Annotated in this window: 67 protein-coding genes (2 of these 67 only partly in view); 35 read left to right on the forward strand and 32 right to left on the reverse strand. The window is 42.4% G+C overall.

The features are described from left to right. The 3 genes in view from IC007_RS11875 to IC007_RS11885 are tightly spaced (each overlapping or abutting the next) and all read right to left on the reverse strand, a layout consistent with a single transcriptional unit that may run on beyond the window. On the reverse strand, positions 1–40 hold the 5' portion of the coding sequence (locus tag IC007_RS11875) for a hypothetical protein (protein WP_054845812.1). The gene continues 155 nt to the left of window position 1, outside the view; the window shows 40 of its 195 coding nt (coding positions 1–40); the start codon lies at positions 38–40; its stop codon lies off the left edge, out of view. After that, entirely contained in the window at positions 24–443 is a 420-nt protein-coding gene (locus tag IC007_RS11880; protein ID WP_149528817.1) for a HEPN domain-containing protein, read from the reverse strand. The genes IC007_RS11875 and IC007_RS11880 overlap by 17 nt, the downstream gene beginning before the upstream one ends. Next, the gene (locus IC007_RS11885) at positions 430–852 is read right to left on the reverse strand and encodes a hypothetical protein (protein ID WP_054845814.1); all 423 of its coding nucleotides are present in this window, start codon (positions 850–852) and stop codon (positions 430–432) included. Before IC007_RS11885 ends, IC007_RS11880 begins: the two co-directional genes overlap by 14 nt. A 30-nt stretch (positions 853–882) precedes the next feature. On the opposite strand from IC007_RS11885, the gene IC007_RS11890 reads away from it, so the two are divergent. Together IC007_RS11890 and IC007_RS11895 are read left to right on the forward strand one after the other, a co-directional pair. After that, positions 883–1,392, forward strand: coding sequence for a hypothetical protein (locus IC007_RS11890; RefSeq protein ID WP_149528818.1), 510 nt, complete (start codon positions 883–885; stop codon positions 1,390–1,392). Beyond that, a complete protein-coding gene (locus tag IC007_RS11895) occupies positions 1,382–1,798 on the forward strand; it encodes a 6-pyruvoyl trahydropterin synthase family protein (RefSeq protein WP_054845816.1) in 417 nt (138 codons plus the stop codon). The genes IC007_RS11890 and IC007_RS11895 overlap by 11 nt, the downstream gene beginning before the upstream one ends. Here IC007_RS11895 and IC007_RS11900 read toward each other — a convergent pair. Beyond that, complete coding sequence (locus IC007_RS11900) at positions 1,782–2,225, reverse strand: hypothetical protein (protein ID WP_054845817.1); 444 nt, start codon at positions 2,223–2,225, stop codon at positions 1,782–1,784. The two genes, IC007_RS11895 and IC007_RS11900, sit on opposite strands and share 17 nt — an antisense overlap. Beyond that, on the reverse strand, positions 2,203–3,684 hold the full coding sequence (locus IC007_RS11905; protein WP_149528947.1) for a dihydropteroate synthase-like protein: 1,482 nt from the start codon (positions 3,682–3,684) through the stop codon (positions 2,203–2,205). Before IC007_RS11905 ends, IC007_RS11900 begins: the two co-directional genes overlap by 23 nt. Positions 3,685–3,995: 311 nt before the next feature. Between IC007_RS11905 and trxB the strand changes: the two genes are divergently transcribed. Beyond that, the gene (gene trxB / locus IC007_RS11910; protein ID WP_149528819.1) at positions 3,996–4,967 is read left to right on the forward strand and encodes a thioredoxin-disulfide reductase; all 972 of its coding nucleotides are present in this window, start codon (positions 3,996–3,998) and stop codon (positions 4,965–4,967) included. Beyond that, entirely contained in the window at positions 4,964–5,719 is a 756-nt protein-coding gene (locus tag IC007_RS11915; RefSeq protein WP_054845818.1) for an inositol monophosphatase family protein, read from the forward strand. Before trxB ends, IC007_RS11915 begins: the two co-directional genes overlap by 4 nt. Before the next feature lie 316 nt (positions 5,720–6,035). Here IC007_RS11915 and IC007_RS11920 read toward each other — a convergent pair whose 3' ends face one another. The 3 genes from IC007_RS11920 to IC007_RS14100 form a co-directional block, all read right to left on the reverse strand. Beyond that, entirely contained in the window at positions 6,036–7,829 is a 1,794-nt protein-coding gene (locus tag IC007_RS11920) for an AAA family ATPase (RefSeq protein ID WP_232048928.1), read from the reverse strand. 92 nt (positions 7,830–7,921) lie between these two features. Continuing rightward, the gene (locus tag IC007_RS11925; RefSeq protein ID WP_054845819.1) at positions 7,922–9,460 is read right to left on the reverse strand and encodes a phytoene desaturase family protein; all 1,539 of its coding nucleotides are present in this window, start codon (positions 9,458–9,460) and stop codon (positions 7,922–7,924) included. Beyond that, positions 9,457–9,579: a hypothetical protein gene (locus tag IC007_RS14100; RefSeq protein WP_256202550.1), complete on the reverse strand. Its 123-nt coding sequence runs from the start codon at positions 9,577–9,579 to the stop codon at positions 9,457–9,459. Before IC007_RS14100 ends, IC007_RS11925 begins: the two co-directional genes overlap by 4 nt. 40 nt (positions 9,580–9,619) lie before the next feature. Between IC007_RS14100 and IC007_RS11930 the strand changes: the two genes are divergently transcribed. Together IC007_RS11930 and IC007_RS11935 are read left to right on the forward strand one after the other, a co-directional pair. Continuing rightward, on the forward strand, positions 9,620–10,723 hold the full coding sequence (locus IC007_RS11930) for an alkaline phosphatase family protein (protein WP_054845820.1): 1,104 nt from the start codon (positions 9,620–9,622) through the stop codon (positions 10,721–10,723). After that, positions 10,716–11,276, forward strand: coding sequence for a phosphoribosyltransferase (locus IC007_RS11935; RefSeq protein WP_054845821.1), 561 nt, complete (start codon positions 10,716–10,718; stop codon positions 11,274–11,276). Before IC007_RS11930 ends, IC007_RS11935 begins: the two co-directional genes overlap by 8 nt. Here IC007_RS11935 and IC007_RS11940 read toward each other — a convergent pair. Next, positions 11,266–12,927, reverse strand: a complete 1,662-nt coding sequence (locus IC007_RS11940; RefSeq protein WP_149528820.1) for an acyl-CoA mutase large subunit family protein — start codon at positions 12,925–12,927, stop codon at positions 11,266–11,268. The two genes, IC007_RS11935 and IC007_RS11940, sit on opposite strands and share 11 nt — an antisense overlap. Before the next feature lie 88 nt (positions 12,928–13,015). On the opposite strand from IC007_RS11940, the gene mce reads away from it, so the two are divergent. After that, complete coding sequence (gene mce / locus IC007_RS11945; protein ID WP_054845822.1) at positions 13,016–13,432, forward strand: methylmalonyl-CoA epimerase; 417 nt, start codon at positions 13,016–13,018, stop codon at positions 13,430–13,432. A gap of 275 nt (positions 13,433–13,707) precedes the next feature. Beyond that, a complete protein-coding gene (gene hsp20, locus IC007_RS11950; RefSeq protein WP_054845859.1) occupies positions 13,708–14,223 on the forward strand; it encodes an archaeal heat shock protein Hsp20 in 516 nt (171 codons plus the stop codon). Here hsp20 and IC007_RS11955 read toward each other — a convergent pair. After that, positions 14,192–14,662: a ZPR1 zinc finger domain-containing protein gene (locus IC007_RS11955; protein ID WP_173569921.1), complete on the reverse strand. Its 471-nt coding sequence runs from the start codon at positions 14,660–14,662 to the stop codon at positions 14,192–14,194. The genes hsp20 and IC007_RS11955 overlap by 32 nt on opposite strands. A 91-nt stretch (positions 14,663–14,753) precedes the next feature. Between IC007_RS11955 and IC007_RS11960 the strand changes: the two genes are divergently transcribed. Beyond that, a complete protein-coding gene (locus IC007_RS11960) occupies positions 14,754–16,322 on the forward strand; it encodes a GTP-binding protein (protein ID WP_054845824.1) in 1,569 nt (522 codons plus the stop codon). Here IC007_RS11960 and IC007_RS11965 read toward each other — a convergent pair. Both IC007_RS11965 and IC007_RS11970 read right to left on the reverse strand, forming a co-directional pair. Next, entirely contained in the window at positions 16,314–16,724 is a 411-nt protein-coding gene (locus tag IC007_RS11965; protein WP_054845825.1) for an SRPBCC domain-containing protein, read from the reverse strand. The genes IC007_RS11960 and IC007_RS11965 overlap by 9 nt on opposite strands. 108 nt (positions 16,725–16,832) lie before the next feature. Next, entirely contained in the window at positions 16,833–17,258 is a 426-nt protein-coding gene (locus IC007_RS11970; protein ID WP_149528821.1) for an SRPBCC domain-containing protein, read from the reverse strand. Between IC007_RS11970 and IC007_RS11975 the strand changes: the two genes are divergently transcribed. Then, positions 17,257–17,835 (forward strand): nucleotidyltransferase family protein, encoded by a 579-nt coding sequence (locus tag IC007_RS11975; protein WP_232048929.1) that lies wholly within the window; start codon positions 17,257–17,259, stop codon positions 17,833–17,835. The genes IC007_RS11970 and IC007_RS11975 overlap by 2 nt on opposite strands. Here the strand turns inward: IC007_RS11975 and cutC are convergent. The 6 genes from cutC to IC007_RS12005 are packed head-to-tail and all read right to left on the reverse strand — an operon-like array spanning position 17,822 to position 21,539. After that, positions 17,822–18,319, reverse strand: a complete 498-nt coding sequence (cutC, locus tag IC007_RS11980; protein ID WP_054845826.1) for a glyceraldehyde dehydrogenase subunit gamma — start codon at positions 18,317–18,319, stop codon at positions 17,822–17,824. The genes IC007_RS11975 and cutC overlap by 14 nt on opposite strands. Then, positions 18,316–19,146, reverse strand: coding sequence for a glyceraldehyde dehydrogenase subunit beta (cutB, locus tag IC007_RS11985; RefSeq protein WP_054845827.1), 831 nt, complete (start codon positions 19,144–19,146; stop codon positions 18,316–18,318). Before cutB ends, cutC begins: the two co-directional genes overlap by 4 nt. Positions 19,147–19,174: 28 nt before the next feature. Further along, positions 19,175–19,882, reverse strand: coding sequence for a uroporphyrinogen-III C-methyltransferase (gene cobA, locus IC007_RS11990; RefSeq protein ID WP_149528822.1), 708 nt, complete (start codon positions 19,880–19,882; stop codon positions 19,175–19,177). Next, entirely contained in the window at positions 19,879–20,466 is a 588-nt protein-coding gene (locus IC007_RS11995; protein ID WP_149528823.1) for a hypothetical protein, read from the reverse strand. The genes cobA and IC007_RS11995 overlap by 4 nt, the downstream gene beginning before the upstream one ends. 10 nt (positions 20,467–20,476) lie before the next feature. Next, positions 20,477–20,725 carry a hypothetical protein gene (locus IC007_RS12000; RefSeq protein WP_054845829.1) on the reverse strand — a complete coding sequence of 83 codons (249 nt, stop codon included), beginning with the start codon at positions 20,723–20,725 and terminating at the stop codon, positions 20,477–20,479. Beyond that, positions 20,709–21,539, reverse strand: coding sequence for a hypothetical protein (locus tag IC007_RS12005; protein ID WP_054845830.1), 831 nt, complete (start codon positions 21,537–21,539; stop codon positions 20,709–20,711). The genes IC007_RS12000 and IC007_RS12005 overlap by 17 nt, the downstream gene beginning before the upstream one ends. A 57-nt stretch (positions 21,540–21,596) precedes the next feature. Here IC007_RS12005 and IC007_RS12010 point away from each other — a divergent pair, with 57 nt between their 5' ends. Genes IC007_RS12010 through IC007_RS12020 form a run of 3 tightly spaced genes read left to right on the forward strand, consistent with a single transcriptional unit; the run spans position 21,597 to position 23,693 of the window. Further along, a complete protein-coding gene (locus IC007_RS12010) occupies positions 21,597–22,724 on the forward strand; it encodes an amidohydrolase family protein (protein ID WP_149528824.1) in 1,128 nt (375 codons plus the stop codon). Continuing rightward, the gene (locus tag IC007_RS12015; protein WP_054845831.1) at positions 22,684–23,454 is read left to right on the forward strand and encodes a class I SAM-dependent methyltransferase; all 771 of its coding nucleotides are present in this window, start codon (positions 22,684–22,686) and stop codon (positions 23,452–23,454) included. Before IC007_RS12010 ends, IC007_RS12015 begins: the two co-directional genes overlap by 41 nt. A 2-nt stretch (positions 23,455–23,456) precedes the next feature. After that, positions 23,457–23,693: a hypothetical protein gene (locus IC007_RS12020; RefSeq protein WP_054845832.1), complete on the forward strand. Its 237-nt coding sequence runs from the start codon at positions 23,457–23,459 to the stop codon at positions 23,691–23,693. Between the two features lie 201 nt (positions 23,694–23,894). On the opposite strand, the gene IC007_RS12025 is transcribed toward IC007_RS12020, so the two are convergent. Further along, positions 23,895–25,118 carry an HD domain-containing protein gene (locus tag IC007_RS12025; protein WP_149528825.1) on the reverse strand — a complete coding sequence of 408 codons (1,224 nt, stop codon included), beginning with the start codon at positions 25,116–25,118 and terminating at the stop codon, positions 23,895–23,897. A gap of 16 nt (positions 25,119–25,134) precedes the next feature. Next, positions 25,135–25,848, reverse strand: a complete 714-nt coding sequence (locus tag IC007_RS12030; protein WP_149528826.1) for a purine-nucleoside phosphorylase — start codon at positions 25,846–25,848, stop codon at positions 25,135–25,137. Between the two features lie 77 nt (positions 25,849–25,925). On the opposite strand from IC007_RS12030, the gene IC007_RS12035 reads away from it, so the two are divergent. The 3 genes from IC007_RS12035 (at position 25,926) to IC007_RS12045 (ending at position 27,521) form a co-directional block, all read left to right on the forward strand. Further along, positions 25,926–26,375, forward strand: coding sequence for a hypothetical protein (locus IC007_RS12035; RefSeq protein ID WP_054845833.1), 450 nt, complete (start codon positions 25,926–25,928; stop codon positions 26,373–26,375). A 74-nt stretch (positions 26,376–26,449) separates the two neighbouring features. Next, positions 26,450–26,650: a hypothetical protein gene (locus IC007_RS12040; protein ID WP_054845834.1), complete on the forward strand. Its 201-nt coding sequence runs from the start codon at positions 26,450–26,452 to the stop codon at positions 26,648–26,650. A 505-nt stretch (positions 26,651–27,155) separates the two neighbouring features. Continuing rightward, positions 27,156–27,521, forward strand: a complete 366-nt coding sequence (locus IC007_RS12045) for a hypothetical protein (protein WP_232048930.1) — start codon at positions 27,156–27,158, stop codon at positions 27,519–27,521. 243 nt (positions 27,522–27,764) lie between these two features. Here IC007_RS12045 and IC007_RS12050 read toward each other — a convergent pair whose 3' ends face one another. The 3 genes from IC007_RS12050 to thrS form a co-directional block, all read right to left on the reverse strand. Beyond that, positions 27,765–28,112, reverse strand: coding sequence for a hypothetical protein (locus tag IC007_RS12050; RefSeq protein WP_232048931.1), 348 nt, complete (start codon positions 28,110–28,112; stop codon positions 27,765–27,767). Positions 28,113–28,363: 251 nt separating this feature from the next. Further along, positions 28,364–28,822, reverse strand: a complete 459-nt coding sequence (locus IC007_RS12055; RefSeq protein WP_149528827.1) for a methylated-DNA--[protein]-cysteine S-methyltransferase — start codon at positions 28,820–28,822, stop codon at positions 28,364–28,366. After that, entirely contained in the window at positions 28,816–30,423 is a 1,608-nt protein-coding gene (gene thrS, locus IC007_RS12060; RefSeq protein WP_054845861.1) for a threonine--tRNA ligase, read from the reverse strand. Before thrS ends, IC007_RS12055 begins: the two co-directional genes overlap by 7 nt. Before the next feature lie 40 nt (positions 30,424–30,463). On the opposite strand from thrS, the gene IC007_RS12065 reads away from it, so the two are divergent. Genes IC007_RS12065 through sucD form a run of 4 tightly spaced genes read left to right on the forward strand, consistent with a single transcriptional unit; the run spans position 30,464 to position 33,896 of the window. Next, on the forward strand, positions 30,464–31,396 hold the full coding sequence (locus tag IC007_RS12065) for a UDP-N-acetylglucosamine--N-acetylmuramyl-(pentapeptide) pyrophosphoryl-undecaprenol N-acetylglucosamine transferase (RefSeq protein ID WP_149528828.1): 933 nt from the start codon (positions 30,464–30,466) through the stop codon (positions 31,394–31,396). Further along, positions 31,353–32,060 carry an endonuclease III domain-containing protein gene (locus IC007_RS12070; protein WP_232048932.1) on the forward strand — a complete coding sequence of 236 codons (708 nt, stop codon included), beginning with the start codon at positions 31,353–31,355 and terminating at the stop codon, positions 32,058–32,060. The genes IC007_RS12065 and IC007_RS12070 overlap by 44 nt, the downstream gene beginning before the upstream one ends. Beyond that, positions 32,041–33,060 carry a succinate--CoA ligase subunit beta gene (locus IC007_RS12075; RefSeq protein ID WP_149528829.1) on the forward strand — a complete coding sequence of 340 codons (1,020 nt, stop codon included), beginning with the start codon at positions 32,041–32,043 and terminating at the stop codon, positions 33,058–33,060. Before IC007_RS12070 ends, IC007_RS12075 begins: the two co-directional genes overlap by 20 nt. Next, positions 33,057–33,896: a succinate--CoA ligase subunit alpha gene (sucD, locus tag IC007_RS12080; RefSeq protein WP_084739708.1), complete on the forward strand. Its 840-nt coding sequence runs from the start codon at positions 33,057–33,059 to the stop codon at positions 33,894–33,896. The genes IC007_RS12075 and sucD overlap by 4 nt, the downstream gene beginning before the upstream one ends. 3 nt (positions 33,897–33,899) lie before the next feature. Here the strand turns inward: sucD and IC007_RS12085 are convergent, their stop codons facing one another. Further along, positions 33,900–34,880, reverse strand: coding sequence for a hypothetical protein (locus tag IC007_RS12085; protein WP_054845838.1), 981 nt, complete (start codon positions 34,878–34,880; stop codon positions 33,900–33,902). A gap of 360 nt (positions 34,881–35,240) precedes the next feature. On the opposite strand from IC007_RS12085, the gene IC007_RS12090 reads away from it, so the two are divergent. Further along, the gene (locus IC007_RS12090) at positions 35,241–35,591 is read left to right on the forward strand and encodes a hypothetical protein (protein ID WP_054845839.1); all 351 of its coding nucleotides are present in this window, start codon (positions 35,241–35,243) and stop codon (positions 35,589–35,591) included. Positions 35,592–36,234: 643 nt separating this feature from the next. On the opposite strand, the gene IC007_RS12095 is transcribed toward IC007_RS12090, so the two are convergent. Further along, on the reverse strand, positions 36,235–36,729 hold the full coding sequence (locus tag IC007_RS12095; RefSeq protein WP_370685212.1) for a 3-isopropylmalate dehydratase small subunit: 495 nt from the start codon (positions 36,727–36,729) through the stop codon (positions 36,235–36,237). Further along, entirely contained in the window at positions 36,729–37,979 is a 1,251-nt protein-coding gene (locus IC007_RS12100; RefSeq protein WP_054845841.1) for a 3-isopropylmalate dehydratase large subunit, read from the reverse strand. The genes IC007_RS12095 and IC007_RS12100 overlap by 1 nt, the downstream gene beginning before the upstream one ends. Before the next feature lie 104 nt (positions 37,980–38,083). On the opposite strand from IC007_RS12100, the gene bluB reads away from it, so the two are divergent. From bluB to IC007_RS12115, 3 genes are all read left to right on the forward strand, one after another. Beyond that, entirely contained in the window at positions 38,084–38,746 is a 663-nt protein-coding gene (gene bluB / locus IC007_RS12105) for a 5,6-dimethylbenzimidazole synthase (RefSeq protein WP_149528831.1), read from the forward strand. Positions 38,747–38,815: 69 nt separating this feature from the next. Beyond that, a complete protein-coding gene (locus IC007_RS12110; RefSeq protein WP_149528832.1) occupies positions 38,816–39,055 on the forward strand; it encodes a three-fingered domain-containing protein in 240 nt (79 codons plus the stop codon). Between the two features lie 41 nt (positions 39,056–39,096). Next, positions 39,097–39,285, forward strand: a complete 189-nt coding sequence (locus IC007_RS12115) for a hypothetical protein (RefSeq protein WP_054845843.1) — start codon at positions 39,097–39,099, stop codon at positions 39,283–39,285. A gap of 404 nt (positions 39,286–39,689) precedes the next feature. Here the strand turns inward: IC007_RS12115 and IC007_RS12120 are convergent, their stop codons facing one another. Continuing rightward, complete coding sequence (locus IC007_RS12120; protein WP_054845844.1) at positions 39,690–40,376, reverse strand: nucleotidyltransferase family protein; 687 nt, start codon at positions 40,374–40,376, stop codon at positions 39,690–39,692. 146 nt (positions 40,377–40,522) lie between these two features. On the opposite strand from IC007_RS12120, the gene IC007_RS12125 reads away from it, so the two are divergent. The 4 genes from IC007_RS12125 (at position 40,523) to IC007_RS12140 (ending at position 42,731) form a co-directional block, all read left to right on the forward strand. Next, a complete protein-coding gene (locus tag IC007_RS12125; protein WP_054845845.1) occupies positions 40,523–41,251 on the forward strand; it encodes a hypothetical protein in 729 nt (242 codons plus the stop codon). 377 nt (positions 41,252–41,628) lie between these two features. Then, entirely contained in the window at positions 41,629–42,096 is a 468-nt protein-coding gene (locus IC007_RS12130) for a hypothetical protein (RefSeq protein ID WP_054845846.1), read from the forward strand. Positions 42,097–42,129: 33 nt separating this feature from the next. Next, positions 42,130–42,441 (forward strand): hypothetical protein, encoded by a 312-nt coding sequence (locus tag IC007_RS12135; protein WP_149528833.1) that lies wholly within the window; start codon positions 42,130–42,132, stop codon positions 42,439–42,441. Next, complete coding sequence (locus IC007_RS12140; protein WP_149528834.1) at positions 42,411–42,731, forward strand: hypothetical protein; 321 nt, start codon at positions 42,411–42,413, stop codon at positions 42,729–42,731. Before IC007_RS12135 ends, IC007_RS12140 begins: the two co-directional genes overlap by 31 nt. Here the strand turns inward: IC007_RS12140 and IC007_RS12145 are convergent. Beyond that, on the reverse strand, positions 42,728–43,429 hold the full coding sequence (locus tag IC007_RS12145; protein WP_054845849.1) for a hypothetical protein: 702 nt from the start codon (positions 43,427–43,429) through the stop codon (positions 42,728–42,730). The genes IC007_RS12140 and IC007_RS12145 overlap by 4 nt on opposite strands. A gap of 771 nt (positions 43,430–44,200) precedes the next feature. On the opposite strand from IC007_RS12145, the gene IC007_RS12150 reads away from it, so the two are divergent. The 4 genes from IC007_RS12150 (at position 44,201) to IC007_RS12165 (ending at position 48,803) form a co-directional block, all read left to right on the forward strand. Beyond that, positions 44,201–44,662 carry a PaREP1 family protein gene (locus IC007_RS12150; RefSeq protein ID WP_162302147.1) on the forward strand — a complete coding sequence of 154 codons (462 nt, stop codon included), beginning with the start codon at positions 44,201–44,203 and terminating at the stop codon, positions 44,660–44,662. A gap of 209 nt (positions 44,663–44,871) precedes the next feature. Further along, complete coding sequence (locus IC007_RS12155; protein ID WP_149528835.1) at positions 44,872–45,507, forward strand: aspartate racemase/maleate isomerase family protein; 636 nt, start codon at positions 44,872–44,874, stop codon at positions 45,505–45,507. Further along, positions 45,485–46,417: a hypothetical protein gene (locus tag IC007_RS12160; RefSeq protein WP_054845851.1), complete on the forward strand. Its 933-nt coding sequence runs from the start codon at positions 45,485–45,487 to the stop codon at positions 46,415–46,417. Before IC007_RS12155 ends, IC007_RS12160 begins: the two co-directional genes overlap by 23 nt. Before the next feature lie 544 nt (positions 46,418–46,961). Continuing rightward, a complete protein-coding gene (locus tag IC007_RS12165) occupies positions 46,962–48,803 on the forward strand; it encodes a TIM-barrel domain-containing protein (RefSeq protein ID WP_149528836.1) in 1,842 nt (613 codons plus the stop codon). Between the two features lie 78 nt (positions 48,804–48,881). Here the strand turns inward: IC007_RS12165 and IC007_RS12170 are convergent, their stop codons facing one another. The 3 genes from IC007_RS12170 to IC007_RS12180 form a co-directional block, all read right to left on the reverse strand. Continuing rightward, complete coding sequence (locus IC007_RS12170) at positions 48,882–50,015, reverse strand: aminotransferase class V-fold PLP-dependent enzyme (protein WP_054846582.1); 1,134 nt, start codon at positions 50,013–50,015, stop codon at positions 48,882–48,884. A 404-nt stretch (positions 50,016–50,419) separates the two neighbouring features. Next, a complete protein-coding gene (locus IC007_RS12175; protein WP_149528837.1) occupies positions 50,420–50,899 on the reverse strand; it encodes an NOB1 family endonuclease in 480 nt (159 codons plus the stop codon). Beyond that, positions 50,887–51,633, reverse strand: coding sequence for an NAD(+)/NADH kinase (locus IC007_RS12180; RefSeq protein WP_054846580.1), 747 nt, complete (start codon positions 51,631–51,633; stop codon positions 50,887–50,889). Before IC007_RS12180 ends, IC007_RS12175 begins: the two co-directional genes overlap by 13 nt. A gap of 54 nt (positions 51,634–51,687) precedes the next feature. Here IC007_RS12180 and IC007_RS12185 point away from each other — a divergent pair, with 54 nt between their 5' ends. After that, positions 51,688–52,752 (forward strand): MFS transporter, encoded by a 1,065-nt coding sequence (locus IC007_RS12185; protein WP_054846579.1) that lies wholly within the window; start codon positions 51,688–51,690, stop codon positions 52,750–52,752. Here the strand turns inward: IC007_RS12185 and IC007_RS12190 are convergent. Next, positions 52,736–53,092, reverse strand: a complete 357-nt coding sequence (locus IC007_RS12190) for a hypothetical protein (RefSeq protein WP_054846578.1) — start codon at positions 53,090–53,092, stop codon at positions 52,736–52,738. The genes IC007_RS12185 and IC007_RS12190 overlap by 17 nt on opposite strands. Positions 53,093–53,171: 79 nt before the next feature. Here IC007_RS12190 and IC007_RS12195 point away from each other — a divergent pair, with 79 nt between their 5' ends. Together IC007_RS12195 and IC007_RS12200 are read left to right on the forward strand one after the other, a co-directional pair. Next, complete coding sequence (locus IC007_RS12195) at positions 53,172–54,170, forward strand: NAD(P)/FAD-dependent oxidoreductase (RefSeq protein WP_054846577.1); 999 nt, start codon at positions 53,172–53,174, stop codon at positions 54,168–54,170. A gap of 18 nt (positions 54,171–54,188) precedes the next feature. Then, on the forward strand, positions 54,189–54,300 hold the 5' portion of the coding sequence (locus tag IC007_RS12200; protein ID WP_084739876.1) for a class I SAM-dependent methyltransferase. Its footprint extends 791 nt past the window's final position; 112 of the gene's 903 nt are visible here — the first part of the coding sequence; the start codon lies at positions 54,189–54,191; its stop codon lies beyond the right edge, outside the window.

Raw genomic sequence — 54,300 nt, forward strand, 5'->3', positions numbered from 1 at the left:
AAGAACACGTATCGGAATCTAGGTCAATTATGGAACTCATCGAAGATCACGTTGATCTTGTCGAACAAGGAAGTGATCTCGTTCATTATTATCTCTGCCTCCTTATGCCTGATTACTACCGACGGAGTCTTGAGGGAAGATTCGTCGACTACGGTTGATGGAAACAGCTTAGCCTCTATTTCCTGAAGTTTAGATATAACTTCCTTCGTCTTCTCATCTAAGTCTTTGTCTCTTTTCAGGTACTCTAATGACACGGCGTTACCACTTGAAGACTTGGAATAGATCCCATATAGAGACAGCAATGCCTTGCTCATGTTCTCCACAGATTCATACAGCCTTATTGCTGTGTAAAGTAGATCTCCGTCATCAAATGCCATCTTTGCTTCCTTAAGAGTCCTGTTAGTCCTTAAGATGTATTCCGATGCTATTTCACTGTTGTTCAATATCAACTACCTCTCCTTTCTTGATGTCTGCTAAAAGTAAAATTTTCTTTTCGCTCTCCTCTATGGTCCTGAATTCCTTGCTGAACAGTTTATCTGGATCATATAGAACCTTTCCGAACATAGAAACGTAAATCAAGTAAGGTATGCTGAGTCTAGCTTCCTTGTCGGAGAATATAACCACCTGGATCTTTGTGTCTCGGTCCACGGGAGTGTCCTTTAATGCCCTCCTCATGAAGAACCATGATATCTCACCTCTTGAAGTGAATGAGACTCCAGATACCTCCTTGAGCACTATAACCAGGACTGGAACTTCCTCTTCTATATCTATGGCTGCAGCCCTGAAAGTGGTGCCGTACCACTTTATCATGTCCGACAATATTTTCTCAGATAGAGAAAACACTTGATTCATGTTTAATATTTTCGATTCTAAGATATAAGTGTGAACTCCGCTGAAAGATCGTTCCTAGAAAAGACGCCCAACATGAAGATAGAGGTAGTTGAGGAGAACGTTCCATGTTCTACTGAGTGTCTAAGGAAGTCAGAACTAGCGGAAGTATTGAACGACGAGTCCTTTAGGGAACAGATAGAGATACTCGACAGCATAATCTCGCTCATTAGAGATAACGTTAGCTCACTGAAAATGAAGGTGAAAGACATTCTAGGTGAGGAAGGAATCAGCTTGGAAAATGCAACCTACACTATCTATCACTTGGTAGAAGAGGGAGGAGATGTAGTTTTCGGCACTAACTACCTCAAATACAACGAAAGGCTAATTTTTGAAGGGGACTTCAACAGCATGAACTCGGTTTATAAGAAAATCTCCTCCATGAGGGAAGACCCAGACGTGAGGGCTCTTTGCGACCAGATAAGGAACCTCTGCGAGGCGACTTGGAGGCATGTTAATAAGAACCTGAGGAAGATGTTTACAAGTGAATCAAATGAAAGTTAAAATCGGAATGGAAGGTTTCACGATAGACTCGGCACACTATACTCCTTCCTCTCCAGGGAATGAACAGATACATGGCCACACGTACGAAGTATCTGTGGAGGTAGAAGGAGAGGTAGACGAGAAGACCGGATTCGTAATAGACTTCGATATATTCAAAGGAATAGTTCAGGACGTAGTTAGAGAGTACGACCATAAGCTCCTGATCCCCAGGAAAGACGCGGACAAAATAGAAATGAAAGGACCCTTCGTAGTACTCACGAAGGTAATAGACCATCCCTTTGCCACCGTGGAGTACATAGGCCAGGATATAGCAAAGAAGTTACATGAGAAGCTAAAGGGGAGTTACCAGATACGTTTGAAGATAAGCGAAGGCAAGGGAGCTTACGCGGTCATAGAGTACCCTTAATATGTCTTATCCCAATGTTGTCGATCCAGAGGGAAGCCTCTAGATTGGAGGAATGAAAACATATTCCCGGAGTACCTAGACATTCCTCCCTTTCTTCCATGATAGCTCGTTTAACTTCTTCAACCCTGGTTATCTTCCCCTGATTGTTCATTTTTTTGACATACCCCCTCTTTTCAAACCTGACAATTGGGCTGTCCTCCCTGAAAATGAAAACTCCGCCGAAGATAACTGTATAGCAGAATCTAGGTTGAGCCTTACAGAGGTCTTCATAGCGGTCTTCTTTCGCACCCAGGAGAAGTTTCCTCTCCATATCATTTGAGTTCTCTAGTGTTACTATTGGAGGTATTACTGACACTGTGAGATAATAGTCGGCGTCATCTCCTTCCAGTCTAGCTTCGATGAACTTAGGTATCGATATTCTCTCCATTTGGAATCCTCTTAAATAACGGTTTGTCTTGAATATAATTTTTATCAATTGAAAGTGCTACCTCAGCCTTGGACAGCTCATATCCTATGTAAAGAGCATGCTCTAGGGAAGGCTTGACGCCTCTCTTCTCCAGTTCCCTGATTAGGCTCCTTCCCAAGCTGAGTGCGTCTTTCCCGTGTAGCTTTATTTCACCGCCTTCTCCCATCCACTCTACGACTATGTCTTCATCAGATAGGTATATCCTTGAAAAGCCTCTATCCATGGTTGGCTCATTCCTTCCTATTTCGATACCTCTGCTTGGCTCCCTTGGGATTCTTCTCTTATCCTTAAGTATTAACAAGTCTATACCGACGTCCTTTGGTAACTTAGACTTGGACATGGCTATTGACATCATCTTCCCAGCTTCCCTTGTCTCCCATGCGCTCCACTTAGTCTTTCCCTTATCCATGGTTAACAGACATGAAGCCCCCAACTCAGCTGCTATAGCTACCATCGATGCGTTCACCCCCACACTGTCTACATCAATCAACTCGGTGAAGTTGAGTATCCCCATCATGATGGGGACGTCATTAATAGCTTCCCTCAGGCTGGAGTACTCCTTCACGCTATCCACGAAACCCTTCAGGGGCGGAGATAGGACAGGGTCTGCTATCATCCTGTCGAAACCCATCTCTTTAGCCTTCTTCAAAGTAGATAACACGACCTGACTCTTATTGTTAACTTCGTAAGGAGCAACAACGAAGCATGCATCCCTCTTAACTTGAGATAGAGCTTCAATGTTTCTTTCGTTCATGTTAAAGACGAACATAGCCCCTGCCTTAACTCCCTCCACGAGCTCACTCGGAGAATCGCTGTCTATTCCTACGGGCTTGCCTAACTCTATGGCTTCCTTAACTTTCCTTCTAACTTCGTCCCTATCCTCATGACCGACTGGAAAGCCTACAACTATCACGTCGACATATTTCTCTACCCTTCTAATGTCAGATAGTTCCTGTTTTTCAGCCACTTCTAGAAATATCCTAAACGGAGGCGGTCTTAAGGGAATTCTCAATCCTGAAACCGTAAATGCTTCCCTGAAGTTGCTTTCAATTTCACGTAGATACTTTTCACTATCTCCCTTGGAGATGAACTTGTCAGCTGGGTCCCTAGGGGAAAGCGATTTGCCTTGTAAGAGCGCTTCAACTGCTAAATTGATGTCCCATGCTTCCTCTGTTCCCTTTACTGTTGGGATCCCGGTGGCTCGCTCTACGAGAGTCGCATCACCGAAAACCAAACCTGGAAGGATGATGTAATCATAACCTCTAACTCCCTTCAGCCTCTCAGCTATGTATCTAACGTTCATTAGCGCAGCTACGGGTACGTCCATAGCAACTATGTCTATTTCAGCGTTCCTTATTGCCTTAACTGCTTCAGAGAGTATAGGGTAAGCCAATTTACCAGTAACTAAGAGAATCTTCAACATGCTCATTTTATAGGAAGTGGTAAAAAAGAATACTTTCAAGTTGAATCTTTTAGCTCCAGACAAATGTTTTAATTCAATTTTCTTGTAGATTATCAATATATTCTTAACTAATTAATACATATATATAAGTAATATATATATTATAGTAGAAACTAGATATTTAGGAATCGAGAACAATTATTTTTAAGAATCATGAGAAAGAATTAGTCTCTACTCTGAGAGTGCAGTCGTGTTAGAATCAACATCTTAACATTAATATCAAAAATCTAAAGGGAAAAAATTAAAGTCGCGTAAGAGTGATTTCTCTTATGAGCTTACTACCAAAATCGTCAAATGTAAAACCAGGAGAGAAATTTGACGTTATAATAGTTGGATTAGGTCCCGCAGCTTACAGTGCTGCTCTATACTCAGCAAGGTATATCATGAAGACTCTCGTCATAGGTGAAACCCCTGGAGGACAGCTAACTGAAGCAGCTGACGTTGATGACTACTTAGGACTAATAAACTTACCAGCCCAAAAGATGATTGAGACGTTCAATCAGCACATAGAGAGGTACAACGTACCAGTCTTAATCGATACAGTTGACTCAATAAAGAAAGAGGGAGATGAGTTCATAGTGAAGACAAAAAGGAAGGGGGAGTATAAGGCTTCCTCCGTAATCGTTGCGATCGGCGTAAAGAGGAGAAAGCTTAACGTGCCAGGAGAGGACAAGTTCACGGGTAGGGGAGTTTCATATTGCTCAGTTTGCGATGCTCCCCTATTCAAGAATAGGCCAGTGGTTATAGTAGGAGGAGGAGATTCCGCTCTAGAGGGAGCCGAACTTCTCTCAAGATACGCTACTAAAGTATATTTAGTACATAGAAGAGATGAATTCAGAGGTCAGCCGTATTATGTAGAGATAATAAAACAGAAGCCCAATGTCGAAATCATCCTTAACTCTACGGTCACCGAAATAAGAGGAGAGAAGATAGTCAATAAAGCCGTAGTTAAGAACCTGAAGACCGGTGAAACAAGAGAGCTCGACGTGAACGGAGTATTCGTGGAGATAGGTTTCGAGCCACCGATAGAGTTCGCCAGAACCAACGGAATAGAGACTGACGAGAGAGGATACATAAAAGTCGACGAATGGATGAGGACTAACGTTAAGGGAATGTTTGCAGCCGGCGACTGTACTGGACTCTGGATGGGATTCAGACAAGTGATAACAGCAACCGCACAGGGAGCTGTAGCGTCTCACGCAGTGTACACTTACTTGAACGAAAAGAAGGGAAAGAAATGACTGATTTAAGGGAGATCCTTTTATCCCTTTCTAAAGAGCTCTTCTCATACATGAATGAGATCAGAAGGGATCCTGACTCGTCTAGGATTGTTGGTTACCACGCTGGAGATACAAGTAGAATAGCTGACAGGGAAATAGAGACTTTCATATCACAATACTTCAGTAAGAGCGGGCTCAAAGTGAAAATGGTTACAGAGGAATCAGGAATCATCGACCCAGGGAACGCAGAATACATAGCTGTAGTGGATCCGTTAGACGGAAGCAGTAACTTCGTCATGGGAATACCTTGGTATTCTGTATCTATAGCAATGTTTGACGCTGACTCTTCCTCTTTAAGAGAGTCTAAAGCTGGAATAGTAGCTAATCTAACGACGGGGAAAACTTACTCTTACGATGAGGAGAAGGCATATGTAGAAGGGAAGACTCCAGTCGATAGCCCAAACACAGTACTTGCATATTACGATATAGATCAGATAGATGAAGCAGTAGAGATCATGAGTAAGGTCAAGAGACCGTTTAAGGTGAGGACATTAGGCAGTGCGTCCCTTGACATGTCGCTAGTGTGTGAAGGAATGGCTTCACTTTACTTTGATATAAGAACTAAGCTGAGGAATGTTGACATAGCTGCTTCTACCAATTTCTGTACAAGAATGGGTTACCGTGTAGTTGATGATGAGGAAAATCCAATAAATGCCACAATCTCAGACGTAGTTAGAATAAAGAATTGGGTAATAGTTACAAAAAAGGAATAGCGTGCATATATACATATTGCATATATATCTTTTATATCAGGTTAAAATAATTAATAGATTTATCTTTAACATAAAATACCTCAGCAAATTGGCTATTCATTCCCACTTCTGTTCACGAAGTTCCTTCCTACTATTCTTAACTCCTAAATAGAGCTTCTTATGGACTATAGTATAACTCATTTTATAGACTGTTGTAACTACAAAATGATTTACTCAACTTCCTCTTTTATTCTATCATACTCAATATTATTTTTGCTTAATAAATATAGGACTAAGAAGTGCTTGTAGGATATTTTTCTAGATGTCCGAGAAGTTTTTAGTCAACTTTTGACTTGCTAGACTTCGTTACTTTTACCCTCTTCTTTTCTTTGTATGAGGGCTTTATCTTTCCGAGAGCCCACATCATATCGTCAAAAGTAAGCCTACGATCCTTATTCCCCTTTATTATTTCTTTCAAAACTACCATCTTTGCCTCTCTCGCTATCGCGGTCAAATCTGCTCCGGTATAGCCATCCGTCATCTTCGCTATCTGAGAACAACCAACTCTATCGCACACATCCTTTCCTAGGTACTTCTCAAGTATGTCAAGCCTCTCGCTCTCATTAGGAAGAGGCATCTCAATTATTTTATCGAATCTACCGGGTCTAAGGAGAGCTGAGTCTATTACGCTCATCCTATTAGTTGTCCCTATTACGACGACTTGTTTCAAACTCCTTATACCATCCATCTCGGTTAAAATCTGGTTTACGATCCTCGAAGATTCCGAAGCGTTCTTGTTTCTCTTAGATGCTATAGAGTCGAGTTCGTCGAGCAGGATTATTGAAGGCTTGTTCTCCCTTGCCCTGTTAAAGACCTCCTTTATTGCGGCTATAGCTCCCTCATATCCCTTGTACATTATCTCAGCTCCACTCAATGGGATGAGCTTGACGTTTAACGTCCTAGCTAGTGCACGCGACATCATGGTCTTGCCTACGCCAGGAGGGCCGTAAAGTAGAACTCCCCTTATTGGAGGGACCTTCAAGTCCTCTAGGAGTTTATAGTGGAAGAACTGCAGCTCCAAAAGCTCTTTCAGATCTGCCTTAACTTGATCGTATCCGCCAATGTCCTCCAGTGTGGACTCTGTCTTTTCCTCTATGTCTATTTCCCTGACAGACCTCCTTTCGAAGTCTAGTTTAAATTTCTCGTAGTCCTCTAGCATCTGAAGGGTTATGCTCGGCTTGTAGCTCTTTATGACATCGAGGAAATCCTTCATCTCTATTAACCTTTCCTTACCGCTCTCTATAACCTCAGCTGCCACCCTTCTAGCCACTTCTTGACATATGTTTGCTAGATCCGCCCCGCTATATCTCTCAGTCATCTCTGCTATCTTCTTTAAGTCGACTTCAGGAGAGAGCGGTTTGGATTTACAATGAATGTTTAGGATTTCCATTCTTGCGTTTAAGTCAGGCGGGCTTACATAAAGTAACTTATCAAACCTACCTGCCCTCAGAAGGGCCTTGTCCAACATTTGAGGTACGTTGGTGGAGCCCACTATGATCATGCCATCGTCTGATTGCATGCCGTCTATCTCGGAAAGCATGAGGGAAAGAAGTCTGGGAGTTACGGAGTCCCCTGTGTGGTTCTCCCTCTTTACACCTATCGTATCTATCTCGTCGAAGAAGAGTATACAAGGAGCGTTCTTCCTAGCGTTAGCGAAGAGCTCTTTCATTCTTGCTTCGCTCTCGCCGTACCACTTGCTCATTATGTCGCTTATGTTAACGTATATGAAGTTGATCTTGGCGTCGTTAGCCAAGGCCCTCATCATGAGAGTTTTACCGCAGCCAGGGGGACCGAATAGCAGAATCCCCTTAGGTGCTTTTAATCCGTACTTCTTTGCCACGTTCTCGTATTTCAGAGGCAGTTCTATGTAATCCCTTATTTCCTTCTTTAGGCCTTCGTAACCACCTATGTCATTCCAAGTTATCTTATTCTCTATCCCTAGTTTCTTCTGGTTTTTTGCTTGAAGCTGTATAGATTTCTCACTGTTAGCAAAGTTTGTCGTTGACTTACCGAACAGTTTCATGGCTATTACTACTATAATACTAAACGCTATTACTAATAAAATGCTCATAAAAGAATCGCTTCCATACATTCCTGTCATTTCATATATGGAAGAGCAGGTTTAAATAACATTAATAAAGAAAACGAGAAAAATTCTTTCTTTCAAACACCTAAATCTTCTAAAACCGCGTGCGCGGCGTTGTAACCTGGAGCCCCGGTCACCCCTCCTCCTGGATGAGCTCCTGAGCCACACAGATAGAGTCCCTTGATAGGGGTTCTGTATCTGCTCATCCCCACGGTAGGTCTGAAAACGTAAAGCTGGTCTGGAGTCATGTCTACATGGAATATGTTTCCTTCCCATATCCCAAATCTTCTCTTTATATCGAGAGGAGTTATGACCTCGTATTTTATTGGCTTGAAGTTAGGCGCATATTCCCTTATTTTATCTATAGTTATGCCGGCTATTTTCTCCTTCATGTCGTCTAGTTTGTTGCTGAAAGGTAAATATTGCCCGAATATGGAGAAAACGTGCTTGCCTGAAGGTGCGACCGTAGGATCTACTGAGGTCTGGAAGTTGATGGATAGCCACGGTTCTCTTGAGTACCCTAATGTCCTAGCATCGTCGTATGCTTTCTCTATATAATCTACGTTTGGCATTATGAGCTCTGAAGCTACGTGTTCAGGGCTGAGAGAGGTGCCGTTCCCGAAGTCAGGCAGTTCCTCAGTATAACCTACAAGCTTGAATGAGACTCCCTTACTTTTGAGAGCTGAGATCCTCTTGGTCACATCGTTATCCACTTCTTTGACTAACCTCAGGAAGGTAGTCTTTGGGTCAGTGTTTGATAAGACTATCCTCGAATTTATTACCCTACCGTCCTTAGTCTTGACTCCCGTTACAGTATCGTCCTTTACGAGAATCTCTTCCACCTCGGTAGATGTGATTATGTCTACTCCAACTCTGACCGCAGCTTTCGCCATAGCTGAGGTAACTCCTCCCATCCCTCCCCTGACGTAGCCCCACATTCCCTTGATACCATTCACCTCTCCTATGACGTGATGTGCCAGGACGTAAGCCGTGCCAGGAGTTGAAGGGGACGCGAAAGTCCCTACCACTGAGTCTTCTATAAGCGCTGACTTAACTTCATCGCTCTCGAAAAATTCGTCCAGAAACGACCTAGCATCCTGGAGGAAGGTCCGGCCTATCAAGGTGAGAGTTTCCTCGTCTATAGACCCCTTAAATCTATACAAGAGATCTCCTACTTCTGAGAGTGAGATAGGAGGGTTGAGCATGAAGAAATCTGCCATCTGATAGAAGGAGTCCCAGAACCTCACCCACTTACTATAAGATAAAGAGTCTTTCCTGGAGAACTTCTCTATTTCCTTCTGAGTCCTCTTCAAGTCGTTCCAAATATAGAGATTTTTCCTCCCACCTAAAGGTAAGAATAGACCGGGATCCTTGTTGTAAACGTAAAGCCCGTTCCCTTCGAGGTTCATGTCGTCTATTATCCTCTGTCTCAACAAGCTAAGCACGTAGGCACCTGTTGATACCTTTATGCCAGGCCAGAGCTCTTCAGTAACTGACGCCCCGCCTACAATTTCTCTTCTCTCCAGTATAGCTACCTTTAGACCCCTCCTTGCCAGATAAAAGGACGCTACCAGACCGTTATGACCTCCTCCAACTACGATAGCGTCGTAGTTCATACTCTCCCCTTCTTTCTCAGGAACCACAAAGCTATCCCTGCACCAAATCCGAAAATTACTAGTCCCATAGCAACGTATGACAGATCTATAAGAAGCCCTACTAGCGAAGTTGAATCCATACCCATAAACGCTTAATTAATTAGAATAAATCTTTATCCTATGGATTTACGATATCCTGATTATTCGTCGGAAAACATCTACACGCTAGCGTGCGGCATATCCTCCTTCCTTGGGGTGGAGAGGAACTGCTTGGGAAAGATCGAAGTACACAGTAGAAGAGCGGCCTTGGTTCTTCTCGACGGACTGGGATGGAGTACGTTGGGCAAAGTCGGCATACCTAAAGAGGCGAGGAAGATTACCACAGTCTTTCCTTCCACTACTTCAACAGTTCTCACGACTCTATTCACCGCCATGACGCCGGGAGAGCACGGCGTGTTGGGGTACAACACATTCGTGAAGAGAATGGGAGGCGTGATAAACACCCTGAGGTTCACACATCCATCGGTGAAGGAGAGGGACTCCTTCAAGGACTCTATAGGTTTCGACAAGGTATTTCCGAACGTGAAGGGATACCTGAAGGAGGTAAAGGAAAAGAAGACCGTTGAAATAGTGCCTAGAGGTATAGACGGAAACGAGTTCTCGAAGGCTACACATGAGAACACTACAGAGACTAAAACTTACTCCAATCTGTGGGATGCCCTTTACATTTTCTCAGATTCACTTCAAAAAGACTACGACTTCGTCTATCTTTACATCCCCGACGTTGACACCATGTCCCACAAGTATGGTCCTTATGTGGAGCCTACCGTCTCCACGGCTAAGGCTGTTTTCGAGGGAGTTTACAACGTTGCCAAGAACAACGCCGACAAGTTCTCCACCTTCATAACTGCAGATCACGGCCACGTCTCCGTATCAGAATCTTTGATTCTCATGGACGACAAGGAGCTCATGGACATGCTCGAAGTTCCTCCTTACGGGGACTCTAGAGCGCTCTTCATGAGGTCGAGGTATGATTTATCAACATATATTTCCAGAAAGTACGAGACGTTGAAAATGTTTTCCAGGAATGAGGTGTTGGAGAAGTCCCTCCTCGGTAGAGTAGCGGACCAGTCTTACGTTCCAGACTACATCGGCGTTCCAACTGACTATAAGTCATACATCTTTGATTACAAGGACAACGGAGAGTACGCTAAGCTCAAAGGTCATCATGGAGGACTCCTGCCCGAAGAATTCGAAATACCATTGGTGGTCTTAGGTGAATGACTTCTACGTCCCTACTTGGGACGAGATAGAGAAAGCCACTCTCAACATAGCAGAGCAGGCCGTCGACTCGAACTTCATTCCAGACGTAATAGTTGCAATACCAACCGGGGGCTTAGTTCCCTCCAAGCTCCTGAAGGACGTAATGAACGTGGATAGAATTAGGTATATAGAAATAAAACTTTACAAGAACGTCGGACAAAAGGACGTAAAGCCGGTAGTGAAGTCGGTGTGTCTTGACGACGTGGAAGGCAGGGACGTCCTGGTAGTAGACGATGTGGCAGATAGCGGAGAAACGTTGGAGACCGTGTCCAACGTGATCGCCATGTTTTCTCCAAAATCGGTGAAATACGCTACAGTCTACGTTAAGCCTTGGGCCAGGAAGTACCCAGACTTCTACTACAAACTTGTGGACAAATGGGTAATCTTCCCCTGGGACAAATGGGACGTGGTGAGGGAGAAGCCCGAAGTTAACGTAGACAACAAGGACATATACCTAAAGGTCGAGAAGAAAATGAAGGAAATTACAAACAAAAATAAGGATCTTAGAAGATAATTGGTTCCTTATACTCTCCCCATATTTCCCTTAGGGTCTTGCTTGTCTCTCCTACGGTTGCTCCGGCCTTTATAGCGTTGTACATGTATGGGAACAAGTTCACGTCGTTATTCTCGGCCATCCTCCTCAGTTCGTTGAGGGAATCCCTGACCTTCATCTCGTCCCTCTCTGATCTATATCTCTTTAGTCTTTCCATTACAGTGTCCCTAACCTCAGGCTTGACCCTGAAAACTTCAGTGGTCCCTACCCAGTCAGGCTCATAATACATGTTTACTCCTACTTTCACCATCTCTCCTGTTTCAATCATCTGCTGTATCCTGTAAGCGCTTTCAGCTATTTGGGACTGCGGATAACCTGCACTTATAGCCTTCAGCATTCCTCCCATAGAGTCTATGGTATCGATGATCTTCCAAGCTCTCTCTTCTATCTGGTCTGTCAGCCACTCAATATAGTAAGACCCCGCCAGGGGGTCTACAGTGTCAACTGCACCGCTCTCATGGGCAATTATCTGTTGTACTCTTATAGCTATCTTAGCTGCCTTCTCGCTCGGTAAAGAAAGCGCCTCGTCGTAGGAGTTGACGTGTAGGCTCTGGGTTCCACCCATAACTGCAGCCAAGGCTTGAAGTGTTGTCCTCACTATGTTGATTTCGGGCTGCTGGGCGGTAAGTTCAGCCCCTCCGGTTTGAGTGTGGAACCTAAGCATCAATGAGTCGGGCTTCTTAGCATTGAACCTCTCCTTCATTATCTTTGCCCACATCCTCCTCGCAGCCCTGAACTTGGCCACTTCCTCGAAGACGTTCGTATACCCCGCAAAGAAGAATGAAAGATGAGATGCGAACTCGTCTACCGGTATTCCCCTCTCAGCGGTCTGCTTCACATATTCTATTCCGTCTGCTAGCGTAAACGCCACTTCTAGGGGAGCGTCAGCCCCCGCTTCCCTTATGTGGTACCCGCTTATACTTATGGGGTGCCATTTAGGCATGTTCTTCGCGGCATACTCTATCACATCTATGGCATACCTCATCGACGGCTCCGGTTGGTAGATGAAGTTCTTCCTTGCTATGTATTCCTTCAAGATGTCGTTCTGAACAGTACCGTCAAGTACCTTTGCAGAGATCCCCCTGCTCTCAGCTGTAGCTGCGTACATGGAGACCAGCTCCATTGCGGTGGCGTTTATTGTCATGGAAGTTGATACTTTATCCAAGGGTATCTGGTCCATGACCCTATCCATTTCCTTCCAATGGAACATAGACACGCCGACCACTCCCACCTCACTCATCGCCAGGATATGGTCTGGGTCTAGCCCCAACTGAGTAGGCAAATCGAAAGCCATGCTCAGCCCGGTCTGTCCTGCAGCCAGGAGGCTCCTGAACCTCTTGTTTGTGTCATCAGCGGAACCAAAGCCTGCGTACTGCCTAATTGTCCATATCCTCCCTCTGTACATGTTAGGGTAAATTCCCCTAGTGAACGGATACTCACCTGGAAGCCCTATCTTATCCATGTAGTCTCCTTTCACATCTAGGGGAGTATAAAGCGGACTTACTTCAATCCCAGAAGGAGTTCTGAATATCTTCTTCCTCTCGGCTCTCTTGGCTACCCATGTTTTGTACACTTTCTCTTGCCATTCATTTATTTTATTTTCTATGTCCACGAGAAATACCCATGTATGTTAAGTTTAAATAGTATATAATCTTTGCGTTTTTAAACAAGCTTATAAGTCTAAATTGTTGATTTTCTCTATGGAAACTCAGGACATTGACCACGTCGGAGTGGTCGTGGAGAATTTAGAAGAAGCAATAAAGTTCTATGAAGAGAAACTCGGCATGAAGTGTGTATACAATGACGTCCTCAAGGACAGGGGGCTCAAGGTGGCCTTCTTGAAGGGAAAGGAAGGCGAAACGGCTGTGGAACTATTGGAACCAGTAGACCATAACGATATGAACAACACCGTGGCGAAGTTCCTCAAGAACAAGGGACAGGGAATGCACCACTTGGCAGTGAGGGTATCCGACATAAGTGCCTCCCTGAAAGACTTAGAAGGAAAAGGGATATCCCTGATAGACAAGTCCCCCAGACCTGGAGCCATGGGACACACAGTGGCCTTCGTACACCCTAAAAGCGTCATGGGTCTACTGCTAGAGCTAGTACAGCACTAGGAATACAAAAAAGTAAATGAAATTAGGAAATATCCAAATTTTTTTTATTCTAATAGTTGAGAAAACTTATAGTTGTAATTCAGTCTCTATATCTCCTTATTCTGAGATCCACATAGCCTATTGGTACTGTTCTTTAAATCCAAAAAGAGTCTTACCTTACATACTTAGCTTTTACGAAGCTTTCCTTATCTAGGTTTAAACTAGCATTGGATATTAGCATATTCAAGATAGAAAATTTTAAGTCTTTGCAATTCAACACTATTTCAGTGATCAACATGCCCGTAAAGAGAAGAAGTATATTTGATATAATGGACGAGATAATGGCTGAAATGGACGAGGAGTTCAGGAGGCTAGAAAGAGAATTCATGAGAGGGATTTCAAAGGAACCAGGCGAAAACGGTCCTTACATTTACGGAGTAAAGATAAGCGTCGGACCGGACGGAACTCCTAAAATTGAAGAGTTCGGAAACGTCAAAAAAGCTCAAGGAAGACCAATTGTGAGCGACCAAATAGAGCCACTTGTGGACGTGTTAGAGAAAGGAGAAGAGGTAAAAGTAGTAGCTGAGGTACCAGGGATAAGCAAGGACGACGTGAAGCTTAAGATAGTGGGACAGAAACTAGTGTTGTACACCTCAGACTCAGCTCCAAAGAAGTACTATGCTGAAGTAGAACTTCCAGCAGAGGTGGATGAGAACTCTGCCAAAGCCAACTACAAGAATGGAATAGTCGAGATAACATTGAAGAAGAAGAATCCTAAGGCTATGGAGGGGAAGGAGATAAAAATCGAGTGACCTTGGTCTTCTCGTTCTTTATGAAGCTCAATCCAGATCCATCCTCTATAATTAAAGTGAATTTCATTTTTCCGTCCATTGCCTCCCTTATATCTTGGGTGTCCATCAGGTTACCTATTTGATCCAGGAATATCTCGAGAAGACCCCTCACGGTTGTAACTGCACCTGTCCCGTTTAAAGGCTCAGCCTCAAAATCTAACTCTGGGATATATACCTTGGCGAAAGACGATCTGTAGACCAAGGAACTCATGTCGTTCTCGTCTTCTACTAACAACTCTAACCTCTTCGGCTCAGAGCTCTCGTACGGTTTAACGTCCCTGAACTTGTACCCGCAGGAGGAACACTCCCAGTTAGACAGAACTACTTTTCCCTCCTCTGGAACCTCGTAAAGGTAGTCCTTTGCGTCTAGAGTATCATTTCCGCATATTGGGCACTTCATGGTTTCTCTATAGATTAGGATAGGCTCCAAAGTAACACCAATTAAGGTTTATTTACGACTTTCGTTATTTATAATTTGTGCAAGTGGTTTAATGAAGTATCCACGCGAGAACGACATAGGCAAAATAGAATATAAGCTTATCCTTTCTTCTCTTGATGAGGACAGGCTCGAGTCCTTGGCTACCCAAATGAGGTTTAGGCTTGAGGAAGGTAACGGAGAGGCGTTCTACGTGCTCGGGGTCAGCAACGAAGGAGATGTAATAGGGATGACAGAGGAAGAGATGAGGTTAAGCCTCGAAGTCCTGGAGAGAGTAGCAGAGCTGATAAACGCCAGGATAGTTTACAAGAGGACAGTGGAGGTCAGGAAAGGAAGACAAGTAGCAGAAGTGATGATCCGTCTGTTCAAGGAACAAGTCCCCATAGAGATAAACATCGCAGTTATGGGACATGTAAACGCGGGGAAGAGCACTCTGACGGGAGTACTGATCTCAGGGAAATACGATGACGGTAACGGTTCCCTCAGGGCTGTAGTGGCTAGACACCTCCACGAGGTCATCTCTGGAAGGACGTCATCCATAAGCATGAGGCTACTTGGATTTGATGACAATGGTGAGGTAGTAAACAGATACGTTAGAGATCCATTGGACGAGGCCGACATAACGATGAAGAGCTCCAAGGTAGTGAGGTTAATCGACCTTGGAGGTCATGAGAGGTACCTGAGAACTACTCTGAAGGGTTTGCTGGGATATGATGTAAATTACGTCATGCTAGTAGTAGGTGCAGATGACGGGCTCAGCATAATGGGGAGAGAACACCTCGCAATAGCTTCAATACTCAAGTTTCCCGTCTTCGTGGTCATCACTAAGGTAGACAAGTACCCCAGAGAAAGGATAGATCAAATAATAAATGACGTGAAGTCAGTACTTAAGATACCCGGAATCAATAGGCTGGCTTTAGAGGTGGAAGACGAAGGAGACCTCCTTAACTCTATTCTTGCAATGAGAACTGGTAGGGTAGTGCCGATATTCAAAGTGTCTAACGTTACCGGCGAAGGGATAGACTTACTAGTTAAGCTTCTGAACGTGTTACCTCCCTCAAGTAGAAAGATGAACGAAGACCTTCCTTTAGTCTACATAGATGAGATATACAATGTGACTGGTGTAGGGACTGTGGTATTGGGCTCCGTTGTGAGAGGGTCAGTGTCATCAAACGAGGACTTCTTCATAGGCCCTGACAAGGTAGGGGAATTCTATCAAGTTAAGGTAAAGAGCATACAACTAAATAGAATATTTGTAGACAAAGTGAAAGAAGGCTACATTGCAACGTTCGCCATTCAAGGGTTAAACAAGGAATCTCTGAGGAAAGGGATGATCATGTCCAAGGGAAGGAAGACTGCGGTTAGAAGGTTTAAAGCAAGGATATTCATTCTGCACCACCCCACCACGATAAGGGAAGGTTACGTAGCCACTATGCATCTCTATACAATAAGACAAGCCGTTAGGTTCGAAAAGATTTACAAGAACGTGTTGAGGAGCGGTGATTCGAGTGAGGTCATCCTTCATTTCCTCTACAATCCAGAGTACATAGAGAAAGGACAGATATTCGTGTTCAGGGAAGGAAGAACTAGGGGAATAGGTGTAGTGTTGGAACCCCTAGCTTAACGCTCCTGACTTTTGCAAACTGCAGTTGATTATGTCTTTAGCTACTTTCTCAGCTTGACTGTCGATGATCTTCTTGAACGACTGGGCAAGCCCTCCCTCAGCCTGATACTCCACTTTCCACTTCAGAATCATTTTTTCAACTTCCAGAGTAGTTTTAACCGTTATCTCCATTCCTGCTCCTTGAATTTCTATCACATTAATAAACTTGTTTCCGTCTACTTGAAAGTCCTTTATTTCTCCCTTCAGCTCAAGCGAAATGAAACCGACCTTAGTTTTACTCAGAAATTTATCACCGTCCTTTTCTACCACGCCGGGTATACAACATATTAGGTTCTCCTTTTTTGATAAAAATTCTATTAGCTTAGTATCATCCTTGATCTTCTCTTCTCCCTGAAGTTCCATAATGATGGATTATAGGAAAGGCATTATAAAAATATAGGCAAACAGCGTCGCACCGCTTATACCCTTTGGATGCCTAGAGATTAGAATTTTCTCTTGTAAAGATGTTAATTACTTCTTCTCTATCTCTTTTTTAAAACACGAAAATAGATCGTTAACTATCCCTTCTATGGCGCTTCCCATCATTCTGGCACCTACCGTGGCGAGAGTTCCAGATACTTTCACATCAGCGGAATATTTTATCAAGTTATCCTGTACTTCTATGCTAGCGTCTATGTCCACGTTACTGTTCATACCTTTTCCCTTAGCTATCATCTTCAAGTTAGTATCATTAACCTTGTCTATCTTAACGTTGGCTTTGTAATCTCCCCTTATGAAACCTATTCCTACGCTACCTACAACGTCATAGGAACCGTCTTGGTTCTTCGTAAATTGCTTTATTTTAGGGAAACAAGGAACGAGCTTCTCTATATTGTCCATATAGGACATTATTTCCTGCCTTGTAGCGTTCACGTTTACTTGACCTTCATATTTCATGATAATAGATAAACAAGACGGAAAAATAAGTCATATGGACGTCGGAGCCGTGGTTCTAGCTGCGGGAGAGGGAAAGAGGTTCGGGGGAAATAAACTTCTCTCCCCCTTTGACGGGGAACCAATCCTCAAGAGGGTTCTCCTCTCCCTTGAAGGAGTAGATAGAGTGTTAGTAATTGGGAGATACGCAGAGGAAATTCTTAAGGAATTGAAAAATGAGGTCATGATCTATAACCCAAAGTGGCAAGAAGGTATGAGCACATCAATAAAGCTCGGAGTGAGGTTCATGAAGGATCACGAATACGTTCTCATAGCCTTAGGTGATATGCCCCTCGTTACCAGAGAGGACGTGAAGAAGATACTTTCTATGGAGGTGAAAGACGCTGTGATCCCCACTCATGGTGGGAAAAAGGGAAACCCTGTTCTATTTAGGACTTCTTCCTTGATGAAGTTCCTTGATAGGATTTCAGGAGATGAGGGGATGAGAAATGTCTTGAGGGAAATGGAAACGTCGACTGTAGAGTGTGGGATAGGAGTTGTCAAGGACGTAGATACGAGAGACGACCTCAGTCTGTCTTAGAGTTCATCTTTTCCGACGCGTATTTTATCGCTTCAACTATGTTTTGATACCCAGTACACCTACACAGATTGCCTGATATTCCTTCCCTTATCTCCTCCTCCGTCGGATGAGGATTCTCCTTCAACAAGAAATATGCTTCCATTATCATACCAGGTGTGCAATACCCGCACTGAAGCCCATGCTTCTCCCAAAATCCCTCCTGAATCGGGTGTAACTTCCCGTCCTTCTCTAACCCCTCTATCGTAAGTATATCGGCTCCGTTAGCTTCTACTGCAAGCAATGTACAAGACTTCACTGATTTACCGTTCATTATAACTGTGCAGGCTCCGCAATTTGACGAATCACATCCTACATGAACCCCTGTGAACCCCAGGTCCCTGAGAGCATGTACTAGGAGCTTTCTCGGCTCAACTACGTCTTCATAGTCCTTCCCATTTATTCTGAGTTTTATTGATACTTTCTCGTTTGCGTTGACCACTTTCATTTTCTCACCTTCTTCAAAGCCCTCTCAGTCATAACTTTTACCATTTTCTTTTTGTATTCTGCCGAACCTCTGATGTCTGAAGAGGGATTGGCATACTCTACCGCTGCGCTTGCGGCTTTCGATATCAAATCGTCGGAAAGTGCGTTATTCATCAAGATTTCCTCTGAAGACTTCGCTCTCATAGCCTTGTTATTAACTGCCGTGAGGCCTATCCTTACATCTTTCACCACACCCTCCTCTTCCTTTATTGCTACAGCAACACCTACTATAGCGTAATCTCCTGCCTTCCTCTCTAGCTTCTCGTAATCAGTGCGATACCCGTCCATGGCTGGCACTACGACTTCCTTTACTAACTCACCCTGCGACAAGTCTGTAGTGAACATGTCCTTTTGGAACTGATCGAAGGGAACTGACCTCTCTCCTCTCTTTGAGATGACCACAACCTTAGCGTTAGTTGCAATGAGTGGGGCTGGGTAATCCGACAGAGGGTCGGCGTTAGATATACTACCTCCTATAGTCCCCATATTTCTAACCTGAGGGTCAGCGATAACCGAGGCGGTCTGGCTGAGTAAAGGTATTCCGCTTTTAGATATCTCGTAATGAGTAGTTAATGCACCGATTCTGTACTCACTACCTTTCTTAATCCCCTGAAGGTCTTTGAGGGTCTTTAACTCCACTAAGTAAGAGGGACGTATTATTCTGAGCTTCAGCATCGGTATTAGAGAATGTCCTCCAGCTAAAGGTCTGGAATCATCGTGGCTTTCCAAGAATTCCATTGCTTCATGAATGTTCTCGGGTATTACGTAACCAAATTTTGGAGGATACACGTGAATAGATAGTGAAACGAGTTAATAACTATTGATTGAAGGACAGGGATACGACCTCGCCTACTACTATGATTGAAGGTGAGGAGACATGACCTTCTTTTACCAGCTCAGATAATTTCATCAACGTTCCAGTAATTACCCTCTGCTTTGGCGTTGAAGCGCTTTCTATTATGGCCACCTTTTCGTCTCCTCTTCTCTTCATAAGGATGACCCTCTGCACCTCCTCTATGTCGTGTATGCCCATGAGGACTATCAGAGTGCCTTTTTCAGGAATGAAGTCCGGATCCAACTCACCTTTCGCTCGTGTCCCAGATATCACTGTGAATCCAGATGCAGCGACTATCCTGCTTGTAACCGGAATTCCCGCTAGCTCAGGCCCTGCAATCGCACTAGTCAATCCCGGTATAATCTCGCAGGAGATTCCTTCTCTTAGTGCGAAAATGCATTCCTCTTCTCCTCTGCCGAACACCGTGGGGTCTCCCCCTTTGGCTCTGACTACTCTCTTTCCCTTCTTAGCTTCCTCAACCAACTTCCTGTTTATCTCTTCTTGTTTCCATGCCTCACCTATGCTCTTGCCAACGTAAATCTTCTCTCCTTGGCATAGACTCAAAATTTCTTCGCTTACTAATCTGTCGTAGAGTATCACGTCCGCATCCTTCAAAACCTTAAGTGCCTTGACAGTTACCAACTCTGGGTCTCCCGGACCCACACCTACTATGAAGACCTTGCCCTTCAGAAACCCTTCACCTTCCTCATTATGTAATAGATTATTGACATTGCTTCAGGTACTATGACCAAGTATATCAAAGTGAGAACTACGCTTAAAATGTCGACTTGATTAGCTCCTAAAGCAGTAGAATCTAGATATGCTATGATGATAGTAGACATACTACCCATCAATCCCAGGAGGTATAGAAGAGCCCTCTCTGTGAACTTTAAAGACGAAATTAGATACCCTATGATGAAACCTCCTATGAAAAGCGATATTGGGGCTAAAGCGAAAGAGAACGGATCGGAGAAAGTTGTTATAAATATTGATGGGTCCTCCCACATTGCTATCAAAAGTATGGAGAGAGGAATTCCCACCAACGCTTTCCTCCTTAGCATGATGGACGCAGTGGGAACTGATTCGCCGTCAACCTCTATTACCTTGTCCTTCGGGTTATTGTAAATCAGGGTATACCAGCCTAGAAGACCGCCAGAGACTACAAGTCCCTGAAAAGTGAAAATTCTCAAAATAGGACCGGCGAAACTATAAATAATCACAGAGATTGATGCTAGAAAAAAACCTACATATTTAGCTAAAATTACATAGTTCAAACTATACACCTTATGGTAGATGAATCTTATATGCTATCACGTTACCTTCATCCTTCTTTTCCAGAACCTTTACCCCCTTCTCTTCCATTGCTATGCTCCACATTTCTACTTGATCTACCTGAACCCCTTTAAGTGCCTTAATGATTACGTCCTTGTCTCCTCCGACTTCGACCCAGAACCTCATTATCCTAACTGAAGGGGAATCAGATCCACACTTGGTATCAGCTACGGTTAAGTCGAGTTCAGGTTCCTGTGTCATAATAAATCATAGCGGAACTGACGTTTAATATTTTTCTGCAGTCTAGAAAGAATATCTTGTCCCAACCAGTTTCCTTCATTCTCCTCAAGATAGAGTAAATGAGACTGAGTGCGTTAGTTAAAGGGTCGTGGATCTTGGTCAGAAACGCTGACGAACCTAACAGTTCCTTGAGTCTCTTCTCTCTTTCGGAGTTACCGAAAATGATAATTTGTCTATCTATAGATGAAAAAATTGGAGAGTGACAAAACTGCTCAGTCCTCTCAGCGTTTGAATACGCTCCAAATATCTCACTCATCTTCAAGTAAGCGTAGTAAGATATACCGTAGTTTCCCTTAGATCCGACAAAGAAGGGATGGTTATCCAAGGGAAATACTATCGGATTCTCGTGTATCGGATTCACTCCTGCTATCTTTAGGATCGCGTATGTCGTCATGAGGAAAGAGAGAGTGCCCGGCATGGATTTAGTAGAAGAGTAAGGAATTTCAATTACATGGTCTACAGAGGAGGATAGCTTAGAACCTAGGTTTGACGTTAAAGCGAAGGTCTCAGTCTTCCCTTTCAATATCTGAGCTAATTTAACGTTGAATACGGGTTTGCCGGAGACCGAAATGAAAACGACTGGTTTGTCTGTAAGGGAGTAGCTAAGTCCTTCGTAAGGGTCCATAGCCTTAAATCTTCCTCCCGTCTCCCCTTCAGCTACCAACGCCGACGCGTAAGAATCGCCTGCCCCGACAACATAAGCCTCACTCAATCTGAGGTCAATATTTACCCTGAAGTCCTTCTTCATTTCGTTCTCTATCTCTTCAACGTACATGAAAGGTCACTTCAATCTGCTACAAACACTTAATTATTCCTAGGTTAATTACGTTGCATGCAGATCTTGCTGAAATCAGGTGTCACAATCGGCTCTGATAAGCCGATGAGAAACGCCAACGTCGGAATAGAGGATGGAATAATCAAAGGTGTTTCTACGAAAGAGTTGGAGGGATTCGAATATCCAGATCTGGAAGTTGGTGGAAAGAACAGACTTGTCTCTCCAGCGATGGTTGTGATGAACTCTTTCCTGTACCTTTACCCCTTCAGGTATAGAGTGTTTACAGGGAAATTGAACCCGCAGAAGGTAATTGACTTGATGTCTTCAAACGACGTATACTACTTCGCCTTGGCAGGGGCTTATCACTTATTGAAGAGAGGGGTAGGAACAGTAGTCTTCTCTGGTCCGCATCTGGACTTGACTGCGAGAGCAGTATCAGAAGTCGGAATACGTCCAGTCCTAGCTGTGACTGTAGACGGAGAAAACGATTGGGAAAAGGAATTCTCGACCCTGTATAACAGATGGAGTTCTGGAGACGAGAATAGAGTAATACTTAGGCTCTGCGATCAAGAGTCAGTCCGAGACGTTTTAGATGTCTCTCGGAACTATCACATCCAAGTCTTGGTGGACAGAGACGTGGACCTATCAAACGCGGATTTAACTGGTACACAGGTAATAGGCTTAGGTGGAGGATCAAGGAAAGACCTCAATAAGCTCGCAAACTCAGGGAGCTTGTCTTGGACACCTTCATTCGAGGTATCCAACTTCCCTCTAAGCAAGTACAAGCCAAGCCTTTCCTTGGATCTCACTCCTTCGTTCGACCCACTTTTCGAACTGAAGCTAGCAGTTACGAGGCTCCTTCTGGTTCCTGAGGAAGCCTTCAACTCTGCCACGCTCTGGGGTTACTCTCAGCTAGGTAGACAGAAATACGGAAAGATAGAGGTAGGGTACATAGGTGACATTTCAATTTTTGAACTAAATGAACCTCCAGCCTTTCCTTTAGACTCCCTTACACCGTATGAGAGCATGATATTTTCCATAGGCTACCCAGAGACAGTAATAGTGAACGGAGACGCTGTACTGGATGGAGGGGCTCCTATAAACGTCGGGCTCAAGGAAATAGAGAGAATAAGGGATAAGGTTAATGAGTTCGAGGGCACTGTCAGGGATATGGAAAAGAATTGAAATAGTAGGAGACGTGGCCATAATAGGAATACCCTTTAACATGTCTCCAGAAGAGGTCAGGCCATTTGCGATGGACGTAATGAGGGAGAACTCTAAGGTTAGGGCAGTATGGGGGAGACCTAGGGGAACTGAGGGAAATTTCAGACTCTCACATTACGTTCACATCTGCGGTGAGATGAGAAGTGAGACCCTATACAGAGAGAACGGAGCGACGTTCTTATTAGACTTCAGGAAAGTCTTCTTCTCCCAAACTCTGTCCTATGAACACAGGAGGATATCTAGCTTGGTGAGAAGAGGTGAAACTGTCATAAACATGTTCTCTGGCTACGGGCCCTTCTCTATTCTGTCTAAGATCCACGGGGCTGGAAAGGTGTACTCTATGGATATTAATCCTTATGCTTATTACTATACAATGGTCAACGTGGAACTTAACAAAGCCTATGGGGTTCTTCCAATCCTCGGAGACGCGTTTAAGCGAATCTACGAGGTCGAGAAAGCCGACAGGATAATATGCCCCTTGCCTGAAAGGGACGAGGAGGCATTTGAGGTAGCCAAACAGAGAGTCAAAGGTGGAGGAGAGTCTTTCATACATGTTTTCGCAGAAGTGAAGGTGAATAAAGGTGAGAACCCTGTGAAGGAGGCATTACGGAAGTTCAAAGGTGATTTCGCCCGCGTAGTCAGAAGCGTGAAGCCGGGGACATACCATGTCGTAGTTGACGTGAGGGTTTGACGATGGACGATCTACTCATCATGAGGTTGGGATACTATGTGTCTCAAGTCAAGTGCGTAAACGTTGGAGTATATACAATAAAATTCTCGAGAAGAAAGTCTAAGACATTCAGAAAGGACGGGATGATCTTGTATAGTGTAACAGTGCTAGAAGGGGAAAAGGAAATAAAGAAGGGTGTGTTCACGGAGTACTCTAACGCGGTCAGATTCGCTGGAGAAATCATGTATCAGTTTAGATAATGCATGCCTCCTTTCTTTGCTTATCGTCTTTTCCTTACCGATGTCAGTGTTATGATCTTTTAGATAGAATAACTTAGCATCATGTGACATAGACAGGAATTTTTTGGAATTTTAGGCCGCTCTACTTATGAAAGTTTAGATAAGCTGCGGAATTCCCAAGAACGCTTTCACATACAAACATCAGTTCCTCATTCGTTATGTCTACTTACACGATGAGATAATTCTCTCGAACTTAGAAACTCTATCCTTCATTTTTTCGTGATAAATCACGATCGCCTTCCTCAACTCCTTCATACTTTTAGCCACATTGGAGACCGTAGAAAACCTTTCCACATCATCTCCGTCGTAAATGAATATCGCTTCTTTTTCATCCTCTACATAGGGGACGTCAAAGAAGTCATGAAACATGATGAGTCCGTTGGTTTCTAGGGTTTCCTTGCTCAGCTCGTCTCTGATCCCAGTGCTCTCCAAACACGACTCAGAAATGTCCTTTTTAATCCTCCTGAACCCATTCCTCTCTATTAGTCCTTGATAGAACTCGCCTCCATCGTGCTGAAGCGAAGAAAGTATGTTGAACTCGTTGAGTTTCAATAGGTCTGATGGAGAAGAAGGTATGCCCATGCGGTTTTCCCTCACAAGCTTAGATATCCCGTGAGTGAGGATTGCGTTATACATCCCCACTACGCTGTGGAAATATACGTTCTCATACATGTACATCCTAGCCAAAAGGAACTCCTCAACTATAGGGGTAGCTTTCTTCATTATAGCTAGCTTTCCATCTACGTAAACCATGACACGCTTCAAGCGTTCTATGTCGAACTTTCCATAGTCTACACCAGCAAAGTACGAGTCCCTTAGTAGATAATCCGACCTATCAGCATCAAGGAGACTGGATATCATTAGGGAGCCAAGTCTTTCCTCCTCTGTACGTGGATTCCCGGAGATTACGTTGACGACAAACTTCACGGGGTCTACTCTGGCGTATGAGAACTCTCTCTCCAGTATATGAGAGAGTTCGTCCTGAATTATCCTTTCCCCCATGACTACGTGGGTCTTCTTGCCGTATTCTTCTACGTCAATTCCGTAAACTTTACTGAGAACGCTTAGAACGTTCTCGAACGTGTGCGAAAATGGCATGTGACCTATATCATGAAGTAAGCCGGCTATCGATATCAAGGACGTGATCTCTGGGGTCAGGAAATCGACCTCTGAATTCCTCCTAAGGAAAGAGCAGAACTCCTTAGCCAGATACATGGTACCCAGACTGTGTTCAAACCTCTTATGGGTCATACCCGGGTAAACCATGTATGCAACTCCGGTTTGCGTAACTTGCCTTAGACGTTGAAAGAAAGGGTTTGAGATTACGTGAAGGGTTTGCTCGTCCAGTTCTATGTAACCGTGAACTGGGTCTCTTATCAGCTTCATTGTCATCTAATTAGTGCTAGACCTTAATCAAGACATCTAGTATAGCCTTAGCCCCTCTTTGAACTCTCTCCTCAAGCTCTTCCTTGCTAATCCATTTAGACTCTCCCGTTAAAGTATCGCTTATCACAACCACTGCACCGCTCCTAACTTTCCTCATTTTTGAAAGGAAGAACAGTGTCGCACATTCCATCTCAACGGCTATGTTTCCCTTAGATGCCCACCTAGAAACGAAGCTCTCGTCCTCCGCGTAAAACGCATCACTACTGAACACGTTCCCCGCATGGAAAGGAAGTTTAGATGATGAAAATGAGGAGAAAAGCTCCTTTGTGATCTCAAAGTCTGGGGTCGAAGCTACAGACGAGTTATCCCTCATATACTGGTAAAAAAGTCCTCCAGGGTTATACGACGCCCCTGTGACTACTACGTAGTCCCCTATCTTCACTTCCGCTAGGAAAGACCCAGCAGTTCCGTACCTGACGAACTTCCTTCCGCCCAGCATAATGAGTTCCTCCAAGACTATAGCCATTGAAGGACCTCCAATGCCATGAGTGGCAATGGACACGTCTACCCCTCTGTATTTCCCCGTGTATATCAAGTATCCTCTGTTCTCGTTAACTAGTTTAGCTTCCTCAAGAAGGCTGGAAAGTAACTTTACCCTGCCTGGGTCTCCAGCCATTAATACCCTTTCAGCCACTTCCCCTTTCTTAGCTAACAGATGAACTGGATTCACAGTGTAAACTCAATTTGAGGAAAATAACGCTAACTAGCCATTTTAAAGTACAGACGGGATATTTAACATGGAATGAATTGAGCATTGCGATCAAGTCATGGGACGAAAAACTAAGCTTAAGAGTGAGAAATCTTGACCTTGAATTAGAGAATGAGGAGATAAGGGAGATAGTGAACAAAGTGAAAAAGATAGACCTAGGGATTAGGGAGTCTCAGCCTAAGGTAAGCAATGAAATATCTGAGTTCTGTTTCTCTTTCCCCAATATTGAAGTGAAGTTACTGGTAGACTGGACATCACAAGATACTAAATGTTTGATAAACGGAAAGGATGCATTCCTTAGTAGACTGTCCTGTTTCGGAGTGGAATGTACGTCACTGGGAATAATGTTCTCCAGAGATGTACAATTCCTCATTTTCTCTTTAAACGAGAGGAGGGCATTCCTCCATATCTTAGTTCTAGATATTAATTCGTTTATTAATGAGATAATATTCTATAAATTAAACAAGAAGTTTAAAGTGGCTGACTAATTCTTAAAGTAGTTGTCCACTTTTTAAGGGAGTTGTGGAAAAGTTTTAAAAAGAGAGAATGAAACTTCTATCTTATGAAAGAGAGAGAAGTAGAAGCTAAGAGATTAGTTGGTAAGAAGACAGTCAGAGGTAAGGTCTACGAATACGAATACTATACTTTACCGCTCAACCTTTACATACCGAAATCGATGGTGGAGAAATTCGGAACTAAGTTCTCTTTACATTACGACGAAGACAGCGGTACTATAACACTCAGACCTACCGATCTGAAATAATTTATTTTCTTTCATCACAAAGATAATTTTTGATTTTAATTTTAGGCTCGGTATTACCAGATCTCGCTTATTTTGTATATCGTAGAACTCTATTGATTTCATCGGTGGAGAAACAAATAAACGTAGACGGCTTTAAGCCTCATCATGATAAACTCTTTTTACTCTAGGTGTTGTAAAGCTTCTCGAACTCGCTTGACCGCAGAAAAGGACAAAAAAAGTAAGGAAAAATAAGGACATGTAGGTTTTCCTCTCACCTTATCTTATAGAGCTACAGTATTTACTATACAGTCGTTAACTTAAATCGAGTTGTCATAAGCTCCTTAACTCTAAGCGAAAGCCCAAAAACTCAAATCCGTGAAAGAACTCCAAGTTAGGGAAGTTAGTCTTGAGGAAAAGCTTACGTTAGTCCACCTCCCGTATCTATATAATACTTTGCAGAAATAAACAATGGTAATTCTATAGACAGGAAGACAACAGTTATAATGTACGAGGAAGACCTAATCAAATGGAAAAATCGAATATGGAAAGAATAGTTAGAATCCCTCACTTTTCCAAAGACGGGAAACAGCCTAAGACTATGGAACTTTTGCTGGTAAGACCGACTACCAACACTAAGGGGTATATAGATGAAGGGAGGCTTGTATTGATGGTAGACGATGGAGGGAATAGAGTGGGCTTCCAATTGACTATAGCTGAAGCGTCATTGCTTTACCAAAGGTTGGGATATGCTCTAGGAATTCTTGCAGAGGATTTTCATAAAATGAATAAAGACAGGAAACCTTCTGCATCATCGCCAAGAAGACCAGGAAGGGAGGATGAACCCAGCCAAGACGAGTATAGCGACGATTACATGGACATGGATAAAATCTAGCTGTATGACGTGAATGAAAGACGTCTAGTCATACTTCATCAGACTTTAAAGGGCAAGGGAACTTCCTATTAGCGTCCCACTTTAAGGTGTCAAGTTTCATACAGACCTGAAATAAATCTTATCTTTTAAGGTTTGACAAGTATAAAAATAAAAGGTTGAATACTTTTAAAATGCTCAAACTTATAGTTAAAAACTATTAGCATATTTAATATATATTTTAAAAATTAGTCGTATTACCAGATGTTAAGGTTTGAACACCATGTCGTATATAAGAAATACAGCAATTATGGTATAAAAAATAGAAACAAATCTCATCTTCTTGAGAAAATCTGTAGAATGCGCTATCTTATAATGGTACCATTCGCCTACTGCTAGCACGGGAGCCAGTGCAAAGGCTGGGTACACCCAATCTGGCATACCTAACTCGATCCACATAAAAATTCCAGATATAGCGAGAGCAAACAGTGAAATTATCTCAACTATTACAAGTTTCCTGTATGCTTTCAACATCTTCTCTGTTGCCTCGCCCTCAATTGCCATCATGTAATAAGCCCCTGTGGTAAGCCCACCCCACCCTATGAGACCAAACATATGAATGAAAAACAAGACATGGTATAGCATGATAGTAAATGAGAGAAATTGCACTTAAAATGAGTGTAATATTCTTTAAATCATCAATTAAAAAGTCAGGTGATGATAAGGCACATAACTTTTAGCAAAAACGAGAGGAGTTTTTAATATAAGTTGTTTTTCCATTTCCTTTTCTTTCTTTTTTCTCCTAATTTAACTTGAAATAATAAGACTAGTCCTGATTCGTCAAAAAAAGTAGAAAAAAGGATGTTCTATTCAGAAGGGATCTTCACTCCCTCTAATTCAAGCAACTTCCTCTTGAGCTCAACGCCTCTTGAATAGCCTCCTATCCCTTTCTCTGAAATCACTCTGTGACAGGGTATTACAAGGAGTATGTTGTTCTTCGACAGCGACGAACCTACAGCCCTAGGTGATGTCGACATTTCATCAGCTATCTGCTTATACGTCCTGACTTCTCCCCACGGTATCTTCATGACTTCCTTGAAGACTGAAAGCCTGAAGTGGTTTCCTCTGATGCTAACCCGTTCTCTAAGGTCTACCCTTTCACCCTGAAAGTACAGATCTAGCTTGTGAAAGAAATCGCTGAAACTCTCATTATCGAGCGCAGAAGGCTCATAACAGTCACAGAAGTCGAGCATCACTAAACCTTTGTCGTCCTTAGCTACGGTTATATCACCTAATGGGCTCTTGTACACCCCGTATATCATGATCTTAGTCTCTCCAAGGCAGTTTGGTTCACATCCCTTCTGCTTATCTCACCTTTTACCTCATTTACTGCAGAAACTAGAGGAACTCCTCTAATTTCAACGTTGTTTCTCCCCCTCAAGGTGACCTTAGATTCAGACGCCTCCTTCTTCCCAACTATTACGATGTAAGGGACTCCATCGTCGTAAGATCCCTTTATCCTTTTTGAAAGGGTCTCTGAGGAGTCATCCAGATCAACTCTTATCCCCTGACTGGAGAACTCCTGCATCACCCTCCTTGCGTATTCCTGAACCTCTGAGGTTATGGGTATCACCCTAACTTGTACGGGAGAGAGCCACGTCGGCATTTTACCCCTGAAGTTCTCGAGTAGGATAGCGAGGAAACGGTCTATGGATCCGAAGATCGCCCTATGTACCATTACGGGTCTCCTCTTCTCCCCGTCACGATCAACGTATTCTAACTTGAACCTCTCTGGTAAGTTGAAGTCCACCTGTATAGTCGATAACTGCCACGATCTGCCTAGGCTATCTTTTATCTCAAAGTCGAGTTTAGGACCGTAGAATGCCCCCTCTTTCTCCTTGACTTCGTAAGGCTGTTTCAGCGATTTGAGGGCGTTCTCGAGGGAAGAGGTCGCCTTCTCCCACTGCTTATCAGTTCCAATGCTCTCGTCAGGACGTGTACTCAAGTAGATCTTCACGCTGTCCTTACCGAAGCCGAACATGGATAGGACTTCTAACGTCTTAGACACAAGAAGCTTCACTTCCTGTTCCAGCTGGTCCTCCATTAAGAAGACGTGGCCGTCGTCTTGAACGAAACCTCTGACTCTCAAAAGACCGTATAGCTCGCCCTTATTTTCCCATCTATATACGTGTCCGAACTCAGAGAACTTTATTGGAAGTTCTTTGTAACTTCTGGACCTACTCTTGTAGATGAGGATATGTGCAGGGCAGTTCATTGGCTTTATCCCGAGTTCGTCGTCCTCGTGGTTGAAGATCAACATTTTGTCCTTGTACAGCTCGTAATGTCCACTTATCTTCCAGAGCTCCGATCTGTAAACGTGGGTCGTGTATACCTCGTTGTATCCCATTGAAGAGTTGACCTCCCTCATGAAGTTCATCAGCTCGTTCCTTATGACTTGGCCATTAGGATGATATAACACAAGACCTGGACCAGACTCCTCATGGAAACTGAAGAGATCCAACTTCTCTCCAAGTATCCTGTGGTCGATCTCTGATACCTTCTCTAGCCAAGAGAGATAGTCCTTTAACTGCTCCTCCGAGGAGAAAGCTACACCCCTTATTCTGACCAGCTGCCTGCTGGGGTCAGGGTGATGGACTGAGATGTTTAAAATCTTGAAATGGGAGGGAGTCTCGTTTGAGGGGGAGACTTCAGCATTAACTTTGACGTCAACACTACCTTCTGACTTCACCTTTTCTATAAGCTTATCAGCTTCATTCATGGTTATTGACGTCTCGCTCTCGACGTCAACGTAGAAGTCCCTCTCTCCCAAGCCTACCTCTACCGGATGATAACCTGCATCTTTTAGTGCCTTAGCGTAAAGCAGTCCTCCCTTAAGCCAGAGAGGTTTGTAATTGTTGTTTGACATATCCATAACGCATTTTATGTAGAAGTTTAAAAAACACTCGTTGAAGATTCTAGTAATAGCGAGCGGAGGAGGGCACACGGGTTATGCCCGTGCCGTAGCTCAGTACCTTCCTTTTAAGGCAGATTTCGCAGTCCCAAAGGGAGACAAGTGGTCAATAGAAGTCCTGAGTGAATATGCGTCGAGGATCTTCGAAGTAACCAAAGCAAGAGGTCCTAAGGACGGACTGGGGGCTCTTCTGAGAAACTCCCTTAAATCCATAAGCGAGAGCTTATCGTTGGAGAAATACGACGTCGTGATAGCCACAGGTAGTAATCATTCCCTCTTCGTTGCACTTACCACTAAACTGAAGGGCTCAAGGGTTTTCGCCATAGAGAGTCAGGACAGAATAGTTACTAAGGGAAAAGCGGTGTCTCTACTATCCAGATTCTCGGAGAAAGTCTTCGTTCACTGGGAAGAGCAGAGATCTCTTTACCGTAACTCATACGTGACCGGTCCTATAGTGGAGAAACCCAGATACTCTCCAAGGGACTCAGGATACGTGCTAGTAACTGCAGGTACCATGGGTTTCCCTCGTCTTTTCAAAGAGGTCTCCAAGACTAAAGGCTTCGACTTCGTGGTACAGACAGGTCAGGTTGAACCTTCCACCGTGACTGCGTCCAAGGTATTCTCATTCGATCCGGACATGGAGAGAATAATAGCAAATGCATCAATTGTAGTTACGCATCAAGGGAAGACAGCCATGGAATCTGTGGTAATGTACAGGAAACCCACGGTGATAGTTTACAATGCAGACTGGACTAAAGCTGCGACTAAGGAAGATACAAGACTTTACGCTAAGATCCTGGGCGCAACGTTCTTGGACGATCCCTCAACCTGGAAAGGGGGAGAACTGACCAAAGCTTTATCCAATCCCATGGAGCCTAAACAATATGGGCCGGGGACGGGAAAACTCGTCGATTTCATATTACGTTGAAAGAATGCTTTCCATTTTCCTTGAGAACAGACAATTGATCACGGAGAAAGGTTGGATCGTATCAGATCCAGAGTCCCCTAGATGGTGGGGAGGACTGGAAAGCTATGAAGAGATAATCATTTCGTCAATACTTGTTCAGATGACCAGGTGGGAAACCGTGGCTGAAGTGATAGAAAACATGAGGCAACGAGGTTACACTAACATTAGAAGTCTCGCCTCTCTCAGCGAGGATGAGATCCTTTCCATCATAAGAAAGGTTAACTTCAGCAGGACCAAAGCCAAGAGACTGAGGGCTTTGGCTATTGAGGCGTCGAAGTACCCCACATTGAAGGAATTCGTTAAGTACGGGCTGAGGGATCTTGAGGGAATAGGGGACGAAACTTACTACTCCCTTCTGCTCTTTGTAGGCAACGAAACGCAGTTTCCTCCCTCAGAGTACGGTAGCAGGGTAATGAGTAGGGTCACCTCAATGAGGATACCAAAGAGCAGAGTGAGGGAAACTATAGAGTCAAACCTTGAGAGGGACCTCTTCAAATACAAGTTATTCCATTCAGGTCTAGTAACGGTTGGAAGAACCTCGTGCTTTAAGGAACCTAAATGCGGGAAGTGTATACTTAAAATGATTTGCAAACTAAACAATAATAATGAAGCTTTACGAATATGAGGGAAAAATTCTATTCAGGAAAGTGGGAATAAAGACTCCCAACTCCCTTTTGGTGCCTCCGGCAAATGACCTCCCTAAAGGGAAGGTAGTCGTGAAGGCCCAGCTTCTTGAAGGAGGGAGAGGTAAGAGAGGGCTCGTGAGAATAACTGAGGACGCCTCAGAGGCCATAAAACAGATGCGCGAAGAGGGTGTGGAGAAGTTCCTGGTTGAAGAGTATGTGCCCCACGAATATGAATTCTACCTTTCATGCATGGTAGACAGGGACTCCCAGGAGCCGATGTTTGCAATCGGAAAGGGCGGCATAAATGTGGAGGAGGAAGGGGACATCAGAACCCGGGTAGTCTCCATGGAGAGAGGAGTGAGGTTCTTCGACGCGCTAGAGGTTTCAAAGTTCATGAAGGCAAACCCAGAGGAGGTAATGATGGTAATGCGTGGGTTGTACGAACTCGTACTAAACTACGGTGTGGAACTTGCAGAGATAAATCCCTTGGCTGTGAAAGATGGAAGTTTGATCGCCTTAGACTCCAAGGTAATCATAGAGGATAATTCACTGATCAGGATAGGGGAGACTCTCAAGTCTTTAGGGATACACGTTGAGAGACCGTCTGCGTACGTGGAACTTGACGGTGATATCGGCATAATAGGTAACGGTGCAGGACTCACTATGGCAACCATGGACATGGTGAAGATTGCGGGAGGATCTCCTGCCGACTTCCTAGATGTCGGTGGTGGAGCTGACAGAAACCACGTGAAGGAGTCGATGTTGAAGGTGTTGAGGAATCCCAAGGTGAAGAAGGTGATCGCAAACATATATGGAGGAATTACAAGGTGCGATGAGGTTGCTTTAGGTGTTGTGGACGCCTTAAAGGAGATAAACAAGCCCGTGTATATCAGGCTCTCAGGAACAAACGAGGAACAGGGGGAGAGAATTCTTGAGGAAAACAACGTGAAGGTCTACCACGATGTACCAAAAATGATAGGTGATGCTCTACGCTCGTGAACAAGGATACTAAAGTCCTAGTTCAAGGTATAACTGGCAGGGAAGGGTCGTTCCACACCAGACTAATGAAATCATACAGCACTAAGATAGCAGCAGGAACTTCTCCAGGAAAGGGAGGTACCCAAGTAGAAGGAATACCAGTATACGACACTGTGGAAGAAGCCGTCAAGGAACACGAGATAGATGCCTCAATAATCTTCGTACCAGCGTCTAACGCTGCAGATGCCATTGTAGAAGCCGCAGATTCCAACATCAAGTTGATCGTGACTATTACGGAACATATACCCGTCATAGAAACCTTGAGGGCAGTGAGGTATGCTAAGTCTAGGGGATCATCCGTTATAGGGCCGAACTCTCCGGGGCTCATTGCCCCAGACGAGACCATGATCGGGATAATGCCGAGTAGGGCGTTCAGGAAAGGAAGAGTGGGTATAATATCCAGGTCTGGGACTCTGACATATGAAGTAGCTGAGGTACTCAAAGACAGGGGCCAGTCATTGGTTGTTGGGATAGGCGGGGATCCTATAATCGGAAGCAGCATGCTTGACTTAGCTAAAGAGATGGAGGCTGACCCACAGACTGATAGCATAGTAGTCATAGGTGAAATAGGAGGGATCATGGAGGAGAGGCTTGCATCAGCCATAGCCAGAGGAGAGATAAAGAAGAAAGTGGTAGCCTACATGGCTGGAATGACAGCGCCGAAGGAGAAGAGGATGGGACACGCTGGGGCAGTGGTTTACATGGGAATGGGTACATTCCAAAGTAAGATAGAGGCATTCAAAAGAGCTAACGTGAAGGTAGCTAAGACGCCGTATGAGATACCCGAAATGATCTAAAAACTATGACCTTGTCTTCCTTCTCCTAAGGAATAAGATGAGCAGAAGAACGACAATTATCGCCACAGGTATTATAACGAAGTATAACTGTTGAGGCTGTGAATTCCCTATCTGTTTAGAAGAGACTGACACACCTACTCCTTGAGAATGAGAGAAGAATACTACAGTCATGTTTCCAGGATATGGGTAGTCTATAAGCAACAATCCTGAATTTGGAAGGTAGAAAGCTTGGAACGGAAAACTTGTAGAGGAGTTCCCAACGTAACTTACTGAGTTACCCGTAACAGCAATGTAGTAAGGTGTCCCATTAATTTCAACTTCGGATATCTCGCTAAGTCTAACGCTTGAAGTAGTGTTAAGAATTAACACCGCAAATCCCTTATCTGAGACGCTCATATCAAGGAAATTCTGCTTTCCAATTCTCTGTTGACCCACGCTAAATTTAGCATCGGGAGATGCCGCAATAAAATTACCGAATTTAGAAGACCCTTGAACTAAATTACCTTCATACTCATTGTAAACCCCGTGATATCCATTTTCGATAAGAGGTGGAAGTTCTTTCATGTAGAAAGACTCGTTCAATGGAGATACACCTTGTTGAGGTGGGCTGTAAAGCAGTTTCCCTTGTAACGGTATCATGTACTGTAGATCAAAGTACGAGAAACTGCTCCCATTGACTACTTCCAGTGCGGGGAATCCATTATATTCTGTGAACTTAACGTTTGGGTGCGAATAAAGATCCCCGCTGAACTCTGAACACCACATTGAATAATATGACGGGTAGTTAGAAGAGTTCAGCTTCAAGTGACTAGTATAGTTTATTATTTCGTCCTTTACGGTGTAATTTCCACTCAGCGTAACATTTTTCCCATTCCATAAGGAGTTGATGTCCACCACAACGTAATCATGGTTTACAGTCCCAGACAATACATATGGCATGACGACTCCAACTGCTAGGAAGAGGAAAATCGATTCCTTTATCATTGAAGTCTTTGGAGAATATAGAATAAAAAAGCCTTTTCAGAAGTCACGTGATCTATCATGAGTGCACTCTCCTTAACGGTTGGAAATTGCATCTCTGGGAGAGATGTTGGGCAAGCAACTCCCTTCAAGTTCATTTTTCTCTACCATGCCTTAATCGTTCTCACAGAAGATACAGGAAAACGTGTGTAAAGTTCCACTCATCTCTTCATATTCAGGATAGATCATTAAATAGTTCTTGTTTGAGATTAAAAGGGATATAAAGGAAAAAATCAAAAATCTAAGAAACACTAGTAATGTTTAAGAAAAGGATTGATCAATGTGAAGTTAAATTAATTAAAGATTAGATAGAATGGTAATGTTGTGCAAAAGAAAGCTATAGCTTTTTCAGATGACGGATATTACATAGTAGAGATTAACGGAGAAGAGGTTATGTTTAGAAGAGCAAAAGAGCTCGATTTCTTATATTACGTATCATTCTTGTCTCTTCTGCCTATAGTCATAGTGTATGCCTTAACGTCTACGACTTGGGTACTGGGCTTAATTTTCCTTCCTTTCCTGTTTTATCTAACCTATCTCAGGTTAGCGTTGACTAAGTTCACTCCAGAGAACGTATCTAGACTATTGTCAGTTGAAACTAAGAAGAACATTATTAAGATAAATTCCGAGGCTAAAACTTTCATCATGCAAAAGGGTAGGCACTATAGGCTATAAATTTGTAATATATAAAATTAATAGTAAATTTTAGTTTGCTTTAAAAAAAATTTATAAAGAGTCTAAGAATTGCAAATAATAATCGCTTTACATAATTTAGAGAAATTTTATATCTAAAGATTTAAAATTTGTGAATAAGACTACTTTCTTTTCGTATCCCCATAAAATAGAGAATTAAATCTCCCATGCAAGGCAGAGAACACTCTTACAAAAAGTGTTTGATATCCCTTTATCATAGCTAATTCTGTAAAAAATATAATTAAAAAATATATTATATCTAAGGGGAAATGAGAAAGCAGAATTGAAACTTCTTCGCCGTAAACTAGACGAGTTACGCTTATACCTACATTATAATCTAAAAGCGAAAAAAGCAGGGAGAGCAGAACGAATGTAATCTTTCTCATGCTTAAAAACTAAGTAAATGTATAGATTTATCCTTAATTTTCTCGATCTAGCCACGTTCAAGATCCGAAATTTTCAATCAGGAAAGGAAAGAGTTATCTAGCTTCTGTCAGCTATGAGGGATTTCTGTTCCTCAATTTCCGTTAAGGCTAACAATGTGTTCAGTCATGAAGGATAAAAACGTAACTTAAGATAATGGGTAGACAGCCCCTATGGAAATGTTAAAAAGAAAACTTTCGGGTCAATTCGTTGATTTCACTGAAACTCTCTTCAAATAGTCTATCAGACTTCCAGTGTTCAATATCTCAAGTGCCATTCCCGTTATACCTTTACCCTTCAGCACCTTTCCATTAACCTTAACCTCACCAGTTTCCACGTTCACTGTGACCATATCTCCTTCGTTGATCTCCTTCGTTACGTTTGGTACCGTAATTACGGGAAGTCCGTTATTGATAGCGTTCCTATAGAATATCCTGGCAAATGACTCAGCCACAACTGCTTTCACTCCGGCAGCCTTGAGTGCCATTGCAGCTTGTTCTCTAGAGGAACCCATACCGAACACTTTACCGGCCACCAGTATCACTCCCTTAGAAGCCTTCTTGTGGAACTCGGGGTCTAGGGGTTCCATTGCATGCTCTGCGAGATATTTAGGATCAGTGTATTTTAGGTATCTAGCAGGTATTATGATGTCTGTATCTATTTTGTCCCCGAACTTCATTGCCTGACCTTCTACCATCACATCACATCACCAGGGGAGGATATCTTTCCTTCTACTGCAGAAGCTGCAGCTACAGCTGGACCTGAGAGGTAAGTTTTGGACTCGTTGCTACCCATCCTTCCGCGGAAATTCCTTGAGCTTGTAGAGACTATCACTTCCCCAGGTCCTGCAACGCCAAAGTGACCTCCTAAACAAGGTCCGCAGGTTCCGTAAGTTATAATGCACCCTGCTTCGAACAAGGTATTTATATATCCTTTCTCTAGCGCTTCCTTAAACATCTCGTATGATGCAGGTATCGCTATACATCTGCTCTTGACTTTCTTTCCTTTCATTATCTTTGCGGCTACTTCAAAGTCGCTCAACCTCCCGTTAGTGCATGAGCCTATGTATACCTGATCTACGGGAGTGCCCTGAACTTCACTTACAGTCTTTACGTTATCTACGCTGTAAGGTGCTGCAACCAAGGGTTCCATCTTGTCTAGCTCTATAGTGTAGTTATCTTCATACTTAGCGTCGTTATCAGGAGTTACCAGCTTAGGTTCGTAACCCCTCATCTGTTTCACATATCTGACAGTCTCAGAGTCTGGAATAAACATGAGTGCATCTGCGTTCATCTCTATCCCCATGTTGGAGGCGGTGGCTCTATAGTCCATCGGGAAAGAGGAGGGATCCTTGACTTCTACCTCTATTGATTTACCGTTAAAGTACTCAGCCTTAAAGTCCCCAAGTAGTTTCAAGGCAACGTCCTTACCGCTTATCCACTTAGCTGGCTTTCCCTCCAGCGTTACCTTAAACGATGAGGGTGCAACAAGCCACGTCTTCCCGGTGATTGCAGCTGCGGCTATATCGCTTGCCCCCATACCTTGAGCGAAGGCTCCTAAAGCACCTGAAGTGGTCGTGTGGCTATCAGCTGCAACTATCACTTGTCCAGGCTGGGCGTACTTCTCGACTAAAAGCTCGTGCAGTATGCCAACGTTTATGTCATGGAAGTTGGGTATCTTCACGTCTTTGACGAACTTCCTTATATTTCCCTGAATCTCCGCGCTCCTTATATCTGGAGGAGGAGCTAAGTGATCGAAAGCTACCACTATTTTACCTTGGTCGAATACCTTTACCATCCCCGCTTTCTCCATAACTTCTATGACGTGATATCCCGTTAGATCATGGAAAGCTACGATGTCAACGGATGCCTCTATCACGTCACCTTGGGTCACGGGCTTCCCAGAAGCTCGAGACAGTATCTTTTCAGTTAGTGTCTGACCTGACATCACCTATAGTTTCTTTGAAGGGAAAATAAATGTTTCTTACGTAAGAAAAACTTGTGGTATGGTTTTCAGTTCGATTTTTTAAGCTTGGATAAGCTATCCTTATGATGGAGCTTTACGACGCAATAAAGAGGAGAAGAGACGTAAGGTCGTTCTATAAGAACGGGACGATAAGCGACGAAGTCCTAGCCAGGATACTGATGGCAGGTCATCTAGCTCCCTCGGTTGGATTTTCCCAGCCGTGGAACTTCATTGTAATTCGCGATGAAGAAAAGAGAAGGAAGATAAAAGAGCTAGCCCTTGAAGAGAGGGAAAGGTTCAGGGAGGAGCTTCCAGAGGACAGGAAGAAAATATTCGATAACGTGAAAATAGAGGCAGTTCTGGACACGCCATTGAACATAGCAGTTACATGCGACCCCACTAGGTTCGGCCCTCACGTTCTGGGAAGGAGGACAATACCAGAAACGTGCCAATACAGCTCAGTCTTGGCTGTGGAAAACATGTGGCTCGCTGCAACGAGTGAAGGAATAGGAATGGGATGGTTATCTTTCTTTAGAAAAGAGGACGTTAAGAAAATTCTGGAAATTCCTGAACATGTAGATCTAGTTGCATACCTCACTTTAGGACCAGCAGACATACCTGAAAGACCAGAGCTTGAAATTTTCGGGTGGGGAAAGAGAATGAGGCTTTCAGAAGTAGTTAATGAAGACTCTTGGGGAAAGCCTCCAAGGAAAGAGTTAATAGACAAGTTAGACAACATAAGAATATAGCGAGCTAGTAGAGTTTAGACGCAAAAGAAGAAAATATTAATAAATGCTGGTAATAAAATACTATCGTTTATGATAATCTGTTTTCACGGAAGCAAATATTTCCTATCACAAGAGGGGTTCTTTAGAACCGAAGATGGTGACTGTGATGTTTTAGTAGTGCAATCAATGGAAGAGGCTAAACGTATGTTAGACAAAGGAGCATTAAAGAAAGGAGAGAAAATTGAGATCTGTGATAATAACGAGGAAGTCTGTATGGAAGAAATAAGAAGGAAGTTGTTCAGAATAACTAAATCATGTAAGTTCTCTTAGTTTCGGTTAAGGCTCCGATATACTTTATTATCCGTGAAATCATGGAGACCGATCTAAAGCTGGTTAAAGCAGTATTAGACGTAGTTAAAGAGAGCCTCCCTGAGGACTGTGATGAGATCATAGAGAAAGTGAGTAAAAGAATAGTGAAGGATCTAAAAGATAAAGGTGCTGAAAGGGCAATGATGGAATGGTACGGAATCACAGAGGAAGATTTGAAAATGATAAGATAAATAAAAATTTTTGTTTTATTTGGAAAAACTTTTTTCTTATATACAGTATATAAAGTGTATAATAGAGATAAATCAAATAACTTGTACTAGTTCTTGCTTTACGGCTCCACTTCATTACATCATCGCACTTAGATGCCTCCGAATACTAAAACATCTATACCGTCATTCCGGCTTTTGGACTCTCATGCGTAATTCTTTATTCCCTGAAATCAGTTAAGAACGAGATACATCTTACAAAACTTAGCTTTCCGATTTCTCTAATGCTTTCCCGACATAGAGGTTATTAATAAGTATAATTTTTAAAGGTATATTTGAATACTATTTAAATACAGCACAATACCAACCTTCAGAAAGAAATCCTTCGCTCCTTGTTGGGATTCACCGATTTAAGTTCCTAAAAAAATTCAGGATGGAATCACTTGAGGCAGCTCGCTTGAAGCTTCCTCTATGTCCTTTAGCGTATCTATAGACCTCCAATAGACATCCTTGAATTTAGCACCCTTCAATTGACCAGCCTCTGCGAGCTTAGGGAAAGTTGCTTTTTCTACATCCCCTCTATCAGGAAGCAAATCAAATATCTTTGGAGACATCATATAAACTCCGGCATTTATCATGTAGTTCTCTAGCACAGGCTTTTCCCTGAAGCTGGTTATCAATCCGTCTTTAGTTTCTACTATTCCGTACGGGCTTTTCAGAGGTACCAAAGCTATTGTTGCAACGCTTTCCTTTACGTCCATCTTCGAGAAGTCCAAGTTGGTCACTACGTCACCGTTAGTCACAATGAACTCATTTTGCTCTCCTAGGATTTCCTTAACCTTCTTCAACGCTCCTCCAGTCCCAAGGGGTTCTTCCTCAATAGAGAAATAAGCTGATATCTTCAACCTCTTCTCGTTCTTGCTCACCCATTCAGCTAGGACATCCCACTTGTAACCTGTAAGGAAAATGAAGGATGAAATACCATACCTCTTGAAGTGGAGTATCTGCCACTCAATAATCGGTTTTCCCGCGACCTCTATCAAAGGCTTTGGTCTGTCATCTGTAAGAGGCCTAAGCCTCTTTCCAAAACCTCCTGCCAAAATTACAGCGTGCATAACCTTAAATATATTGTTCAGTTTAAAAATTTTTTGGAGATAGTTTTATTTCGTTAAAAAGAGTTTGTATTAGTTTTCATACATATTAAAGATAATACATGGCAGTGGCTTCTTTCTTTTATATCATGTAAATCGCAATTAGGTTTATGACAAGAGAAGTAAGTCTGAAATACGATTCTACTGGTATATTGCATAAGCTAGCGGATCCATTCGTAGTCACCAGCATCTTAGGTCATGTCAGGCTAATTATGGAAAAGGAGGACGATGAGTTCAAATCCTTCGATAGAGTTACATCGTCGTCTGACGTTTTCAGAGTCATATTTGAGTTCGGTAACCCTTTTTCGAAGTTATTAACTTCTTCTGGAGAATTACAGAGGAAGGTAACGCCAAGTTCGATCTCATATAAGATGAACCCTGAAGATAACGTGTTTTCTATCAGTACAAACTTCGTCATAGAGAAAGGAAAGCTAAGAATTATAAATAGTGTGAAGTACCTCTCGCCCCAAGCTGTAAACTACATAGGTATGAAAGAGGATGAACTAGAACTACATTTAATAGAAGGTCATTTAATTCCTTATTTCAAGTTCTTCAGCGGAAATGAAGAGGATGAATACGTTCTATTGAAAACAGCTGAGGGAAACTTATGTAGTCTAATCGCATCAATGGGAGAATTAAGGAAGACTAACTATATCTATAAGATAGTTATCGCATCGCCTAAAATTAACACAGTGCTTCACATTCAAAAGGACAGTGTAAAAGTGGAGGGGAATATAGGAGAATCTTCAGTTTCCTCTATGAAGCAACTATTAGAGGAGATCATGACAAGGTGTTGTAATGGAACTATCAAGATCTTTATGAAATTAGATTTCAGATAATACAAGATTAATTTTAATATAATTTTATATTATTTTTAAAATGTAGTTGCAACTATTTTGTAAATCTTATTATAAACTATCTTACGTTCCATCCTGAAGGTTGAGCTTTCGACCTTTTACAAAGCTTATTATTGAGTTTCTGCTTCTAAAAATTTTATGACTAAGAAAATAAACTTTATGTTCTATTATTAACTTAATTAGGTTAATTGGAAATAAGATTAGAATAGACTAGTTTCAAATTGTTGCTGTAAGTTCGGAACGTGGATCAACAACGTCTTAGCTTATACTATATTTATATTAAAATTATTTTCCTTTTTTATAGAAAAAGACTTAGTTTTGAAGAAAAGAATATATAGAATAAAAAGGAAGTTTAGTTTATGAGTGATATAGAATCCACTCTTGCAAAACTAAGGAACGTATCTATAGGAATCTTTGGAGCCTCTTCTTTCATCGCGCTAGTGATGAGTATCCTTATATTCGAGGGAATATCATTCAGTATTAACGAATCATATTCTACCGCTGGTAGAGTAAGTATTCCATACAACGGCGCTCCCATTATCATAGCTTCATTCCTCATATTTTCTTCAATATTCAGTATAGCAATGATAATAGCGACAGAAATACTAATAACTAGACTATTTAAATATTCAGTAGCTACATCGTTCTTAAGTATAATTGCAGTAATGTCTTATCTGTTCCTTAATTACTTTAGGGCTGCCTCAAGCCCTTACGCCTTATCCATAAAACCAATGATTGAAATCACAGCCCCTATAATTATAGTGCTGGACTTATTATCAATATTTATCATTTATTATATAAGAAAGCTAGAAAGAGGAATCTCATAATGTGAAGAACTCTAGGCCAAAAAAGTGAGGCTAATGATAGTCAAAGTGGAGATAGAGTGGCATAAAGCTAAGGAAATAACTTTCCCGTTTACTTTCTGGAAAGACGTAGTTTTGATAATAAAAACCATTGATAGGGTAGTTGCAGTTGACGTATGCAGGGAAGAGCTAGGTAAATATAAACCTCCTCTCAGAGCCAGAGTTTTCTCGTTCTACTACGAAATAGGGAAAGTAAGCGAAGGCGACACTAAGTATTTAGAATGTATAGCTAACCAATTACAAGACAAGTTGAACCCGTATATCAAGAAGCAATTTAATTGCAACCAAGAGGTGACGATACTATTATAGACCAAAAGAAGTTCGTAGAATGTTTAGGAAAGGTAGTTTACGTCAAAGAGATTAGCCCATTAGAGATTGATTTCGAGATAACGGGAAAGATTCTGCTGAAAGGGAAAATGAAAATCACTCCTGGAATATCTGAGACAATTGAAATAATCTTCAAGAGCCCTTATGGAAGGGGGACTATAATGGAGTGTAAGAACGATGTTGTAGTGAAATACGAGGGTGTCATGGGAAATGAGATGAAGAGAAAAATTGAGGAATGCGCATCGCTTTCCTTAGTAAAGAAAGTAAGTTAGATTTGCACTATTTTCTCAACTCTATGGGCTACGAGACCTCCTATTACGCCTGCTATCCAAATGAAAGCTAGGCCGGCTTCTACCTTGAATATTACAGCCTGCCAATCCACTACTGCACCGTAGATGAATGGCCTATAAAACGCATCATAAATTAGGGGATCTGGCAAAGCCCAGAGCAGAGAGACCAATCCTCCCTCAATTGCAGCTATAATTTTGGAAGGCTTTGATCCTAACCCGAAGAGAGTTCCTCCGGTCACAGACACCAAGAGATCTAGGAATAAGCCGTAAGTTAAAGCTTCATAGAAGAAGTATAAGGGTTGTCCTCCGTAACCGTAATGAAATTGATCAGATAGCAAGGTAAAAACTAGCAAGGATGCCATTCCTGCTCCCGTCTTTCTTACCATTCCAACTATTACCATCAGGATTACCATTCTTCCCCAGAAACCTGGGTCTATGTAGGTTGCAGCTCCTGCAGGAACTAGTTTGTCCACAAATGTTCCTATGTAGAACTCCCACACAGTTCCAAGCGCGCCTCCAATTCCTATGTAAACCCAATCTAGAGTACTGAAGCTCTTGACTGTACCTCTCTTCTTCCCTATGAGAAAAACAAGCAGAGGAGCTAGTATGTAATATGCTACAACTACCTCCCAGGGAATCTCTCCAGCTACGTCTGTCAATCCCTTTATACCGTTAAACATATGCTAGGATTTCTTAGTATGGCTTTATATTTTTCCTATATAGATATTTAGGTATTATATAGACAAATATAACATTTATTGAACTATATTTTGAAAATAAGGTTATCTATAGAATTTCTCTCAAGGAAATTAGATCAACAATACACGCTTCTCTTAAGATATTCTAATTCTAACCTAGAATTTAGCGTGGAGAATTTTTCTTTCACATTAATATATATGAAAAACTCGGTTAAAATTTTAGGATAGGCTAATATGAGAAGGGTCTTCTCTGTTTAAAATGCCACTTATGAAATTAAAAATAAATTTTAACTAAAAAATATTAAATATATAATATTAAATATATATAAGAAAGTCAGAATACACTTTTATAATATTCAGATCCTCAAAGACGGACTAATGTCCTTTTTACTCCTTTTAAACATTTCGTGAAATACTCCGACCCACGGATAGTTTCCCACTTTACTACTCCACCTTACTAACAAATCTGAAGTTCTAAGCTGAGGTCGTTTCTACCTGATCTTAAATGACGCTCAATTTCCCATATGAGACTGAAACAGAAGCATATCACATCAATCTCTTAGGGGCGTCCCGGTGACGCTTGCCCCGTCTGTGACTGTCATTGAAATATACGTGATACTTGTTGTATTTATCCTTTGCTATAAAGGGGCTATCCATCCTCACCCTTGCGGATGGGGTCTTCAACCCCCTTTGAACCCCCAAGATAAAAACCATTTTTATCTATTGATTGGAGGAGAACAGAGGTGTGGAGTTTTGAGCGAAATTATATATAATTTCATCAAGAAGGCTTCAGAAGATCAAAGGAAAAACGAAGAAGAGTTCCTTGTAGATCTTCTTCTATCGGCTAGAACGTCGGGTACAGATAACCTACTTTTAAAATTGATTGATTACCACTTAAAAGAAGGAGAAAAAGAGGAAGGGAAAGGAAACCTGATTGAGGCTGGAGAGAACTATTGGTTATCTCTATCTTATACCCTTAAACTTGTTGCTCTTAAAGAGAATCTGGAGATCAACGACTATCCATCGTATTATAGCTTGGTAGAGTACCTCTCATATAGGACTCAAGATCCATCACTGATAATAGACTTCGTGAATGCTGAGAAGCTTCACGGAGAATATCATCCAAGACCTCAAGGAGAGGGCTTCGATATTAGAAGGGATCATGTTATAGCTCTTATACGTAAAATAAAAGAAAATATTCTCAAAATACAATAGAAAATTAATTCATTCTCCTTTAGCTCTCTCTTCAAGAAACACGAAAACTATGCCATTCAATTAGAACGAAGATATTTAACACCTCTTGAGAGGAAGGAAATCTCAGGCTAATTTAAAATAACTTGCGTATACTTCTTAAGTTAAGCGTTATATTGTAGGTAAAATGAAAGATGGAAAGTGTTTTTGTTTACTATTTAAAATTTCATGACATGAAGGTTTCTTTGATAATCTCTTCCGAGAACTCAGTGCTGGAAAACGACATAAAGAACGTCTTGAACCACGTTAAGGTGTTCTATATGAAATACGTTCCTGGACATGGAGAGAGTGAGCGTGAAAGACGCAAGGCATTCGACGAGCTTTCAGGGATGAAAGGAGAGATAGAAGACGCTGACGCAATAATTTACGCCAGGTCTTATGGGGTTTTCTCTAAAAGAGGCTGGGAGGAATTTAGGAAGTTCTTCTCAATTCCTTTAGTCATCTCCACTGAAGCTATAATAAAAACTTTGAAGAGGCATGACACAAGGAACGTTTTCCTCGTAACACCTTATAATCAGTTCAGACACGACTTCGAAGTGAAGTGGTTGAGGGACTTGAAGTTTAAAGTGGTAGGTTCAGTGGCACTCGGTAGAACTGGAGGACCTGCGATAGCTTCTACCCCCCATGATCTGGTCATAGACGCTGTAAGTATAGGCCACAGGAACCCTGAGGCGGATTCAATATATGTTGCTTGCACAATACTCTCCACGATACCAATTTTAGATAAACTAAAAGGAGAAAAACCGGTAATTACAGCAGCATCAGCAATACTGGAGGAACTGGAAAATGTGCGACAAAGAGGTAGCTAAGTCCATTTTCGACAAGTGCAAATTAGACGAGTGCAGGAAAGCAGTTAAGTTCTTCACCGACGACCTTTGCCAAACCAGAAGACAGACGCTTGATATTATAGATAACGTACCTAAAGGGTGGAGCGGGCTCTACAAGACGGTAAGGTCCTTCCTCAAGGATAGCAAGTCGTTATTTAAAGGGTTCGTTTTTCAGGACGAGATAGAAGTACTGATAGACAACGGATACATCAACGCTTTGAAAGGAAACTTACACTCAGCAGAGGAGTCCAATAGGTTCTTGATGGAGAGGATATTTCTTTCAATTTTCATAGAGAACACAACGAGGGATTACGAGGAGATCCTGCAAAGAAGACTATGGCACAAGATGGTAGACTCAGGATATACAATACTCCACTTCGGGGAAGTTATGGGAAGGCTCAAGAAAGCGACCGGAGGAAAACCACCGCTTAATGAGGAGACTATTTACCTCGTAGGTAAGCCTGTCTGTAGGAAACATTTGGAGTATCCTCAGTTTTCCAGACACATAGAGGACCTGCCGATACAAGAGAGGCTAAAGTGCAGGTGCGGGAAAGACGCTGACTACATGACCTTGGCAATGCCGAAAGTGAGCGCTCTAATAGGAATAGGCTGTTACATCCTGGGGTATCCGAGCGAGAGATTTGAGAACATATACTCCAACATCTCCAGGATCATTCACCCTTATGGGCTTGTGAAAGTTGAGAAGAGTAAGGCTGTGTTATTGTGGTTTAGAGACTATTTCATGATAGTGTCAGAGCTGGAGAAGGCTATCCAGTCAAAAGGAAACAAGCAAACTGACTTTCAAGAGAAAGAAAGAAAAGATGAAAAAATAGAGAAGAAAAAGAAGAAAGGGAGAAAAAATAATCCCAAAAAGAGAAATAGAAAGAGATAAACCATTAATTATTAAATATATATTTGGGAGAGAGATAATTTATTATTTTATTAAGTTATTTTTAAATGGCATTTCAACTGAATTGCATGCTATCTTTAATATAAATTAAAGAATAGCAAGGAATTATTTACTCAAGTTTATGAATCGCTGACTCCTCCCCGCCCTAAAGGGCGAGGGTTCCCTTCCAGAGTGGCTCATCGTTCCCACCATCTATTCGGGATTACATCTCTCATTTGGTGGGCAGTCAGGGGTAGCCAGAGAGCCCCCCACTTGAAAAGAGGGGACTTTCATTGCCGAGCTCTAGTCCCTTAAGAGAGAGAAGATGATGATTGATCCTCCCACAGTTCCATTAAGCCCTCGATCGAGCTGAGGAGGAGCGTCATTAGCATTACTAAAAGAAATTTAAAAAAAGGATTATTTAAACTTTCTATAAGGGGGCTATCCATCCCCGCCTCACAGAGGCTTTCCGCCCCCTTAACCCCAAACTTTGTAAGAAATTTGAGGAACTATCTTCAAATTTAAACCCAGTAACCATTTTTAATCCATGAAGATCGAATCTTTCAGCGGAACTGTTAATGGAGTTGAAGTTCACAGAGTTCTTTTGAACGAACCTAACCCAGTTATCAAATTAGACACAAAGGGGCTTTCGCCATCAAACCCACCGCCGTTGGAAATCAAGGAAGACATAACTGTAGGAAAGGAAAAGTTGGGCATCGCAGTGCAAAAGAAGCTCGGAGTCAAGGAGAGAGTTCTCGGCTTGGGGGAGAGAACTTACGAAATGGACAGAAGAAGAGCCACTTTCAACCTGTGGAATGTTGACGTAGGAGGACGTTACACGTGGTACACGGACCCAATGTATAAGACAATTAATTTCATGATGACAGTAAACGACGACGAAATTCTCGGATTTCTCTTCAATTCTCCCAGTAAAGGGATCGCTGATATAGGAAACTTGATCTACGATAAGATAACCGTGGGTTTCGTGGACAAGAAGCTCGAGTTCCTCTTTTTTAGAGCTGAGAAGATGGAAAGCTTACTCGAGGCATTATCATCTATAGTCGGGAAGCCTTTCATGTTGCCGGAATGGGCTCTTGGATACCAAATAAGCAGATATTCCTACTACCCCTCATCATTGATCCTAGACGTAATAAAGGAGCATGAGAAGGAGGGAATCCAGATCTCTGCATTGTACCTTGATATAGACTATATGGAAGGATATAAGATGTTCACTTGGGACAGAGATAGATTTCCGAACCCGAAGGAATTCATAAAAGAACTTCATGGAATGGGGGTAAAAGTAATTACAATCTTCAGCCCATGTCTGAAATTGGACCAGAAGTATCGACCCTTCAAGGAAGCTATGGGCCTCTTCGTTGAAAATGAGAACGGCGAGATATACGTTGATGACATGTGGCCCGGAAAATGTGCATGGATAGACTTCTTTTCAACGGAAGCTAGAGATTGGTGGTCGAGGAAAACCGAGGAGTGGGTGAAAGAGTACGACGTGGACGGCATATGGACTGATATGAACGAACCAGCAGTTTTAGGCAAAGGAACTTTCGTATCCGCCTATCACGACAAGACACCGCACACCCTCCTTCACAATGCGTACGGATTGCTTGAAGCCGAAGCCACATTTCGCGGAATGAAGAACGCCGGAAAGGAGCCTTATATCTTGTCCAGAAGCGCCTACAACGGAATACAAAAATACGCCGTGGTGTGGACAGGGGACAACGTGAGTTCTTGGGAAGACTTAAGATTACAGCTATCCCTCGCGTTAAGCCTGTCCATCAGTGGGGTACCCTACGTCGGGTTCGATATAGGAGGTTTTTCAGGCAGGGAAGAAGGGGTCAGAGGAGGCAGGGACTATGAGCTCCTTCTAAGGTATTTCCAAGCCGGACTGTTCATGCCGCTTTTCAGGAACCATAAGTCCAAAGGAGGGGAAGACCAGGAGATATACCTCTTGCCTGAACCTTGGAGGAGAAGAATAAAAGAAGTTATAGGACTCAGGTATGATTTCATACCTTACCTTTACGAGTTAGTAAGGGAAGCCCATGAGTACGGACACCCGCTCTTGAGGCCTCTCCCATATTACTTCCCTCACGACAATAACACATATGTGTGTGACGAGTTCATGGTCGGAAAGGACTTGCTAATGGCACCAGTCTTAGAGAAATGTACAAATAAGAGGAGAGTATATCTACCTGAAGGAAAGTGGGCTTATTTAAATACAGGAGAAATTTTCGAAGGGAATGATTTCGTGAGTTCTCCAGACGACCTACCTATCTTCGTGAGGTACGGGTCTAAAATAGAGCTAAGGGAAAGAACCATAACTTTCAATGAGAATGGATTCAAAATAGAGCTAAAAAATCAGTATAGGAAATAATACAATGCATGTTTAACCCCCGTGCATGATATTATACGAAATATTATACGCTCATATTATGTTATTCTCTAGATTATATCAATATTGGAGTTCTTTCTCTAAGGTAGAGATATATTCACAGGCTTCATTAACCTCCTCTTCCGTGTTATAAAAATGAGTCGAAATCCTGATCCCGCTTCCTCTCGGAGAGACCACGATTTTATACTTCTTGTACAACTCTTCTACTACCTTCTTTGGGTCCCTAACCTTGACCGTCACGATCCCCGTTCTCTTATCTTCAGGAGTTAGTACGTCCATTCCCTTATCCTTCAAACAATCAATAGCTACCTTAGAGAGCTCTTTAACCCTGCTGTATATCATGTAAGAGTTCTCATAGATGATCTCAGCAGCTTTCTTCATACCTATCAGAGAAACCATTGGGTAGGTCCCTATTTCAAACCTACGTGGGCCTTTGTCTGGTGCGAACTTGTAAGGACTGAATTCCTCGTATGTAGAATCGGCTCTCCACCCATACCAAGGTGGGTCTTCCAAGAGTCCTTTCCTCACAAACATGAAACCTGAACCTTGTGGCGACATCATCCATTTATATCCTCCCGCTACAAGGAAGTCTATTCTGTTCTCCTCTACATCTATTTTCCCTGCACCAACTGTTTGAATGCCGTCTACAAGCAGAAGACTGTTGTTTGATTTAGCCTCTTTACTGACCTTAGAAAGATCTGGAGTAACCCCTGTCAGGAAGCTAGTGGAGCTAATTGCAACTAATCTCACATTGTCGTTCAAGTTGGAGACAATGTCATCCTCGAATGTCTCTGGAGTGACTTCCGCTATCTTTACCTTGATCCCCTTCTTTAACAACTTAAATGACGCTGACGTGATTGCCGGGAATTCGCTAGAATCAGTTAATATCTGATCTCCTTCTTTTAATCCGATACCATGTAATATCATGTTTATCCCGTATGACGTATTTGGTACCAGCGACACCTCTTCGACACGTGAATTTATCAAACGGGAAACTGGCTCTCTGATGTAGTTAAGATCGTCTCTTTCCGCATAGTTAACTGCTATCGTCCCTTCATCTGATACATCGTACATGAAGGAAAAAGATTCCATGATGACAGGAAGCGGAGTGGGAGAAATTGCGGCGTGATTCAGATATTTGTATTTCCTAGTTACGGGAACTAGATCCCTAAACTCTCTATAGTCTATTTTCATTTCCTAACACCAAAGGTTTCTTCGTGAGATAGATCTGGAGCATTTTATACTAATATTCGTATTTATGTATTAGTAATTATCGCAAGACCTTAGCAAAGATTTTTATGAGCTTTGTACAGATCTTAAGTTAGGAAATTTTTCCAAATGTGGATCCTTACTTCTACAAAAATAATCATATCAGCTTTCATCTTTAAGATTTCTTCATCTAGTATGAAAATAGTTTAATATATATATTAAGAGATCTAACCTTTAGACCTTCTTCATGCAACCAGAGATAAAAAGCAATAATTGCCGGAATTCAGCAAACCTATACCTTATCTTGTTCATACAGGTTACTTTCTGCGACACCGAGCCCAAGTAGCTTAGTTGATAATTCTAGTAAGAATGAAAAATTTTTTGAGATATTAGCCTTTTTTACTCCTCTTAACTACCGTGCTTCCACAGATCTCACATTCAGGTACCTTGTGTTTATAGATTTTTCCACAACCTTCACATATATATTGAAATTCCTTGACGTCATTAACGCTTCCTTTAACTTTAACTGACTTGTATTCTATCCCCATCAATCTCAACACGTTCTGGAGGGAAAAGTCATCAGTCAACACAAGACAAGGTCTTAACTCCAACGCTAACGCCAAGACAGATATATCTGCTTTGGAAAGTGTACTGTCCCTGACCTGCCTTACGTACTCCATAGCCTCCTGCATGCTCGACTGCTTAGGTTTAAACACGGATATCTTTCCGCTTGATAAGGCCATATTCAGGTTTTGTCTCGAGAAAGAATCCTTCACCTCTTGGATGACCTCTTCCGTCGTGTAAACCTTGGGGAAGGCGTTCTCAAGACCTGCCAAGAAACCCGCGGTATCCATGATTATCTTATCCATAGCGATTCCCTCACAGGATCTAGGTCGAAGAATCTGAAGACTTTCGCCTTTTCATTTACCGGGGAAACTACTAGTTCCTCTCTTGTCTTTATAGTCGAAAATACCTCCCCGTCCGCGACTATTCTGGCTGTTTGAACGTAACCTTTGTCTAACATCCTTACCTTTATAGGAATAGCATCAACAACTACAGACCTCAATGGCTGGTATATAGGGTTCACAAATACGACTTCAAGTACGTTTAGCTTACTGCAGATTAAGTTTCTAGTGATGGACATACTCCATCCACTGCTTCCCTGCGGAGTGGAAATCAAGATCCCGTCACCCTCTACTATAATCTCAGTAGACCTAAATTTGACGGAAAGCTGTATTGATTCTGGTCTATCGAACATAATCCCTATCTCGTTAAAAGCTCTGATTTTCCTCCCGTTATAATCCCCTTCTATGAGGAGATACTCTTCCTCCTTGTAGTCCCCTTCTTTCAATCTATCAAATATTTCTCCAACCCTTTCCTTAGGCACGTCCATTAAGAAGCCCCTTCTCCCTGCCTTTACTCCAACTATGGGTTTACCTTCTTTCACTGCCCTTAGAAGAGTTCCGTCCCCACCTATAGCTATGACTAAGTCAGCGTCTTCATCGTCGGTGTACACAAATCCCTTTTCCATACCTTCCTTTTTGACCCTTTCAACCAACTCGAGAACTGTTTGTGAAGGCTTATTGACGATTTTAAACTTCATCTAAGATTCAGTAAATGAGGTAGTTATTAATAGTAATCTCAGCCTCTACACTCAATGGACGGAAAGAGGATATTCTTCGCTAGGGTAATCTACGCTGTGCAGTGGTTTTACCTCGCGCCATTTTTACCTGAGATTCTGTCAAAGTTCTCCCTTCCACCTTCTTATGCTGGTTTAGTCCCTCTTTCCTTTTTCATAGGTTCCGGTTCAATGCAGTTGCCTTCTGCTTTCATATCTTCCAAGATAGGTTTAAGGAAAAGTTTAACTATAGGTTTAATAATAATGTCTATATCTCCAATTCTAGTATATGTGTCTGGATCGTTCTATCAACTTTTGCTCTCTTACATGATGGCGGGAGTCGGAGCGTCACTCTTCTTTTCGAGCGGGGGAGGGCTTCTGATCCTCCTTAACAAAGATAGACCTTCCACAGCACTTGGAATTTATAATTCGCTCTTCTCTCTTGGGGGTCTGTTGGGGTTGAACTGGATATTCCTAGAGAAGTCTTATGGATTGATCTCTTTCCTATTGATATCAGCTCTCACGTTGATATCTTCAGCTTTATGCTTCTTTACCAAGGCTGACTTGAAACCTAACTGGAACGTCGTAAAGGACAGGAGAATATTCTATCTGGGTCTCTCCACCTCCGGGGTTTGGGGCGTTTACTATGTAATAGGAGAACTATTTCCTACTTTCTCTTTATACTACCTCCACATACCTGTTACCTCAAGTTCAGAAATAACCAGTCTTCTCCTATTGGCTTCTATGCTGGGAGGTTCACTTGGTTTCTTAGGAGACAAAGTTGATAAATTCAAGATTTTCATTCTCTCCTCACTTGCGGGTACTTTACCGTCGCTGATGTTATACACGTACTTCTTTATACCAGCTATTTTCATACTCGGTGTTTTCAATGAGCTTGCGATATCAATACTTTACTCTGTGACATCTTTCATAGCAAAGGAAGGTTCCAGCGTAGCCCTAGCTGAAGTAAACACGGTGGATATACTGATAGGAATGTCGTTGCAACCGATAGGGAGCGCTAGCGGTTACTTCATTTGGATAATAACCCTAATGATCGCGTTAATCCTGACGTCCTTCGCGCTCAAACTTAGGCTTCGCATCTGATCACCAAGTTCAATGGCATTGTCCTGCTTTCGTTTATTATAGTGAGATCTCCTTCTGTGTTCATCAACCTTATCTTGAATACACGTTGCCTCACACCGTTATTCATCCTTATCGTAAACCAGGAGTTCATTCCCTCTGACAATAAAACACATTTTCCGCTCACGTGAACCGTCACAGACTTGCTAGGAGGCACTATTATTCTCCTATCATTGTAATTCTCACCTACGTACTCAAGCCCTCCCCTGATAAGCTTCCTATAAGTGCTTACCCACGCTGCCATGAGAAGTGGGAAAGTTGATAAACCGAGTATTAGCAAAATCTCAATTAGTTGTTCGTCCATAGTAATAACCCATTGTCAAAGATAGATAAGTAAAAGTTTAAATAGTATAAGCTTGTAAAAGAAGCACGGAGGGTATTTAATGGGCGAATATGATATAGCCGTAATAGGAGGAGGACCAATTGGTCTATTCTCGGCATTTTACGCAGGCTTACGTGATATGAAGGCTGTGATAATAGAAGCACAAGACGAATTAGGTGGTCAGCTAATAAAATGGTATCCTGAAAAGATGGTTTACGATGTAGGTGGTTTCCCCGGGATTCAGGCATACGATTTAGCTATGAACTTAATCGAACAGGCTAAAATGTTTTCTCCCGAAGTAAGGCTAAATGAACTTGCAGACCAGCTCGAGAAAACCGACGACGGTATGTGGACAGTTAAAACTAACGGAGGATCGTATAAGGCAAAGGCTGTGATGATAGCAGCAGGAATAGGCAAAATAGAGCCGGTCAGACTTGGAGCTAAGGGTGAAATAGAGTACGAAAATAAGGGAGTTTTCTACACCGTTAAAAGAAAGAAGGACTTTGAAGGAAAGAGAATACTAATAGTGGGGGGAGGAGACTCCGCAGTAGATTGGGCTCTAACACTCGCTCCTATAGCAAAGAAGGTTTATCTGGCTCATAGAAGGGATCAGTTCAGAGCACATGAGAGGAGCGTAAAGGAGATGTATGAAGTGGCTACCGTGTACACTTGGCACGAGTTAAAGGAAGTCAAGGGGGATGGAACTAAGGTTAACCAAGCTGTAATATTCGACAACAGGACAAACGAGGAAAAGACTCTTGATGTAGATGCAGTCATCATAAGCATCGGACACAAGGGCGAGCTAGGCAACATGGTAAAGTGGGGTCTGAACATGAAGGGAAGAAGCGTCGTAGTTAACGCAAAGATGGAGACCAATTTGCCAGGAGTTTACGCTGCGGGAGATATTGTAGAACAAGAAGGATCTGCCAAGCTAGCTCTCATAGCTGTAGGATTTGGACAAGCAGCTATAGCTATAAGTGTTGCTAAGAAGTACATAGATCCTCGTGCCTCGCTATTCGCAGGCCATAGCTCAGAGATGAGCAAATTTAAGAAAGAGTAAGCTACTTTCTTTTAAAAAATGGTTTTTTGCATCAAGATTGAAAGAAGAAGATACAATGAGGTAATAAAAAGTCTGAAAGTTCACCCAGATTATGCTCCGTTTTTCGATGGTGATTTCGCTTACATACCCC

Origin of the sequence: Sulfuracidifex tepidarius, from assembly GCF_008326425.1 — an archaeon.
Taxonomy (GTDB): Archaea; Thermoproteota; Thermoprotei_A; order Sulfolobales; family Sulfolobaceae; genus Sulfuracidifex; species Sulfuracidifex tepidarius.

Bases quoted from the DNA above. Each gene is read 5' to 3' on its own strand.
- IC007_RS11885 (WP_054845814.1), bottom strand. From the start codon at position 852: ATGAATCAAGTGTTTTCTCTATCTGAGAAAATATTGTCGGACATGATA.
- IC007_RS11895 (WP_054845816.1), top strand. From the start codon at position 1,382: ATGAAAGTTAAAATCGGAATGGAAGGTTTCACGATAGACTCGGCACAC.
- IC007_RS11900 (WP_054845817.1), bottom strand. From the start codon at position 2,225: ATGGAGAGAATATCGATACCTAAGTTCATCGAAGCTAGACTGGAAGGA.
- trxB (WP_149528819.1), top strand. From the start codon at position 3,996: ATGAGCTTACTACCAAAATCGTCAAATGTAAAACCAGGAGAGAAATTT.
- IC007_RS11915 (WP_054845818.1), top strand. From the start codon at position 4,964: ATGACTGATTTAAGGGAGATCCTTTTATCCCTTTCTAAAGAGCTCTTC.
- IC007_RS11920 (WP_232048928.1), bottom strand. From the start codon at position 7,829: ATGAGCATTTTATTAGTAATAGCGTTTAGTATTATAGTAGTAATAGCC.
- IC007_RS11925 (WP_054845819.1), bottom strand. From the start codon at position 9,460: ATGAACTACGACGCTATCGTAGTTGGAGGAGGTCATAACGGTCTGGTA.
- IC007_RS14100 (WP_256202550.1), bottom strand. From the start codon at position 9,579: ATGGATTCAACTTCGCTAGTAGGGCTTCTTATAGATCTGTCATACGTT.
- IC007_RS11930 (WP_054845820.1), top strand. From the start codon at position 9,620: ATGGATTTACGATATCCTGATTATTCGTCGGAAAACATCTACACGCTA.
- mce (WP_054845822.1), top strand. From the start codon at position 13,016: ATGGAAACTCAGGACATTGACCACGTCGGAGTGGTCGTGGAGAATTTA.
- hsp20 (WP_054845859.1), top strand. From the start codon at position 13,708: ATGCCCGTAAAGAGAAGAAGTATATTTGATATAATGGACGAGATAATG.
- IC007_RS11955 (WP_173569921.1), bottom strand. From the start codon at position 14,662: ATGAAGTGCCCAATATGCGGAAATGATACTCTAGACGCAAAGGACTAC.
- IC007_RS11960 (WP_054845824.1), top strand. From the start codon at position 14,754: ATGAAGTATCCACGCGAGAACGACATAGGCAAAATAGAATATAAGCTT.
- IC007_RS11965 (WP_054845825.1), bottom strand. From the start codon at position 16,724: ATGGAACTTCAGGGAGAAGAGAAGATCAAGGATGATACTAAGCTAATA.
- IC007_RS11975 (WP_232048929.1), top strand. From the start codon at position 17,257: ATGATAATAGATAAACAAGACGGAAAAATAAGTCATATGGACGTCGGA.
- IC007_RS11970 (WP_149528821.1), bottom strand. From the start codon at position 17,258: ATGAAATATGAAGGTCAAGTAAACGTGAACGCTACAAGGCAGGAAATA.
- cutC (WP_054845826.1), bottom strand. From the start codon at position 18,319: ATGAAAGTGGTCAACGCAAACGAGAAAGTATCAATAAAACTCAGAATA.
- IC007_RS12000 (WP_054845829.1), bottom strand. From the start codon at position 20,725: ATGACACAGGAACCTGAACTCGACTTAACCGTAGCTGATACCAAGTGT.
- IC007_RS12005 (WP_054845830.1), bottom strand. From the start codon at position 21,539: ATGTACGTTGAAGAGATAGAGAACGAAATGAAGAAGGACTTCAGGGTA.
- IC007_RS12010 (WP_149528824.1), top strand. From the start codon at position 21,597: ATGCAGATCTTGCTGAAATCAGGTGTCACAATCGGCTCTGATAAGCCG.
- IC007_RS12015 (WP_054845831.1), top strand. From the start codon at position 22,684: ATGAGTTCGAGGGCACTGTCAGGGATATGGAAAAGAATTGAAATAGTA.
- IC007_RS12020 (WP_054845832.1), top strand. From the start codon at position 23,457: ATGGACGATCTACTCATCATGAGGTTGGGATACTATGTGTCTCAAGTC.
- IC007_RS12025 (WP_149528825.1), bottom strand. From the start codon at position 25,118: ATGAAGCTGATAAGAGACCCAGTTCACGGTTACATAGAACTGGACGAG.
- IC007_RS12040 (WP_054845834.1), top strand. From the start codon at position 26,450: ATGAAAGAGAGAGAAGTAGAAGCTAAGAGATTAGTTGGTAAGAAGACA.
- IC007_RS12045 (WP_232048930.1), top strand. From the start codon at position 27,156: ATGGAAAAATCGAATATGGAAAGAATAGTTAGAATCCCTCACTTTTCC.
- IC007_RS12050 (WP_232048931.1), bottom strand. From the start codon at position 28,112: ATGTTTGGTCTCATAGGGTGGGGTGGGCTTACCACAGGGGCTTATTAC.
- thrS (WP_054845861.1), bottom strand. From the start codon at position 30,423: ATGTCAAACAACAATTACAAACCTCTCTGGCTTAAGGGAGGACTGCTT.
- IC007_RS12070 (WP_232048932.1), top strand. From the start codon at position 31,353: ATGGGCCGGGGACGGGAAAACTCGTCGATTTCATATTACGTTGAAAGA.
- IC007_RS12075 (WP_149528829.1), top strand. From the start codon at position 32,041: ATGAAGCTTTACGAATATGAGGGAAAAATTCTATTCAGGAAAGTGGGA.
- IC007_RS12085 (WP_054845838.1), bottom strand. From the start codon at position 34,880: ATGATAAAGGAATCGATTTTCCTCTTCCTAGCAGTTGGAGTCGTCATG.
- IC007_RS12095 (WP_370685212.1), bottom strand. From the start codon at position 36,729: ATGGTAGAAGGTCAGGCAATGAAGTTCGGGGACAAAATAGATACAGAC.
- IC007_RS12100 (WP_054845841.1), bottom strand. From the start codon at position 37,979: ATGTCAGGTCAGACACTAACTGAAAAGATACTGTCTCGAGCTTCTGGG.
- bluB (WP_149528831.1), top strand. From the start codon at position 38,084: ATGGAGCTTTACGACGCAATAAAGAGGAGAAGAGACGTAAGGTCGTTC.
- IC007_RS12110 (WP_149528832.1), top strand. From the start codon at position 38,816: ATGATAATCTGTTTTCACGGAAGCAAATATTTCCTATCACAAGAGGGG.
- IC007_RS12115 (WP_054845843.1), top strand. From the start codon at position 39,097: ATGGAGACCGATCTAAAGCTGGTTAAAGCAGTATTAGACGTAGTTAAA.
- IC007_RS12120 (WP_054845844.1), bottom strand. From the start codon at position 40,376: ATGCACGCTGTAATTTTGGCAGGAGGTTTTGGAAAGAGGCTTAGGCCT.
- IC007_RS12125 (WP_054845845.1), top strand. From the start codon at position 40,523: ATGACAAGAGAAGTAAGTCTGAAATACGATTCTACTGGTATATTGCAT.
- IC007_RS12130 (WP_054845846.1), top strand. From the start codon at position 41,629: ATGAGTGATATAGAATCCACTCTTGCAAAACTAAGGAACGTATCTATA.
- IC007_RS12135 (WP_149528833.1), top strand. From the start codon at position 42,130: ATGATAGTCAAAGTGGAGATAGAGTGGCATAAAGCTAAGGAAATAACT.
- IC007_RS12145 (WP_054845849.1), bottom strand. From the start codon at position 43,429: ATGTTTAACGGTATAAAGGGATTGACAGACGTAGCTGGAGAGATTCCC.
- IC007_RS12155 (WP_149528835.1), top strand. From the start codon at position 44,872: ATGAAGGTTTCTTTGATAATCTCTTCCGAGAACTCAGTGCTGGAAAAC.
- IC007_RS12160 (WP_054845851.1), top strand. From the start codon at position 45,485: ATGTGCGACAAAGAGGTAGCTAAGTCCATTTTCGACAAGTGCAAATTA.
- IC007_RS12165 (WP_149528836.1), top strand. From the start codon at position 46,962: ATGAAGATCGAATCTTTCAGCGGAACTGTTAATGGAGTTGAAGTTCAC.
- IC007_RS12170 (WP_054846582.1), bottom strand. From the start codon at position 50,015: ATGAAAATAGACTATAGAGAGTTTAGGGATCTAGTTCCCGTAACTAGG.
- IC007_RS12175 (WP_149528837.1), bottom strand. From the start codon at position 50,899: ATGGATAAGATAATCATGGATACCGCGGGTTTCTTGGCAGGTCTTGAG.
- IC007_RS12180 (WP_054846580.1), bottom strand. From the start codon at position 51,633: ATGAAGTTTAAAATCGTCAATAAGCCTTCACAAACAGTTCTCGAGTTG.
- IC007_RS12185 (WP_054846579.1), top strand. From the start codon at position 51,688: ATGGACGGAAAGAGGATATTCTTCGCTAGGGTAATCTACGCTGTGCAG.
- IC007_RS12190 (WP_054846578.1), bottom strand. From the start codon at position 53,092: ATGGACGAACAACTAATTGAGATTTTGCTAATACTCGGTTTATCAACT.
- IC007_RS12195 (WP_054846577.1), top strand. From the start codon at position 53,172: ATGGGCGAATATGATATAGCCGTAATAGGAGGAGGACCAATTGGTCTA.